Annotated in this window: 49 protein-coding genes, 3 pseudogenes and 1 riboswitch (2 of these 53 only partly in view); of the genes and pseudogenes, 28 read left to right on the top strand and 24 right to left on the bottom strand. The window is 72.1% G+C overall.

What is annotated here, in order from left to right; all coding sequences use genetic code 11:
- On the top strand, nt 1-305 hold the 3' portion of the coding sequence (locus tag ACFZBB_RS11175) for a DUF485 domain-containing protein (RefSeq protein ID WP_391120065.1). 193 nt of this gene lie to the left of the window's left edge; the window shows 305 of its 498 coding nt (coding positions 194-498); its start codon lies off the left edge, out of view; its stop codon occupies nt 303-305.
- Complete coding sequence (locus ACFZBB_RS11170) at nt 302-2,023, top strand: cation acetate symporter (RefSeq protein ID WP_391120063.1); 1,722 nt, start codon at nt 302-304, stop codon at nt 2,021-2,023. Before ACFZBB_RS11175 ends, ACFZBB_RS11170 begins: the two co-directional genes overlap by 4 nt.
- A gap of 7 nt (nt 2,024-2,030) precedes the next feature.
- On the opposite strand, the gene ACFZBB_RS11165 is transcribed toward ACFZBB_RS11170, so the two are convergent.
- Together ACFZBB_RS11165 and ACFZBB_RS11160 are read right to left on the bottom strand one after the other, a co-directional pair.
- Nucleotides 2,031-2,723, bottom strand: a complete 693-nt coding sequence (locus tag ACFZBB_RS11165) for a response regulator (RefSeq protein WP_355338364.1) — start codon at nt 2,721-2,723, stop codon at nt 2,031-2,033.
- Nucleotides 2,720-4,387 carry an ATP-binding protein gene (locus ACFZBB_RS11160; protein ID WP_391120061.1) on the bottom strand — a complete coding sequence of 556 codons (1,668 nt, stop codon included), beginning with the start codon at nt 4,385-4,387 and terminating at the stop codon, nt 2,720-2,722. The genes ACFZBB_RS11165 and ACFZBB_RS11160 overlap by 4 nt, the downstream gene beginning before the upstream one ends.
- A 252-nt stretch (nt 4,388-4,639) precedes the next feature.
- Here ACFZBB_RS11160 and ACFZBB_RS11155 point away from each other — a divergent pair, with 252 nt between their 5' ends.
- The 3 genes from ACFZBB_RS11155 to ACFZBB_RS11145 all read left to right on the top strand — a co-directional run bounded on the left by ACFZBB_RS11155 (nt 4,640) and on the right by ACFZBB_RS11145 (nt 7,504).
- Nucleotides 4,640-5,455 (top strand): ABC transporter ATP-binding protein, encoded by an 816-nt coding sequence (locus ACFZBB_RS11155; RefSeq protein ID WP_355338370.1) that lies wholly within the window; start codon nt 4,640-4,642, stop codon nt 5,453-5,455.
- Nucleotides 5,445-6,350, top strand: a complete 906-nt coding sequence (locus ACFZBB_RS11150; protein WP_391120059.1) for an ABC transporter permease subunit — start codon at nt 5,445-5,447, stop codon at nt 6,348-6,350. The genes ACFZBB_RS11155 and ACFZBB_RS11150 overlap by 11 nt, the downstream gene beginning before the upstream one ends.
- Before the next feature lie 71 nt (nt 6,351-6,421).
- Nucleotides 6,422-7,504, top strand: coding sequence for an ABC transporter substrate-binding protein (locus ACFZBB_RS11145; RefSeq protein ID WP_391120057.1), 1,083 nt, complete (start codon nt 6,422-6,424; stop codon nt 7,502-7,504).
- Nucleotides 7,505-7,523: 19 nt separating this feature from the next.
- Here ACFZBB_RS11145 and ACFZBB_RS11140 read toward each other — a convergent pair whose 3' ends face one another.
- Both ACFZBB_RS11140 and ACFZBB_RS11135 read right to left on the bottom strand, forming a co-directional pair.
- Nucleotides 7,524-8,462, bottom strand: coding sequence for a sucrase ferredoxin (locus ACFZBB_RS11140; protein WP_391120055.1), 939 nt, complete (start codon nt 8,460-8,462; stop codon nt 7,524-7,526).
- Between the two features lie 169 nt (nt 8,463-8,631).
- Entirely contained in the window at nt 8,632-11,076 is a 2,445-nt protein-coding gene (locus ACFZBB_RS11135) for a DNA topoisomerase (ATP-hydrolyzing) (protein WP_391120053.1), read from the bottom strand.
- A gap of 327 nt (nt 11,077-11,403) precedes the next feature.
- On the opposite strand from ACFZBB_RS11135, the gene ACFZBB_RS11130 reads away from it, so the two are divergent.
- From ACFZBB_RS11130 to ACFZBB_RS11115, 4 genes are all read left to right on the top strand, one after another.
- The gene (locus ACFZBB_RS11130) at nt 11,404-12,768 is read left to right on the top strand and encodes an insulinase family protein (RefSeq protein ID WP_391120051.1); all 1,365 of its coding nucleotides are present in this window, start codon (nt 11,404-11,406) and stop codon (nt 12,766-12,768) included.
- A complete protein-coding gene (locus ACFZBB_RS11125) occupies nt 12,765-14,150 on the top strand; it encodes an insulinase family protein (protein ID WP_391120049.1) in 1,386 nt (461 codons plus the stop codon). The genes ACFZBB_RS11130 and ACFZBB_RS11125 overlap by 4 nt, the downstream gene beginning before the upstream one ends.
- A gap of 280 nt (nt 14,151-14,430) precedes the next feature.
- A riboswitch (cyclic di-AMP (ydaO/yuaA leader) is annotated at nt 14,431-14,598 on the top strand.
- Nucleotides 14,599-14,613: 15 nt separating this feature from the next.
- Nucleotides 14,614-15,477, top strand: a complete 864-nt coding sequence (locus ACFZBB_RS11120; RefSeq protein ID WP_391120047.1) for a peptidoglycan DD-metalloendopeptidase family protein — start codon at nt 14,614-14,616, stop codon at nt 15,475-15,477.
- A 213-nt stretch (nt 15,478-15,690) separates the two neighbouring features.
- Nucleotides 15,691-16,392 carry an FCD domain-containing protein gene (locus ACFZBB_RS11115; RefSeq protein WP_391120045.1) on the top strand — a complete coding sequence of 234 codons (702 nt, stop codon included), beginning with the start codon at nt 15,691-15,693 and terminating at the stop codon, nt 16,390-16,392.
- 237 nt (nt 16,393-16,629) lie between these two features.
- Here the strand turns inward: ACFZBB_RS11115 and ACFZBB_RS11110 are convergent, their stop codons facing one another.
- On the bottom strand, nt 16,630-16,911 hold the full coding sequence (locus tag ACFZBB_RS11110; protein WP_391120042.1) for an HPr family phosphocarrier protein: 282 nt from the start codon (nt 16,909-16,911) through the stop codon (nt 16,630-16,632).
- 161 nt (nt 16,912-17,072) lie between these two features.
- On the opposite strand from ACFZBB_RS11110, the gene ACFZBB_RS11105 reads away from it, so the two are divergent.
- The 4 genes from ACFZBB_RS11105 (at nt 17,073) to ACFZBB_RS11090 (ending at nt 22,419) form a co-directional block, all read left to right on the top strand.
- Nucleotides 17,073-19,832, top strand: a complete 2,760-nt coding sequence (locus ACFZBB_RS11105; protein ID WP_391120040.1) for a GNAT family N-acetyltransferase — start codon at nt 17,073-17,075, stop codon at nt 19,830-19,832.
- A 76-nt stretch (nt 19,833-19,908) separates the two neighbouring features.
- On the top strand, nt 19,909-20,502 hold the full coding sequence (locus ACFZBB_RS11100) for a DUF5998 family protein (RefSeq protein ID WP_188286046.1): 594 nt from the start codon (nt 19,909-19,911) through the stop codon (nt 20,500-20,502).
- On the top strand, nt 20,502-21,695 hold the full coding sequence (locus tag ACFZBB_RS11095; protein WP_391048945.1) for an alkaline phosphatase family protein: 1,194 nt from the start codon (nt 20,502-20,504) through the stop codon (nt 21,693-21,695). The genes ACFZBB_RS11100 and ACFZBB_RS11095 overlap by 1 nt, the downstream gene beginning before the upstream one ends.
- Nucleotides 21,696-21,771: 76 nt before the next feature.
- Nucleotides 21,772-22,419 (top strand): thymidine kinase, encoded by a 648-nt coding sequence (locus ACFZBB_RS11090; RefSeq protein WP_355338403.1) that lies wholly within the window; start codon nt 21,772-21,774, stop codon nt 22,417-22,419.
- 9 nt (nt 22,420-22,428) lie between these two features.
- Here ACFZBB_RS11090 and ACFZBB_RS11085 read toward each other — a convergent pair whose 3' ends face one another.
- The 3 genes and pseudogenes from ACFZBB_RS11085 to ACFZBB_RS11075 form a co-directional block, all read right to left on the bottom strand.
- Nucleotides 22,429-23,145 (bottom strand): glycoside hydrolase family 38 C-terminal domain-containing protein, encoded by a 717-nt coding sequence (locus ACFZBB_RS11085; RefSeq protein WP_391120038.1) that lies wholly within the window; start codon nt 23,143-23,145, stop codon nt 22,429-22,431.
- 10 nt (nt 23,146-23,155) lie between these two features.
- Nucleotides 23,156-23,224 (bottom strand): annotated as a pseudogene (locus tag ACFZBB_RS11080) (hypothetical protein); the annotation flags it as partial.
- A gap of 123 nt (nt 23,225-23,347) precedes the next feature.
- The gene (locus tag ACFZBB_RS11075; RefSeq protein ID WP_391120036.1) at nt 23,348-24,292 is read right to left on the bottom strand and encodes an extracellular solute-binding protein; all 945 of its coding nucleotides are present in this window, start codon (nt 24,290-24,292) and stop codon (nt 23,348-23,350) included.
- Between the two features lie 150 nt (nt 24,293-24,442).
- Between ACFZBB_RS11075 and ACFZBB_RS11070 the strand changes: the two genes are divergently transcribed.
- The 4 genes from ACFZBB_RS11070 (at nt 24,443) to ACFZBB_RS11055 (ending at nt 28,580) form a co-directional block, all read left to right on the top strand.
- On the top strand, nt 24,443-25,234 hold the full coding sequence (locus ACFZBB_RS11070) for an IclR family transcriptional regulator C-terminal domain-containing protein (protein ID WP_391120034.1): 792 nt from the start codon (nt 24,443-24,445) through the stop codon (nt 25,232-25,234).
- 276 nt (nt 25,235-25,510) lie between these two features.
- Nucleotides 25,511-26,797, top strand: a complete 1,287-nt coding sequence (locus ACFZBB_RS11065; RefSeq protein ID WP_391120032.1) for an enolase C-terminal domain-like protein — start codon at nt 25,511-25,513, stop codon at nt 26,795-26,797.
- 56 nt (nt 26,798-26,853) lie between these two features.
- Complete coding sequence (locus tag ACFZBB_RS11060) at nt 26,854-27,513, top strand: ThuA domain-containing protein (protein WP_391120156.1); 660 nt, start codon at nt 26,854-26,856, stop codon at nt 27,511-27,513.
- The gene (locus ACFZBB_RS11055) at nt 27,498-28,580 is read left to right on the top strand and encodes a Gfo/Idh/MocA family oxidoreductase (protein ID WP_391120030.1); all 1,083 of its coding nucleotides are present in this window, start codon (nt 27,498-27,500) and stop codon (nt 28,578-28,580) included. Before ACFZBB_RS11060 ends, ACFZBB_RS11055 begins: the two co-directional genes overlap by 16 nt.
- A 383-nt stretch (nt 28,581-28,963) precedes the next feature.
- Here ACFZBB_RS11055 and ACFZBB_RS11050 read toward each other — a convergent pair whose 3' ends face one another.
- Complete coding sequence (locus ACFZBB_RS11050) at nt 28,964-29,122, bottom strand: hypothetical protein (RefSeq protein ID WP_391120161.1); 159 nt, start codon at nt 29,120-29,122, stop codon at nt 28,964-28,966.
- Between ACFZBB_RS11050 and ACFZBB_RS11045 the strand changes: the two are divergent.
- The 3 genes and pseudogenes from ACFZBB_RS11045 to ACFZBB_RS11035 all read left to right on the top strand — a co-directional run.
- Nucleotides 29,060-29,851: pseudogene (locus tag ACFZBB_RS11045) on the top strand (alpha-mannosidase); the annotation flags it as partial. The gene ACFZBB_RS11050 and the pseudogene ACFZBB_RS11045 sit on opposite strands and share 63 nt — an antisense overlap.
- A gap of 41 nt (nt 29,852-29,892) precedes the next feature.
- A pseudogene (locus tag ACFZBB_RS11040) lies at nt 29,893-30,835 on the top strand (ROK family protein); the annotation flags it as partial.
- Nucleotides 30,836-31,069: 234 nt separating this feature from the next.
- Nucleotides 31,070-34,723 (top strand): glycoside hydrolase family 3 C-terminal domain-containing protein, encoded by a 3,654-nt coding sequence (locus ACFZBB_RS11035; protein WP_391120028.1) that lies wholly within the window; start codon nt 31,070-31,072, stop codon nt 34,721-34,723.
- 124 nt (nt 34,724-34,847) lie between these two features.
- Here ACFZBB_RS11035 and ACFZBB_RS11030 read toward each other — a convergent pair whose 3' ends face one another.
- Nucleotides 34,848-35,855 (bottom strand): sugar phosphate isomerase/epimerase family protein, encoded by a 1,008-nt coding sequence (locus ACFZBB_RS11030; RefSeq protein ID WP_355338442.1) that lies wholly within the window; start codon nt 35,853-35,855, stop codon nt 34,848-34,850.
- A 20-nt stretch (nt 35,856-35,875) separates the two neighbouring features.
- Nucleotides 35,876-37,030, bottom strand: a complete 1,155-nt coding sequence (locus tag ACFZBB_RS11025) for a Gfo/Idh/MocA family oxidoreductase (RefSeq protein WP_391120154.1) — start codon at nt 37,028-37,030, stop codon at nt 35,876-35,878.
- 239 nt (nt 37,031-37,269) lie between these two features.
- On the opposite strand from ACFZBB_RS11025, the gene ACFZBB_RS11020 reads away from it, so the two are divergent.
- Nucleotides 37,270-38,451, top strand: a complete 1,182-nt coding sequence (locus ACFZBB_RS11020; RefSeq protein WP_355338445.1) for an ROK family protein — start codon at nt 37,270-37,272, stop codon at nt 38,449-38,451.
- Between the two features lie 77 nt (nt 38,452-38,528).
- Here ACFZBB_RS11020 and ACFZBB_RS11015 read toward each other — a convergent pair whose 3' ends face one another.
- From ACFZBB_RS11015 to ACFZBB_RS11000, 4 genes are all read right to left on the bottom strand, one after another.
- A complete protein-coding gene (locus ACFZBB_RS11015) occupies nt 38,529-39,266 on the bottom strand; it encodes an ATP-binding cassette domain-containing protein (protein ID WP_391120025.1) in 738 nt (245 codons plus the stop codon).
- 178 nt (nt 39,267-39,444) lie between these two features.
- On the bottom strand, nt 39,445-40,218 hold the full coding sequence (locus ACFZBB_RS11010; protein WP_391120023.1) for a DUF3710 domain-containing protein: 774 nt from the start codon (nt 40,216-40,218) through the stop codon (nt 39,445-39,447).
- A gap of 2 nt (nt 40,219-40,220) precedes the next feature.
- Complete coding sequence (gene dut / locus ACFZBB_RS11005) at nt 40,221-40,751, bottom strand: dUTP diphosphatase (RefSeq protein WP_188282019.1); 531 nt, start codon at nt 40,749-40,751, stop codon at nt 40,221-40,223.
- Nucleotides 40,752-40,788: 37 nt separating this feature from the next.
- Entirely contained in the window at nt 40,789-41,394 is a 606-nt protein-coding gene (locus tag ACFZBB_RS11000) for a hotdog domain-containing protein (protein WP_391120019.1), read from the bottom strand.
- A 155-nt stretch (nt 41,395-41,549) separates the two neighbouring features.
- Between ACFZBB_RS11000 and ACFZBB_RS10995 the strand changes: the two genes are divergently transcribed.
- Nucleotides 41,550-42,443, top strand: a complete 894-nt coding sequence (locus ACFZBB_RS10995) for an SDR family NAD(P)-dependent oxidoreductase (RefSeq protein WP_391120017.1) — start codon at nt 41,550-41,552, stop codon at nt 42,441-42,443.
- A gap of 27 nt (nt 42,444-42,470) precedes the next feature.
- A complete protein-coding gene (locus tag ACFZBB_RS10990; RefSeq protein WP_355338460.1) occupies nt 42,471-42,920 on the top strand; it encodes a DUF3093 domain-containing protein in 450 nt (149 codons plus the stop codon).
- Nucleotides 42,921-42,975: 55 nt separating this feature from the next.
- Here the strand turns inward: ACFZBB_RS10990 and ACFZBB_RS10985 are convergent, their stop codons facing one another.
- From ACFZBB_RS10985 to ACFZBB_RS10970, 4 genes are all read right to left on the bottom strand, one after another.
- Nucleotides 42,976-43,740, bottom strand: coding sequence for a hypothetical protein (locus ACFZBB_RS10985; RefSeq protein ID WP_391120015.1), 765 nt, complete (start codon nt 43,738-43,740; stop codon nt 42,976-42,978).
- A 117-nt stretch (nt 43,741-43,857) separates the two neighbouring features.
- A complete protein-coding gene (locus ACFZBB_RS10980) occupies nt 43,858-44,157 on the bottom strand; it encodes a DUF4193 domain-containing protein (RefSeq protein ID WP_103884889.1) in 300 nt (99 codons plus the stop codon).
- A 419-nt stretch (nt 44,158-44,576) separates the two neighbouring features.
- Nucleotides 44,577-45,845, bottom strand: coding sequence for an ATP-binding protein (locus ACFZBB_RS10975; protein WP_391120013.1), 1,269 nt, complete (start codon nt 45,843-45,845; stop codon nt 44,577-44,579).
- Between the two features lie 5 nt (nt 45,846-45,850).
- Nucleotides 45,851-46,504: a response regulator transcription factor gene (locus tag ACFZBB_RS10970; protein ID WP_188282025.1), complete on the bottom strand. Its 654-nt coding sequence runs from the start codon at nt 46,502-46,504 to the stop codon at nt 45,851-45,853.
- Between the two features lie 290 nt (nt 46,505-46,794).
- Here ACFZBB_RS10970 and ACFZBB_RS10965 point away from each other — a divergent pair, with 290 nt between their 5' ends.
- Nucleotides 46,795-46,968 (top strand): hypothetical protein, encoded by a 174-nt coding sequence (locus tag ACFZBB_RS10965; RefSeq protein WP_188282026.1) that lies wholly within the window; start codon nt 46,795-46,797, stop codon nt 46,966-46,968.
- 207 nt (nt 46,969-47,175) lie between these two features.
- Here the strand turns inward: ACFZBB_RS10965 and ACFZBB_RS10960 are convergent, their stop codons facing one another.
- Both ACFZBB_RS10960 and ACFZBB_RS10955 read right to left on the bottom strand, forming a co-directional pair.
- Nucleotides 47,176-47,994, bottom strand: a complete 819-nt coding sequence (locus tag ACFZBB_RS10960) for an inositol monophosphatase family protein (protein WP_391120010.1) — start codon at nt 47,992-47,994, stop codon at nt 47,176-47,178.
- Nucleotides 47,995-48,090: 96 nt separating this feature from the next.
- Nucleotides 48,091-49,224 carry a ferrochelatase gene (locus tag ACFZBB_RS10955; RefSeq protein ID WP_391120008.1) on the bottom strand — a complete coding sequence of 378 codons (1,134 nt, stop codon included), beginning with the start codon at nt 49,222-49,224 and terminating at the stop codon, nt 48,091-48,093.
- A gap of 207 nt (nt 49,225-49,431) precedes the next feature.
- Between ACFZBB_RS10955 and ACFZBB_RS10950 the strand changes: the two genes are divergently transcribed.
- The 3 genes from ACFZBB_RS10950 (at nt 49,432) to sepH (ending at nt 53,653) form a co-directional block, all read left to right on the top strand.
- On the top strand, nt 49,432-50,694 hold the full coding sequence (locus tag ACFZBB_RS10950) for an MFS transporter (RefSeq protein ID WP_391120006.1): 1,263 nt from the start codon (nt 49,432-49,434) through the stop codon (nt 50,692-50,694).
- Nucleotides 50,633-51,973, top strand: a complete 1,341-nt coding sequence (locus ACFZBB_RS10945; RefSeq protein ID WP_391120004.1) for a D-arabinono-1,4-lactone oxidase — start codon at nt 50,633-50,635, stop codon at nt 51,971-51,973. The genes ACFZBB_RS10950 and ACFZBB_RS10945 overlap by 62 nt, the downstream gene beginning before the upstream one ends.
- A gap of 564 nt (nt 51,974-52,537) precedes the next feature.
- A complete protein-coding gene (gene sepH, locus ACFZBB_RS10940) occupies nt 52,538-53,653 on the top strand; it encodes a septation protein SepH (protein ID WP_391120001.1) in 1,116 nt (371 codons plus the stop codon).
- Nucleotides 53,654-53,841: 188 nt separating this feature from the next.
- Here sepH and ACFZBB_RS10935 read toward each other — a convergent pair whose 3' ends face one another.
- Nucleotides 53,842-54,675, bottom strand: coding sequence for a rhodanese-like domain-containing protein (locus ACFZBB_RS10935; protein ID WP_391119999.1), 834 nt, complete (start codon nt 54,673-54,675; stop codon nt 53,842-53,844).
- A gap of 227 nt (nt 54,676-54,902) precedes the next feature.
- Here ACFZBB_RS10935 and ACFZBB_RS10930 point away from each other — a divergent pair, with 227 nt between their 5' ends.
- The gene (locus ACFZBB_RS10930) at nt 54,903-55,670 is read left to right on the top strand and encodes a VOC family protein (RefSeq protein WP_391119997.1); all 768 of its coding nucleotides are present in this window, start codon (nt 54,903-54,905) and stop codon (nt 55,668-55,670) included.
- A 29-nt stretch (nt 55,671-55,699) separates the two neighbouring features.
- Here ACFZBB_RS10930 and ACFZBB_RS10925 read toward each other — a convergent pair whose 3' ends face one another.
- Nucleotides 55,700-55,885 carry a hypothetical protein gene (locus ACFZBB_RS10925; protein ID WP_391119995.1) on the bottom strand — a complete coding sequence of 62 codons (186 nt, stop codon included), beginning with the start codon at nt 55,883-55,885 and terminating at the stop codon, nt 55,700-55,702.
- A 132-nt stretch (nt 55,886-56,017) separates the two neighbouring features.
- A protein-coding gene (locus ACFZBB_RS10920) for a tetratricopeptide repeat protein (protein ID WP_391119993.1) crosses the window boundary here: on the bottom strand, nt 56,018-56,726 show its end. It continues 2,525 nt past the right edge of the window; 709 of the gene's 3,234 nt are visible here — the last part of the coding sequence; its start codon lies off the right edge, out of view — the gene reads right to left on this strand; it ends in the stop codon at nt 56,018-56,020.

Below are 56,726 nucleotides of genomic sequence, written 5' to 3'. Positions count from 1 at the left end.
TGCAGGGCAGCGCGGCGTTCCAGGAGGTGCGCGACCGGTACCGGAGCTTTACCTTCCCGGTGGTGGCGGGCTTCCTGGCCTGGTACCTGCTGTACGTGGTGGCGGCCACCACGGCGCCGGGCCTGATGGGACACCAGGTCGCGGGTGACGTGAATGTGGCGATGGTCGCGGGGCTGGCGCAGTTCGCCACGACGTTCCTGCTGACGTGGGCCTACGCCCGGCACGCGCGGCTGCGCAGGGACCGGGCGGCGCTCGATCTGCGCTGGACGCTGGCGACCAGGACCGGGCAGGAGCGGGTGCGTTGAACAGCGGTCGGTTCAGTGGCGGGTATCTGGCGGATTCGGCCGGGGAGCATCAGGGCCTCGCGATCGTGCTGTTCACGATCTTCGTGTCGGTGACGCTGGCGATCACGGCGTGGGCGGGACGGCGGCGGAGCTCGTCGGTGGAGTTCTTCGCCGGGGGACGGCTGTTCACCCCGATGGAGAACGGCCTGGCCATCGCGGGCGACTACATGTCGGCGGCGTCCTTCCTCGGCATCTCCGGGCTCATCGCGCTTTTCGGGTACGACGGCCTGCTGTACTCGGTCGGGTTCTTCGTCGCGTGGCTCGTGGTCCTCATGCTGGTCGCCGAGTTGGTGCGCAACTGCGGGCGGTACACGCTCGCGGATGTGCTCTCCGCGCGGATGAGACAGCGGCCGGTGCGGATCGCGGCGGGCACGTCGTCCGTGGTGGTGTCGATCCTGTACCTGGTGGCGCAGATGGTCGGCGCCGGGAGCCTGGTCGGGCTGCTGCTCGGCGGGCACGGCGCGGCGCGCACCTGGACGGTGGTCGGGGTCGGCGCGCTGATGGTGTTCTACGTGTCCTTCGGCGGGATGCGGGCGACGACGTGGATCCAGATCGTCAAGACGGTGCTGCTGATCGGCGGCACGGTGACGCTCACCGTGATGGTCCTGGTCCGCTTCCACGGCAATCCGGGGAGTCTGCTGCACGCCGCCGCGGCGGGCAGCGGGCACGGCAACGCCTTCCTGGCTCCCGGGCTGAAGTACGGCGGGAGTTGGGCGTCGAAGCTGGACTTCATCAGCCTCGGCCTGGCGCTGGTGCTCGGGACGGCGGGCCTGCCGCACATCCTGTCCCGCTTCTACACGGTGCCCACGGCACGCTCCGCGCGGCGGTCGGTGGTCTGGGCGATCGGGCTGATCGGCGCCTTCTACCTGATGACGATCGTGCTCGGTTTCGGAGCGGCGGCGGTCGTCGGCACCGACACCGTCCGCTCGTCCAACGCCGCGGGCAACACCGCGGTGCCGCTGCTCGCCGAGATCCTGGGCGGCGGGGAGGGGACGACAGGGGGCACCGTGCTGTTCGCGGTGGTCGGCGCGGTGGCCTTCGCGACGATCCTGGCCGTGGTCGCGGGCATCACCCTGGCGTCGTCGGCCTCCGTGGCCCACGACCTCTACGCCACGCTGCGCCGCCGCCCCGTCGCGGAAACGCAGGCACGGCAGAACAGGCGCGCCAAGCGCGAGGCCGCGGCCCCCGGCACCGCGCGGGTTACCGCCGACGCGGTGGAGGAAGGGGCGATGGAGGAGGACGAGGTGCGGGTGGCCAGGTTCGCTGCCGTCGGGATCGGCGCGGTCGCGATCGGGCTCAGCCTCTTCGCGCAGGACCAGAACATCGCCTTCCTGGTCGGCCTCGCCTTCGCCGTCGCCGCGTCCGCCAATCTGCCCGCCCTGCTCTACTCCCTGTTCTGGCACCGGTTCACCACCCGCGGCGCGGTCTGGTCGATCTACGGCGGCCTCGTACCGGCCCTGCTCCTGGTGGTGTTCTCGCCCGTCATCTCCGGCAGGCCTGACGCGCTCTTCCCCGGCGTCGACTTCCATCTCTTCCCGCTGGAGAACCCGGGCCTGATCTCCATCCCGCTCGGCTTCCTCGCGGGCTGGCTCGGCACCCTGCTGTCGCCGGAGGAGGCGGACGCGGGCAAGTACGCGGAGACGGAGGTGCGTTCGCTCACCGGCGCCGGGGCCGCGTAACGGCGGTTCAGCCGGTGGCGGCCCAGGCGTAGCGGTGTTCGGGACGGCCCGTGTCGCCGTATTTGAGGGTGAGGCTCAACCGCCCCGCCTGCTCCAGGTACTTCAGGTAGCGCTGGGCGGTGGAGCGGCTGAGCCCGGCGCGTTCGGCGACCTCGTGGGCGGACAGCGGGCGGCCCGCCTCGTGCAGGACGCGGCGGATCAGGTCGGCGGTCGGCGCGGAGTGCCCCTTGGGCAGTTCGGCCGAGGACGCGCCCGCCGTACGCAGGGCGCCGAAGATCCGGTCGACCTGCTCCTGCCCGGCCTCGCCGCGCCCGCCCACCCCCTCCAGGGTGCGGCGCAGCGCCGCGTAACCGTCCAGCTTGGCCCGCAGACCCGCGAAGCTGAACGGCTTCACCAGGTACTGCAACGCGCCGAGCCGCATCGCCGCCTGCACGGTGGCGACATCACGCGCCGCCGTCACCATGATCACGTCCGCGTGGTGCCCGTGCTGCCGCATCCGGCGGACCAGCGTCAGACCCGTCTCGTCCGGCAGATAGTGGTCGAGCAGCACCAGGTCGATCCGGGTGCGCTCCAGCACCGACAGCGCGTGCGCCGCGGTGTGGGCCCGCCCGGCCACCCGGAAGCCCGGCACCTTGCCCACATAGGCCGAGTTGATCTCCGCCACCCGGAAGTCGTCGTCCACCACCAGTACGTCGATCATCGCGCCGCCTCCCCAGCCGCAGAAAGCACTCCTCCGGCCAGCACTCCTTCGGCCAGCGCCTCGGGCAGCACCACCGTGAACACCGCGCCACCGCCCGCCCGCGCCGTCACCCGCGCCAGACCCCCGTACCGCTCGGCGAGCCTGCGCACCAGCGCGAGGCCCAGGCCGCGCCCCCGGTGCGGCGGACGTTCCTTCGTCGACCAGCCCTCGGTGAAGATCAGTTCGCGCGCTTCCGGCGGCACTCCCGGCCCCGTGTCCGACACCCGCAGCAGCAGGGTCGTGTCGTCCTCGGCGCGCAACTCGACCTCCACGAAAGGCGCGGCGGACATCGCCGGGGACACGCGGTGCCCGGCGGCGGCGTCCAGCGCGTTGTCGATGAGATTGCCCAGCACCGTCACCAGATCGCGCGGGTCCACCACCCGGTCGGGCAGCAGCGTGCTCTGCGCGACCCGCAGCGACACCCCGCGCTCCGCCGCGATGGCGGCCTTGCCGACCAGCAGCGCGGACACCAGCGGATCGTGCACCCGGTCCGCGATCACCTCGGCCGACGCCCGATGGGTGTCGGCGACCTCCGCGACATAGCCCACCGCCTCCTCGTGCAGACCCAGTTCCAGGAGCCCCAGCACGGTGTGCAGCCGGTTGGCGTGCTCGTGGTCCTGTGCGCGCAGCGCGTCCAGCAGCCCGTGGGTGGAGTCCAGCTCGCGGCCGAGCAGCTCCAGTTCCGTACGGTCCCGCAGCGTCACCACGGCCCCGCCGTCACCGGTCGGCATCCGGTTGGCGACCAGTACCCGGCCGCCGCTGACCGTCAGCAGATCCGCGCCCTCGACCCGCCCCGCCAGCACGTCCGTCGTACGGCCAGGCGGCAGCAGCTCGTCCAGCAGCCGCCCGGTGGCCGCGCCGTCACCGGCGCCGTCGAGACCGAGCAGCCGCTGCGCCTCGTCGTTGACCAGCCGCACCCGCCCCTGCCGGTCCAGTGCGACGACGCCCTCTCGGACGCCGTGCAGCATCGCCTCCCGCTCGTCGAGCAGCGCCGATATGTCGGCGAAGGCCAGCCCGTGCGTCGCCCGCTGCAACCGCCGCGAACCCCACACCGCCGCCAGCACGCCCATGCCCAGCGCCGCGCCCGCGTACATCAGCAGACCCGGCACCAGGCCGATCGCCCGGTTGAGGATGCCGTCGTACCTGATGCCCACCGACACCGCGCCCACGATCCGGTGGGAGGAGTCGTACAGCGGCACCTTGCCGCGGGTGCTGCGCCCCAGCGTGCCGCGGTCGATCTGCATGATCTCGTCACCGGCCAGCGCCACGCTGGGATCGGTCGAGACGGGTTCGCCGATCCGCTCGGGGTCGGTGTGCGACCACCGGATGCCGTGAGTGTCCATCACCACGATGTAGAGGGCCTTCGTGGCGATCCTGACCCGTTCCGCCTCCGCCTGCACCGGGCCGTCCGGCGTCGGCCGGGACGAGACCACGGCCCGCGCGACCTCGGGATCGACGGCCACGGTCTCCGCGATGGCCAGCGCCCTGTGCATCGCCTCTTCGTCGAGCTGGTGGCTGAGCGGCGCCAGGAAGAGCCCGGTGGCGAGCGCCGTGACGCCCGCCGTGATCGCCAGTTGCACCAACAGGACCTGCGCCGAGACACGGCGCGGCCATCCGATCCGCATCGTGGGGCTCCTCCGCATTCCAACCGGTCCGCCGACAGTCGCGGCGGCCGACCCGCGTCCCCACCACACGCGTACGTCGACAGCCCTGTCGTCAACGCAAGGTAAACCCCGCAGAGCCGGATGGGCAGACTCCGTTTCGCTTTCGTTGTGCGCGGGCGAGCAAAACGAGCAGAAGACCGGCTTGCGCGCAGAAGGCTCCTTGCGCCCACAAGACTGCCGCCGCCGCGGTGGTCGCTCCTAGCCTCCACCGCCATGAGCAGCGAAACGAGCCCCGCCATCGAGCTGCGGGGGGCGAGCAAGGCGTTCAGGACCCCGTCCGGCGCCCTGCACACCGCCGTGAGAGACCTGGACCTGACCGTGGAACGCGGTGAGTTCGTCGCGGTCGTCGGACCGACCGGCTGCGGCAAATCGACGACGCTGACCCTGGTCAGCGGCCTGGAGGAGCCCACGGAAGGCGAGGTGCTGGTCTCGGGAGAGGCCGTGAACGGCATCAACCCCGGCGTCGGCTTCGTCTTCCAGCAGGACGCCGTCTTCCCCTGGCGGACCGTGCTGTCCAACGTCATGGCCGGGCCGCGCTTCCGCGGTGTCGGCAAGGCCGAGGCCAAGGAGCGGGCCCGCGACTGGCTGGCCCGCGTGGGCCTGACCGCCTTCGAGGACCGCTATCCGCACCAGCTCTCCGGCGGCCAGCGCAAGCGCGTCGCGCTCGCCGCGACCTTCGTCAACGACCCCGACATCCTGCTGATGGACGAGCCGTTCTCCGCGCTCGACGTGCAGACCAGGGCCCTGATGTCCGACGAACTCCTGGAGCTGTGGTCCGGTACGGGGTCCTCGGTGGTGTTCGTCACCCACGACCTGGAGGAGTCCATCGCACTGGCCGACAAGGTCGTCGTGATGACCGCGGGGCCCGCCACCGTCAAGGAGGTCTTCACGATCGACCTGCCGCGGCCCCGCAAGGTCGAGGAGGTCAGGCTCCAGCCGCGCTTCGTGGAGATCTACCGCGAGATCTGGTCGTCGCTGGGCGAAGAGGTCCGCATCACCCGCGAGAGGAGCGTCGGACATGCCGCCTGAGTCCGCAGCCCCGGCCACCCCCCGGACCGGGGCCACCCCCGAGGACGCCGTCCCGGCCGAGCCCGGCGTCGGCACCCAGCGCACCAAGGCCCGCGCCCGCGCCGTCCGCAACCGCACCCTCCTGGTGTACTCCAGCCGCCTCGCCGTCCTCGTCCTCGTGCTCGGCCTGTGGGAGTGGTCGGCCCGCACCGGGGTCATCGACCCGTTCAACTTCTCCATGCCGTCCAAGATCTGGGACCAGATCCGCCAGTGGACGATGCACGGCACACCGCAGGGCCCCCTGGGCGAGCAGATCTGGTACACGCTCTACGAGGCGCTGTACGGCTGGGTCATCGGCGTCGCCGGCGGTGTGGTGCTGGGCATCGCGCTCGGCCGGATCCCCTTCCTCTCGGACGTCTTCGGCCCGTACGTGAAGGTGCTCAACGCGATGCCGCGCATCGTGCTGGCGCCGATCTTCCTCATCTGGTTCGGCCTCGGCCCGGCCTCCAAGGTGGCCTCCGCCGTCGTCCTGGTCTTCTTCCCGGTGTTCTTCAACGCCTTCCAGGGCGCCCGCGAGGTCGACCGCAATCTGGTCGCCAACGCCCGCGTCCTCGGCGCGAGCAACCGCCGCGTCACCCTCCAGGTGGTGATCCCGGCCGCCACGTCGTGGATCTTCACCAGCCTCCACGTCAGCTTCGGCTTCGCGCTGATCGGCGCGATCGTCGGCGAGTACATCGGCGCGACCAAGGGCATCGGCCTGCTGGTCTCCGCCTCGCAGGGCACCTTCAACGCCGCCGGGGTCTACGCGGCCATGGTGATTCTCGCCGTCGTCGCCCTCATCGCCGAAGGCCTGCTGACCTACCTGGAGAAGCGGCTCTTCCGCTGGAAGCCCGCCCAGCCCGGCGCCGAACGCTGAGCCGCGGTCGCCCTCCCCGAAATCCCGCGCCCCCGCGCGCGCCCACCCTCCGCTCTCACAAGGACGTGACCATGCGCCAGTACGCCAAGCTCCCGGCATTCGCCCTCGCCGGAGCCCTCGCCCTCACCACACTCACCGCCTGTGCCAACGACGCCGCGTCCGGTTCCGGCTCCGGCTCGGATTCCACCGGGGACGCGGGCTCCACGGCCACGGCGGCCAAGAACGCCGAGAAGGTCAAGATCATGGTCGGCGGCCTGGACAAGGTCATCTACATGCCCGCCATGCTCACCCAGAGACTCGGCTTCTTCCAGGCCGAGGGCCTCGACGTGACGCTGCTGAGCGAACCGGCCGGTGTGCAGGCCACCACGGCGCTGGTCTCCGGCGACGTGCAGGGCGCCGTCGGCTTCTACGACCACACCCTCGACCTCCAGACCAAGAACAAGATGATCGAGTCGGTCGTGCAGTTCGCACAGGCGCCGGGCGAGGTCGAGGTGGTCTCCACCAAGGCCGCGGGCGACATCACCTCGGCCAAGGACTTCAAGGGCAAGAAGCTCGGCGTGACCGGCCTCGGCTCGTCCACCGACTTCCTCACCAAGTACCTCGCGGTGCACAACGGCCTCAAGGTCAGCGACTTCACGCCCGTCACCGTCGGCGCGGGCCAGACCTTCATCGCCGCCCTCCAACAGGGCTCCATCCAGGCCGGTATGACCACCGACCCGACGGTCGCGCAGATCCTCGACAAGGGCATCGGCAAGGTGCTGTACGACATGCGCACGCCCGAGGGCTCGCGGGAGGCGCTCGGCGGCCTCTACCCGTCCTCCAGCCTCTACATGAACACCGACTGGGTGAACGGCCACAAGGAGACCGTGCAGAAGCTGGCCAACGCCTTCGTGAAGACCCTCAAGTGGATGTCCACGCACACCCCCGAGGAGATCGCCGCGAAGATGCCCTCCGACTACGCGCAGGGCGGCGCCAAGCTGTACGCCGACTCCATCAAGGCCACGCTTCCGATGTTCACCACCGACGGCGTGATGCCCCCCGACGGCCCGGCCACCGTGGAGGCGGTCCTGAAGTCCTTCAACCCGAACCTCAAGGGCAAGAAGGTCGACCTGGAGAAGACCTACACCACGGAGTTCGTCAAGAACGTCAAGTAACGCCTGCTCACGCAGCGCCCTACAGCCCGCGGCCCCCGGCCACCCGCTCGATCCCCGTGACCTCCATCCGGGCGGGTGCGCCGAGGGCCGCGCCGCAGCTCTCCGGGCGCGGCGGCAGCGACGCGACCTGCGCCACCGTCACCTCCCAGACCCGCCCGTCGACGTGCGCCACCCGCACCGCCCAGGTGCCGTCGCCCGAAGGCGCCGGGTCCGTACGCTCCACGGCCTCCACGACCACGGCCGCCGTACGGTCCTCACCGGTCAGCTCCCGTACGGCCAGATCCGCCGCCTGTCCGGGACGGTCCCACGCCGACCGGCCCCGGCAGCCGTCCAGCACCATCCGCCCGGAGCGCGCCGCCTCCAGTACGTCCTTCGCGTGGTGCGCGTCCACCCGGCCGTACGTGTAGCCGTAGGGCAGGACGAGCATGGTCGGCGCGAAACGGTGTCCGCCGAGGTGGGTGACCTCCCAGACCTCGCTGCCGCCCGAGGCGGTCAGCTCCGCGGCGAGCGGCCGGCCGCGCACCGCGCAGCAGCGGTCCCGCTTGCCGTTGGTGCACACCAGGGCGAGGGGCGCGCCGTCGTACGCGTCGCCGAATCCGTTGTGCGCCCCCGCGCCCAGCGCGGTGAAGTCCAGCGCGGTCAGCTCCGCCGGGTCGGTGACCTCGGCGGTACGGACCCAGGAGGCGCCCGGCGCGGTGTGCGCGAGGTAGACCCGGTGCCGACGCGGAAGGTGCAGGTCGGCGTGTCTGCCGGGGCGGCGGATCAGGGCGACGCGGGTGCCCGCGCCGTCGGCGAGCCGCTCCAGTTCGCGGCCGGTCGCCGGGTCCAGCCGGCTCGCCCCCAGCGCCTTGGCCCCCCACGGGCCCGGCTGCTCGATCAGCAGCCACGTCCGTGCGGTGGCCGCGGTGGCGGCCACCGGTTCGGCGAGGGACGCCGAGGCGCTGGTGCAGGTGCTCACCCGGCTGAGCCTATTGCCTCCCGGCGGCCCCCGATTCCCGGGGCGCGGCGGCCCCCGATTCCCGCGCCCGTATCCAGCGACCTGTACGACGGCCTGTACGACCGGCCGCGCGACACCCTGTACGACAAGCCGCGCGCGCCCGTACGACCGGCCCGCGTACGGCTCGGCGCTACACCGGTCCCGCCACCACCGCGACCGGCTTGACCAGCGGCACACCCGAGCCGTCGCGGCGCGGGTCCTTCGGCGGCAGCTCGGCGGGCGTGCCGGTGGGCGTGGCGGCGCGGGCGGGCGCGGGACCCGCCCAGGCCAGCGCGAGACCGACCTCGCCGCGCAGGAACCGCTGGCAGCGCACACCGCCGGTGGCGCGCCCCTTGCGCGGATACTGCTCGAACGGTGTCAGCTTCGCGGTGCCCTCGGTCGTGTCGTCCAGCGTGCCCTCGGCGCGCGCGACGGTGAACACCACCGCGTCCACGGCGGGATCGACGGCGGTGAAGGAGATCACCTTGGCGCCGTCGGCGAGCTTGACGCCCGCCATGCCGCCCGCGGGCCGCCCCTGCGGGCGTACCTGCGCGGCCGGATACCGCAGCAGTTGCGCGTCGTCGGTGATGAAGACCAGGTCCTCCTCGCCGGTGCGCAGCTCCATCGCGCCGACCACCCGGTCACCGTCCTTGAGGCCGATGACCTCCAAGTCGTCCTTGTTCGACGGGTAGTCGGGAACGACGCGCTTGACGACGCCCTGTTCGGTGCCGAGCGCGAGGCCGGGCGAGGACTCGTCGAGCGTGGTCAGGCACAGCACCCGCTCGCCGTCCTCCAGGGTGAGGAACTCCGACAGCGCGGCGCCGCCCGCCAGCGACGGCGCGCCCGCCGTGTCCGGCAGCATCGGCAGGTCGATCACGGTCAGCCGCAGCAGCCGCCCGGTGGACGTCACCGCGCCGATGTCGGCGCGCGCCGTGGTCGGCACCGCCGAGACGATCACATCGTGCTTGGCGCGCTTGGCACCGCCGTCGCTGAAGTCCTCGCCGTTGGTCGTACGGGCCAGCAGCCCGGTCGAGGAGAGCAGCACACGGCACGGGTCGTCGGCCACTTCGAGCGGCACCGAGGACAGCGGCGCGCCCGCCGACTCCAGCAGGACCGTACGGCGCTCGGTGCCGTACTGCTTGGCGACCGCGGCCAGTTCGGCCGAGACCAGCTTGCGCAGCTCCGCGTCCGAGTCGAGGATCCGGGTCAGCTCCGCGATCTCCGCGTTCAGCCGGTCGCGCTCGGACTCCAGCTCGATCCGGTCGAAGCGGGTGAGGCGGCGCAGCGGGGTGTCCAGGATGTACTGCGTCTGGATCTCGGAGAGCCCGAAGCGCTCCATCAGGCTTTCCTTGGCCGCCGACGAGTTGTCGCTGGCCCGGATGATCGCGATGACCTCGTCGATGTCGATGAGGGCCACCAGCAGACCGTCCACCAGGTGCAGCCGGTCGCGGCGCTTGGTGCGGCGGAATTCGCTGCGGCGGCGGACGACCTCGAAGCGGTGGTCGACGTACACCTGGAGCAGTTCGCGCAGGCCCAGGGTGAGCGGCTGCCCGTCCACCAGGCACACGTTGTTGATGCCGAAGGAGTCCTCCATCGGCGTCAGCTTGTAGAGCTGCTCCAGGACGGCCTCGGGGTTGAAGCCGTTCTTGATCTCGATGACCAGCCGCAGGCCGTGCTCGCGGTCGGTGAGGTCCTTGACGTCCGCGATGCCCTGGAGCTTCTTCGCGTTGACCATGTCCTTGATCTTCGCGATCACCTTCTCCGGGCCGACCGTGAAGGGCAGTTCGGTGACGACCAGGCCCTTGCGGCGCGGCGTCACGTCGTCCACCGCGACCGTCGCGCGGATCTTGAAGGTGCCCCGGCCCGACTCGTACGCGTCCCGGATGCCGGTCAGTCCGATGATCCGGCCGCCGGTCGGCAGGTCGGGGCCCGGCACGAAGCGCATCAGTGTGTCGAGGTCGGCGTTCGGGTGCTTGATGAGGTGGCGCGCGGCGGCGATGACCTCGCCCAGATTGTGCGGCGGCATGTTGGTGGCCATGCCGACGGCGATCCCGGAGGCGCCGTTGACCAGCAGGTTGGGGTACGCGGACGGCAGGACCGCGGGCTCCTGCTCCTGGCCGTCGTAGTTGGGGGCGAAGTCGACGGTGTCCTCGTCGATCGACTCCACCATGAGCTGGGCCGGGCCGGACATCCGGGCCTCGGTGTAACGCATCGCCGCGGGCAGGTCGTCCAGCGAGCCGAAGTTGCCGTGTCCGTCGACCAGCGGGAGCCGCTGCGAGAACGGCTGGGCCATCCGCACCATGGCGTCGTAGATCGACGCGTCCCCGTGCGGGTGAAGCTTGCCCATCACCTCGCCGACCACGCGGGCACACTTGACGAAGCCGCGGTCGGGCCGCAGCCCCATCTCGTTCATCTGGTAGACGATGCGGCGGTGTACCGGCTTCATCCCGTCACGGGCGTCGGGAAGCGCCCGGGAGTAGATCACCGAGTAGGCGTACTCGAGGTAGGAGGCCTGCATCTCGTCCACGACGTCGATGTCGAGGATGCGCTCCTCGAAATCGTCGGGCGGCGGGGTCTTCGCGGTGCGGCGGGCCATCTCGGCGGCTGCTCCTTCATCTGGACGGGCGGACAGGCGATCGGTCGGGCGGTCGGGCGGTGGCCGGTCGGACGATCGGACGGGCGATCAGTCGAGCGGTCGGACGGGCACAAGGCTCGGGTGGGACGCCGACCATTGTGGACCGCACTACCGACATCGCGGACCACCACCCGGTACGAGCGTGCCGTGGACGGCACGTTCACCCACGACGCGGCGGGCAAGTTCACCCACGGCGTGACCGGGAACTTCGCGGACGGTCGGCTCCCTTGCCTAGAGTGGCAGCACTCTACGCAGTCACGCAGCAGCGACCGGAAGGACAGCTTGCCCATGGGTCACACGGCCACGCCGGAGGCACACTCCAGCGGCCTGACAGCCACCGAGCACCGCCTGGCGAACGGCCTGCGGGTGGTGCTCTCCGAGGACCACCTCACTCCGGTCGCGGCCGTCTGCCTCTGGTACGACGTCGGTTCCCGCCACGAGGTCAAGGGACGTACCGGCCTCGCCCACCTCTTCGAGCACCTGATGTTCCAGGGCTCCGCCAGCGTCAAGGGCAACGGGCACTTCGAACTGGTGCAGGGCGCGGGCGGCTCGCTGAACGGCACCACCAGCTTCGAGCGCACCAACTACTTCGAGACCATGCCCGCCCACCAGGTCGAACTGGCCCTGTGGCTGGAGGCCGACCGGATGGGCAGCCTGCTCACCGCGCTCGACCTGGAGAGCCTGGACAACCAGCGCGACGTGGTGAAGAACGAGCGCCGCCAGCGGTACGACAACGTCCCCTACGGCACGGCCTTCGAGCGGCTGACCGCGCTGGCCTACCCCGAGGGGCACCCGTACCACCACACGCCGATCGGCTCGATGGCCGACCTGGACGCGGCGTCGCTGGAGGACGCGCAGGCGTTCTTCCGTACGTACTACGCGCCCGGCAACGCGGTGCTGGCCGTGGTCGGCGACATCGACCCCGAGCAGACGCTGGCGTGGGTCGAGAAGTACTTCGGCAGTATCCCGGCCCACGACGGCAAGCCCGCACCGCGCGACGGCTCGCTGCCCGAGGTGATGGGCGGCCAGCTCCGCGAGGTGATCGAGGAGGACGTGCCCTCGCGCGCGCTGATGGCGGCCTACCGGCTGCCGGAGGACGGCACCACCGACGGCGACGCGGCCGACCTGGCGCTGACCATGCTCGGCGGCGGCGAGTCGTCCCGGCTGCACAACCGGCTGGTACGGCGCGACCGCAGCGCCGTCGCCGCGGGCTTCGGCCTGCTGCGCCTCGCGGGCGCGCCGTCGCTCGGCTGGCTGGACATCAAGGCGTCCAGCGGGGTCGAACTGAGCACCATCGAGGCCGCGGTGGACGAGGAACTGGCCCGCTTCGCCCAGGAGGGCCCCAGCCCCGAGGAGATGGAGCGCGCCCAGGCGCAGATCGAGCGCGAGTGGCTCGACCGGCTCGCCACCGTGGGCGGCCGGGCCGATGAACTGTGCCGTTACGCGGTGCTGTTCGGCGACCCGCAGCTCGCCCTCACCGCCGTCCAGCGGGTGCTGGCCGTCACCCCCGAGCAGGTGCGGGCCGTGGCCGCCGCGCGGCTGCGCCCCGACAACCGCGCGGTCCTCGTCTACGAGCCCACCGGCGGCGACGCGGCGGACGACGCCACCGACGAAGCGACCGACGAAGCCACCGAGCAGGAGGGCGAACTGTGAGCGAGACCGCGGCCGTCATGACGTTCCACCCGCAGCCGCAGGCCGGGGAGCCCCGGCCGTGGGCGTTCCCCGCCCCCGACCGCGGCACCCTGGGCAACGGTCTGACGGTGCTGACCAGCCACCGCCCGGGACAGCAGGTCGTCGCCGTCGAGGTGCTGCTCGACGCGCCGCTGGACGCCGAGCCCGAGGGCCTGGACGGCGTCGGCACCATCATGGCCAGGGCGCTGTCGGAGGGCACCGAGCAGCACACCGCCGAGGAGTTCGCGGCCGAACTGGAGCGCTGCGGCGCCACGCTGGACGCGCACGCCGACCACCCCGGTGTGCGGGTCTCCCTCGAAGTGCCCGCCTCCCGACTCGACAAGGCGCTCGCCCTGCTCGCGGAGGCGCTGCTGACCCCGGCCTTTCCCGAGGACGAGATCAAGCGGCTGGTCGCCAACCGGCTCGACGAGATCCCGCACGAGCTGGCCAATCCCGCCCGCAGGGCCGCGATGGCGCTGTCCAAGGAGCTGTTCGCACCGGAGCTGCGCTGCTCCCGGCCGCGCCAGGGCACCGAGGAGACCGTCCGCAGGATCGACGCGGCGGCCGTACGCGCCTTTTACCGGGCCCATGTCCGCCCGTCCACCGCGACCGCCGTGGTGGTCGGCGACCTCACCGGCATCGACCTGCCGCGGCTGCTCGACGACACCCTCGGCGGCTGGAGCGGCTCGGCCGCCAAGCCCCGCCCGCGCCCGGCGATCACCTCGGACGACACCGCGCGCGTGGTCATCGTGGACCGGCCGGGCGCGGTGCAGACCCAGCTCCTCATCGGCCGTACCGGCGCCGACCGGCACGACCCGGTGTGGGCGGCCCGTGTGATCGGCACCTACTGCCTGGGCGGCACCCTGACCTCCCGCCTGGACCGCGTGCTGCGCGAGGAGAAGGGCTACACCTACGGCGTACGCGCCTTCGGACAGGTGCTGCTCGGCTCCGCCGACGGCACGGGCGCCGCGCTGCTGGGCATCAGCGGCTCGGTGGCCACCGAGGTCACCGGGCCCGCGCTCGCCGACACCTGGCAGGTCATCAGGACGCTCGGCGAGGGCGGCCTGACCGACGAGGAGCGGGACGTCGCCGTACAGAATCTGGTCGGTGTGGCGCCGCTGCGCTACGAGACGTCGGCGGCCGTCGCGGCCACGCTGACCGACCAGGTCGAGCAGCAGCTCGCGGACGACTACCAGGCCAAGCTCTACGCGCGGCTGGCGGCCACGGGCACGGTGGAGGCGACCGCCGCGGTCGTCAACGCCTTCCCGCTCGACCGGCTCGTGGTCGTTCTGGTCGGGGACGCGTCCGTCATCGCCGGGCCGGTGGGCGAGTTGGGCATCGGACCGGTGAACATCATCACGTAGTACCGGACGGTCGTATCCGCGTCACGCGGGTCACGCACCACCCGGCGCGAGCGGTCGGCACCGCTCGCGCCACCCGTCCCCGGAACCCCGGCAGCCCCCTGCGGCGCCGGGGTTCCGGGCGTTTTGGAGCGCCGCGCGGGAGTTGGGGAGGGCTTGCGGGGGAGTGTCAGCGAAGTGTGGCGTACGCAACAAATCAGCTGATCTGTTTGGCGCATGGGCGAAACCGCGGTTAGCGTCTTCGCTCGTTGCCCGTCAGCAGCAGCCGCGTCCGGCGGCACGCGGGCACACATCGCCGAGTCCCCGTCAGGGGAGCCGGGGACCCAGCCCTCTCACGAGGGAGCAGTCCCTGGGGTGAATCGGGACCGACCGCCGAGCGGCGGGCGGACCCGTAGGAGACCTTCCTGCTCCGAACCCGTCAGCTAACCCGGTAGGCGAGAAGGAAGGAAAGGAGCGACGCCTCTTCATGGCGTTCACCGTTCTGCCCGCGCCCAGCGGGAAGCACCGCCGTCCCCGTCGCGGCGCCGCACGCACCGTCCGCGGTGGCGGCACGCTCGCCGGAGTCGCGGTGCTCACCGCGACCGGAGCGTTCGGCGCCACCTCGATGACTGCCACGGCCCACGCCGAGAGCGCGCACGACGCCGTCGCGAACACCGTCTTCGCCCGTACCGCCGATGTGACCGGCTCGCTCGCCGACTCCCTGGCCGCGCAGGCGGAGGCCCAGCACAAGGCCGCCGAGGCCGCGAAGGCCAAGGCGGAGGCCGACCGCGAGCAGGCGGAGGCCGCCGCCCGCGCCAAGGCGGCCAAGGCCAAGGCCGACGCGGCGGCCGCGAAGGCCAGGGCGGAGGCCGCGGCCGAGGTCCGGGCCGCCCGTGAGGCCAAGGCCCGCGCCGACCGCGCCGCCGCCGAGCGCAAGCGCCTGGGCTCCTTCGTCCTGCCGGTCGACAACTCCTACGTCTCCACCGCCTACCACTCCTCCAGCGGCCTGTGGTCCTCCGGCTACCACACCGGCATCGACTTCCACGCGGCCAGCGGCACCACCGTGCACGCGGTCGGCTCCGGCACCGTGGTCGAGGCCGGCTGGGGCGGCTCGTACGGCAACAACATCGTGATCCGGATGTCCGACGGGATGTACACCCAGTACGGCCACCTGTCCTCGATCCAGGTCTCGGTCGGCCAGAGCGTCACGCCCGGCCAGCAGATCGCCCTGTCCGGCGCGACCGGCAACGTCACCGGGCCGCACCTGCACTTCGAGGCCCGTACCGGACCCGACTACGGCTCCGACGTCGACCCCATCGCCTACCTGCGCAAGCACGGCGTCTCGGTCTGACCCCCGGACCCGGCGGGGGTCCCTCCACCACCCCCCTGGAACCACCGCACCACCCCCCTCAGCACGAAGGCCCCGGCTCCCCCCGCCGGGGCCTTCGTCCGTCCCGCGTCCGTCCCGTACCCGTCCCGCGCGCCAAAAGAAGTCCCATATTCGGGACTGTGATCGGAATCCCTGGTGTGCTGGAATAGGGTTACCGCAGAATGTGCGGAAAGAATGGGGTCCTGCGATGCGGAATCGGATGTGAACGGGACGGACGGCACGGGGCGGCGTATCTCCGCCCAGGTGGTGTGTACGGCCATCCGCGACGACATTGTCAGCGGTTTCTTCCCGCCGGGCGGCCGGCTGACGGAGGAACTGCTCGCGCAGCGGTACGGGGTGTCGCGCGTGCCGGTCCGCGAGGCGCTGCGCACCTTGGAGTCCGAGGGCTTCGTCCGCACCCGCAGGCACGCCGGCGCGTCGGTGGCCGAGCCCACCGAGCAGGAGGCGGCCGACCTTCTGGAACTGCGCGGCCTGTTGGAGCCGCTGGGCGCCGCGCGCGCCGCCCAGCGCCGTACCGACGCGCATCTGAAGGTGCTGCGCGGGCTCGTACGCCTAGGTCAGGAGCGCGCGGTCCAGGGCCAGTTGTCCGACCTGCCGTCGCTCGGCGGCTGGTTCCACGAGACGCTGGCGCAGGCGTCGGGCAGTCCCACGCTGGCCGCGCTGCTCACGCAACTGCGCCACAAGATCGCCTGGGTGTACGGCGACGACGTGCCCACCCGCGCGGTGGAGTCGTGGGAGGAGCACGCGGCGCTCGTGGACGCGGTGGCGCGCGGTGACGCCGAGCGGGCCCGCAGACTGGCCGCCGGGCACGTGGAGCGGAGCGCTGCGGTGAGGATCCTGAAACATCCCGTAAACGCGGTGCGCCGCCGCCATTAACAATCGCACCGTATACAAGTGCGTAGAATTGCGGCACCCGTAAATGCAATAAAGCGGGGCCGGTGCAATCCGGGTGGATTGTCCGGCCCCGCTGAATTCCGCTGTCCGGTGGCGGGATAAAGATCCCCGGACGTGTTCCGGCCACGCGAAGGGCGCATCGCGCGGCAGGGCGCACCGCCCGAAGGCCCGGTCGCGCGAAAGCGCGGCCGGGGAGGGCGGGGCGCGTCCCGCCGCGTCTCAGACGGTCTCGGGAAGCTCTTCCAGGCCCTCGGTGACGAGCTTCGCCAGCCGGTCGAGCGCGGCGTCGGCGCCGTCGGCCTCCGAGGCGAGCACGATCTCCTCGCCGCCCTGCGCGCCGAGGCTCAGCACCGCCAGCATGGACGCGGCGTTGACCGGGCTGCCGTCGGCCTTCGCGATCGTCACGGGGACGCCTGCGGCCATGGCCGCGCGGACGAAGATGGACGCGGGGCGGGCGTGCAGGCCCTCCGCCCAGCCGACGTTGACACGGCGCTCAACCATGGTGCTGCCCTCCGGGTCGTTCCAGTTGTCTAGACCAGTTTCGCACGGCCGGAGCGCTGCTCCGGCACGTCGGCACGATCGCGGCCCCCACCAGACTGCCCCCTGCGCGTCGGCTCCGCGAGTATGACGCGCCCGCCGGGCCACCCGCTTACGCTGGGGCCATGAGCGAGCAGACGGCGCATCCGTACCCCGTCCACTGGGAGGCGGACGTCGTACTGCGGGACGGCGGGATCGCCCACATCCGGCCGATCGGTCCCGACGACGCGGGACGGCTCGTCGACTTCTACGAGCAGGTCTCCGACGAGTCGAAGTACTACCGCTTCTTCGCGCCCTACCCCCGGCTGTCCGACCGGGACGTGCACCGCTTCACGCACCACGACTACGACGACCGCGTCGGCCTGGCCGCCACCGTCGGCGGCGACTTCATCGCCACCGTCCGCTACGACCGCACCGACGACGCGGGCCGGGCCGTCTCCGCCGACAAGGGCACCACCGGCACCCGCGCCGAGGTCGCCTTCCTCGTCCAGGACGCCCACCAGGGCCGCGGCGTCGCCTCCGCGCTGCTCGAACACATCGCCGCCGTCGCCCGCGAGCGCGGCATCCTGCACTTCACCGCCGAAGTCCTGCCCACCAACCGCAAGATGGTCAAGGTCTTCACCGACGCGGGCTTCACCCAGCAGCGCAGCTTCACCGACGGCGTCGTCCACCTCGAACTCGACCTGGAACCCACCGAGCAGTCCGTCCAGGTCATGCGGGCCCGCGAGCACCGCGCCGAGGCCCGCTCCGTCCAGCGGCTGCTGCGCCCCGGCTCGGTCGCCGTCGTCGGCACCGGCCGCAGGCCGGGCGGCGTCGGCCGTACGCTGCTGCGCAACATCGTCGCGGGCGGCTTCACCGGCCACGTCTACGCCGTCAACCGCTCCTTCCCCGACGGCGGAACCGACATCGACGGCGTGCCCGGCCACCGCTCCGTCCTCGGCATCGGCGCCCCCGTCGACCTCGCCGTGATCGCCGTGCCCGCCGACCGGGTCCCCGAGGCCGTCGCCGACTGCGGCGCCGCAGGCGTCCAGGGCCTGGTGGTGGTCGCCGCCGGATACTCCGAGACCGGCGAGGAGGGCAGGGCGCGCCAGCGCGAGCTGGTCCGGCAGGCCAGGAGCCACGGCATGCGGGTGATCGGCCCGAACGCCTTCGGCGTCCTCAACACCGCCGCCGGGGTCCGGCTCAACGCCTCCCTGTCGCCCGAGATGCCCCGCAGCGGACGCCTCGGCCTGTTCACCCAGTCCGGCTCGATCGGCATCGCCCTGCTCTCCGGACTGCACCGCCGCGGCGCGGGCCCCTCCTCCTTCGTCTCCGCGGGCAACCGCGCCGACGTCTCGGGCAACGACCTCCTCCAGTACTGGCAGGACGACCCCGACACCGACGCCGTCCTGATGTACCTCGAATCCTTCGGCAACCCGCGCAAATTCACCCGGCTCGCCCGCCGCACCGCCGCCGCCAAACCGGTGGTCGTCGTCAAGGGCGCCCTGCACTCCGGCTCCGTCCCGGCAGGACACGCCGTGCCCGCCACCCGCATCCCCGACTCCACCGTCTCCGCGCTCTTCCGGCAGGCCGGGGTGATCCGCGTGGACACCGTCACCGAACTGCTGGACGCCGGACTCTTCCTGGCCCTCCAGCCACTGCCCGCGGGCGACCGGATCGCCGTCCTCGGCAACTCCGAATCGCTCGGCCTGCTCACCTACGACGCCGCGCTCACCGCGGGACTGCGGCCCGCCGCGCCCCTCGACCTCACCACCGCGGCCACCCCCGACGACTTCGCCGCCGCCCTCGGCGCCGCGCTCGCCGACCCCGGCAGCGACGCCGTCGTCGTCACCGCGATCCCGCGCGTCGGCTCCGAGGACGCCCCCGACCCCGAGTCCGGCGACGACCCGGCGCTCGCCGAGGCGCTGCGCCGTACGACCGCCGCCGCGGGCGGCGGCAAGCCCGTGGTGGTCGCCCACCTCGCCCTGGAGACCCTGGCCGACCGGCTCGGCGCGCCCGGCGACGATGCCGCCTCCCGTATCCCCGCCTACTCCGCGCCCGACCGGGCCGTGCGCGCGCTCGCCGAGGCCGCCGCCTACGCGGCCTGGCGCGCCGGATCGGCGGACCCCGGCCGGATCCCGCAGTTCGACGACATCCAGGAGGCCGCGGCGGCCGACGACGTACGCCGCCTGCTGCCGGCCGGCGAGGCACCCGAGGGCGGGATCGCGCTCGGCGACGCGGACACCGCGACGCTGCTCGGCCGGTACGGCATCCAGGTGCGCGGCGCGCTGCCCGCCCCCGACGCCGACACCGCCGTGGCCGCCGCCGCCCGGCTCGGCTACCCGGTCGCCCTCAAGACCACCGCCCCCCACCTGCGGCACCGCGCCGACCTCGGCGGCGTACGCCTGGACCTGGCGGACGAGGGCGACCTGCGGCGCGCCTACGACGAGCTGACCGCGCGGCTGGGCACCCCGCGGGAGCTGCTGCCCGTCGTGCAGGCGATGGCGCCGCGCGGTGTGGACACGGTGGTACGGGCGGGCGTCGACCCCGCCGCGGGCGCCGTGCTGTCCTTCGGCCTGGCGGGCGCGCCCTCGGAACTGCTCGGCGACACCGCGCACCGGCTCGTCCCCGCCACCGACCGGGACGCGGCCGAACTGGTCCGCTCCATCAAGGCCGCGCCGCTGCTGTTCGGCTGGCGCGGCGCCGAGCCGGTCGACACCGACGCGCTGGAGGAGCTGCTGCTGCGCGTGTCGCTGCTGACCGCCGACCTCCCGGAGGTGGTCGCGCTCGACCTGGAACCGGTGGTGGTCTCCTCGCGCGGCCTGACCGTCCTCGGCGCGTCCGTCCGCCTGGCCAGGCCGCCCGCCCGCACCGATCTCGGGCCGCGGGCGCTGTCCTCGTTCTGACCCGGCGCCCGCTCCCGCGCCCGCCCGCACGCCGGGTCGTGCTCCGAGCACGTCGCGGTCGTACCTGGCCCTTAGGATGGTCGGCATGGCGAAGACCGGTACTACGACTCAGGGCCTGCGCACGGCCATCGAGCGCAGCGGCTACTACCCCACCCTCGTGGCGGAGGCCGTCGAGGCGGCGGTCGGACGCGAGCCGGTCTCCTCCTACCTGGTCCACCAGGAGACCAGCTTCGACGCCAACGAGGTCCGTCGTCATGTGACCGTGCTGGTGCTCACCGACAGCCGCTTCATCGTCAGCCACACCGACGAGCAGGCCGCCGACGACACCTCGCCGACGCCGTACGCCACCACGTCCACCGAATCGGTGAAGATCGGCCGGATCTCCTCGGTCGTGGTCAGCCGGGTGGTCGCGAACCCGGAGTCGTACACGCCCGGCACGCTGCCCCGCGAAGTGGTGCTCACCATCGGCTGGGGCGCGGTCTCGCGGCTCGACCTGGAGCCCGCCGCCTGCGGCGACCCCAACTGCGAGGCCGACCACGGCTACACCGGCTCCTCGACCGCCGACGACCTGTCGCTGCGGGTCAGCGAGGCGGGCGACGGCCCGGACACCGTCCGCCAGACCCTGGCCTTCGCGCAGGCGCTCTCCGAGGCGACAGCGGCCACTGACTGATGGTCCAGCCGCTGCACGGCGGGTACGGTTCCGCGCCGCTCGATCCGCGTACCGCTCCCGTACCCGACTACGGCACCGGCGCGCTCTGTGACGTCATCCCGGCCGCCGTCGCCGGATTCGCCGTCCCCGGCATGCCGGCCACCGGCCTGGAACTGGCGCCCGCCGACCGGGTCTGCGTCTTCCTCGTGGACGGCCTCGGCTGGGAGCTGATCCTGGCCCACCCCGACGAGGCGCCGTACCTCACCTCGCTGCTGCCGACCTCGCGCGGCGGCACCGGCCGCCCGCTGACCGCCGGATTCCCGGCGACGACCGCGACCTCGCTCGGCTCGGTCGGCACCGGGCTGCCGCCGTCCGCGCACGGCCTGGCGGGCTACACCACGCTCAATCCGGCCACCGGCGAGCTGATGAACCAGCTGCGCTGGCAGCCCTGGACCGCGCCGCACGTCTGGCAGCCGCACCCCACCGTCTTCCAGCTCGCCGACGCCGCCGGGATCGCCACCTGCCAGGTCTCCTCGCCGACCTTCGTCAACACCCCGCTGACCAAGGTCGCGCTGTCCGGCGGCACCTTCCACGGGCGCCTCACCGGCGAGGAGCGGATGGACCTGGCCGCCGACCGGCTCGGCGCCGCCGACCGCACGCTGGTCTACACGTACTACAGCGAGCTGGACGGCATGGGGCACCGGCACGGCGTCGACTCCGACGCCTGGCGCGGCCAGCTCATGATGGTCGACCGGCTGGCGCAGCGGCTCGCCGAGCAACTGCCGCCGCGCAGCGCCCTGTACGTCACCGCCGACCACGGCATGATCGACATCCCCTTCGACGAGCGGTCCCGGATCGACTTCGACGAGGACTGGGAACTGCGCGCCGGGGTCGCGGTGCTCGGCGGCGAGGCCCGCGCCCGGCACGTCTACGCGGTGCCCGGCGCCGCCGCCGACGTGCACGCGGTGTGGAGCGAGGTCCTCGGGGAGCAGATGTGGGTGGCGACCAGGGCCGAGGCGATCGAGGCGGGCTGGTTCGGACCGCCGCCGGACGAGCGGGTGTTCGGCCGGATCGGCGACGTCGTGGCCGTCGCCCGCGACGACATCGCGGTCGTCGCCCACCGCACCGAATCGGGGGAGTCGAAGATGGTCGGCCTGCACGGCTCGATGGCCGCCGCCGAGCAGCTCGTACCGCTGCTCGAAGTACGCTCCTGAGGCCCCTCCCGAGGTCCGTGAGGCCCGCCCGCCCCCGCGCTTTCCCGCCCCCCATCGAAAGGCCGTCGTCCTTCCCATGCCCGAGCTGGTCTTCTTCTCCGGAACGATGGACTGCGGCAAAAGCACCCTCGCCCTCCAGATCGTCCACAATCGCACCGCTCGCGGCCTCCAGTCGGTGATCTTCACCAGGGACGACCGCGCGGGCGAGGGCAAGCTCTCCTCGCGGCTCGGCCTGGTCACCGACGCCGTCGAGGTCGCGGACGGCATGGACCTGTACGGCCACGTGGTCGGCGTGCTCAGCCGCGGCGGCCGGGTGGACTACGTGATCGTGGACGAGGCGCAGTTCCTCGCGCCCGAGCAGATCGATCAGTTGGCGCGGGTGGTCGACGAACTCGACCTGGACGTCCACGCGTTCGGCATCACCACCGACTTCCGCACCCGGCTCTTCCCCGGCTCGCAGCGGCTGATCGAACTCGCCGACCGCGTCGAGGCCCTTCAGGTCGAGGCGCTGTGCTGGTGCGGCGAGCGCGCCACCCACAACGCCCGTACGGTCGACGGCGTGATGGTCGTCGAGGGCGCGCAGGTGGTGATCGGCGACGTCGACCGGTCCGGCGAGGTCGGCTACGAGGTGCTGTGCCGCCGTCACCACCGCCGCCGGATGACCAGCGCGACCGCGGGCGCGGGCACGCTCTCGCCCGACGTGCTGCCGGTCACCCACTCCTGACTTCGGCGGTCAGCCGCTCATGACGACGGGCCCGGCCGGCCGCACGACGGCGGTCGACCGGGCCCGCCCGCCGGTCAGTTGACGCCGACCGGACCGAAACGCGCCACGACCGTACGGTGGGCCGCCGAAGGAGCGCGTGACGCGCGCCGACGCGAGCAGCGGCCCGGCCTCGGTGACCTCGACGGTGTCGGCGGCGGTGAGGTCGCGGACGGTGCCCCGGTAGTGGCCGTCGATGTTCCAGGCGCTCCACCGGTGGGGGTCGTCCGACTGGAGTTGCGGCAGATTGCCCGCCGCGCCGGGGGCGATCGCCTCGCGTCCGGCGCGCAGGTCGTACGCGGACCGCACGAGACCGTCGGCGTCGATCCGTATCCGCAGCACCCCGTTGTCGAGGGTGATTCCGGTGGCGTCCTCGGTGACCGAGACCGGGGGCAGCGCGGAGCGCACGGCCTGGCCGGTGCCGAAGGCGGGGGCCTCGACGAGGACGGCGGTACGTCCGTCGGACAGCGGCTGGCCGTCGGCGGCGGGGGTGCCCGCGGGCAGGACGGTCACCTCGCGGCGCGCGTAGGGCCCGGCGTTGTAGAAGCCGGTTCCCGAGTCGGCGGGTCCTGAGTCGGCGGGCCCCGAACCGGCGAAGGAGTCGGGCAGCCACACGCCTTCCTGCGGGATGCCGAACTCCTCGGCGAAGAACCGCCGCCCCGTAGACGAGTTGGCGGGCCAGCGCCTCACCGCCGGGCAGATTGCCGTCCGCCTCGACCCACATGCCGCCGACCGGCGCCCAACTGCCGTCGGATACCGCCTTCTTGATCCGCTCGAAGATCTCGGGGCGGCGCTCCCGTCAGACCGGTGAGCGCCAGCGGGCCGAGCGCCCGGTTGGGCACCGCGCCGTCGCTCGGCGAGGGCAGGCCGAAGGCCATCACGTCGTCGGGGTTCATGCCGTTCTGCTGGAGGAAGGCCAGCGTGAAGGTGCCGCCGATGTCGAAGGCCGCCTTGCCCTGGGCGAACGCCTGGTCGGCCGCGTCGATGTCGAGGGTCTGGGTGCCCGGCATCCAGTACGGCTGGAGCTGCGCGTACTGCGTGAGGACCTTGGTGCCGTCGGCGGAGGAGAAGTCCGCGTCGGCTCCTTGCCGAACAGCGCCTGGTACTTCTCCTTGCCCAACTGGGCGAAGGCCAGCGCCTGGAGGACCCAGGTCGGACCGGTGGCCTTGACCTTCAGACCGAGGCTGACCCCGCCGTTCTTCGGGTCCTTCGTGGTGGTGGCCTTCAGGTCGGCCAGGAACTCGTCCCAGTTCGCGGGGGCCTTGGTGATCCCGGTGGCGGCCAGCATCTTCTTGTTGGCCATGACGATGCCGAAGGTCCCGGAGGTGAAAGGCACGCTGAAGCGCTGGCCCTTGCTCACCCCGTGCGTCTTGGAGTCGGCGGGCTTGGACTCGGTGTACTTCGCGTCCGTGACGGTGCCCGAGACCTGGACGCCCTTCTGGTACAGGCCGCTCCGGGCGGCGTCGACGTCGCCCGCGATGTCCTTGGCCATGCCGGTGGCGCCGAGCACCAGGTCCTCGCCGTCGGAGTGCGTCTCCAGCACATCGGGCAGGTCGTGGGTCTTGGCGGCGGCCTGCACCTTGGTGGTGTACGCGTCGTCCGGTCCGTACGCCTCGATCTTGACGGTGATGCCGGTCTGCTTCTTGAACTCGGCCGCCGCGTTGCGCAGTCCGGCGACGTGCGACTGCTTGAAGGTCCACATCTCCAGCGACTTGCTGTCCCCCGATCCGGAGGAGCCGCCGCCGCAGGCGGCCAGCGGGCTCAGCGAGAGGACGGTGGCCACAGCGGCTGCGGCGAGTCTCGCCTTCGGGGTAAAACGTGCGAATGGTGTGTTCATGGGCCCCTACCTAGGATTCGACCGTTCAGAAGACCGAATAACGTTGGAGTGACTGAATATAGGGTCGTGTTTGATATAGCGTCAGGTCGGACCGCGATGGGAGTGGGCACTCTTATGCGTCGTGCATCGGCGGCGGGGAGCGGAGGATCGGTGGAATCGGTGGCAGAAGCGGCGCGCGGGCGGAAGCCCGAAGAGGTGAAGTCCGCAGCTCGGGTGCTGGAAGTGCTCGAACTGCTCGGCGCGGACGGCGCCCGGCTCTCGCTGGCGGAGATGGCGACGGCGATGGCGGTGCCGAAGAGCAGCCTGCACGCCATCCTGCGCACGATGCAGGCGCGTCGGTGGGTGGATCTCGACCCGTCCGGGACGCGCTACAGCCTCGGTCTCAAGGCGCTGTTGACGGGCACCGCCTACCTGGAGGGCGACGACGTCACCAGCCTGGCGGGGCCGGTGCTCGACGCGCTGGCCGAGGAGACAGGAGAGGCCGTGCACCTGGGCAGGCTCGACGGCACGCACGTCGTCTACCTGGCCAAACGCGAGTCGCGGCACGCGCTGCGGATGTACTCCGCGGTCGGCCGCAGGCTCCCCGCGCACGCCACGGCGCTCGGCAAGGCGGTGCTCTCGCAGTACGACCACGCCGAGGTGCAGCGGCGGCTGGACTGGCCGCTGGAGCGGATGACCCCGACCACGGTGGTCGACTCCGACGCGTTCCTGGCCCAGTTGGCCGAGGCGCGACTGCGCGGCTGGGCGGCGGACGACGGCGAGAATTCCGTCGACATCCGCTGCGTCGCGGTCGCGCTCGGCGGCGGCCAGGGCGAGGACGCGATCAGTTGCTCGGCGCCCAAGAGCCGGATGGACGACGCTCGGGTCGAGGAGGTCGCGCAGGCGGTCACCGAGGCCGCGCAGTCGCTGAGCACCCTGCTCAAACGGCTGGGTCAGCACTGAGCGGCCGCCGCCATCGCGCCGGCCGGCCGCGGGCCGGCCGCTGAACCGGCACCGTCCGGTCGCCGGCCCGCCGCCCGCCTGCGACCGGGCCTGACGCGCTGACGGGCCCGGCCTGACGGGCCGTCCGGTCGGCCGGGGCGTGCCGACCCCTTGTGTGTCCCGCGTGGCGGGGGTTACGGTCGTTGCGAGTTTGTCAAAGTGATTGACAAACTCGGAATGCCCTCTCTACGTTCGGATACCGGTACGTCATTCCGTTACCTGTACGTGGGAGTTCGTATGGCATTGCCTGATGCCGGCCCCGCACCGCTCGCCCCGGCCCCCTGGGTCGACGAGCGCGGCGCCAAGATCCGCATCACGGCCGTTCGCACCTTTCTGACCGCCCCCCACGGCTGCCCCCATCTCGTCGTCCGCGTCGAGACCGGCGAACCGGGGCTCTACGGCCTCGGCTGCGCCAGCGATCCCCAGCGCACGCTGGCCGTCCGCTCGGTGCTCGACGACTACCTCGCCCCGCTGCTCACCGGGCGGGACCCCGACGACATCGAGGACATCCACCGGCTGATCCTCAACAGCGCCTACTGGCGCGGAGGTTCGGTCACCGGCAACGCGCTCGGCGGCATCGACGTCGCCTTGTGGGACCTCAAGGCCAAGCGCCTCGGCGCGCCCCTGCACTCGCTGTTCGGCGGCAAGGTCCGCGCCTTCGCCGAGGCCTACACGCACGTCGACGGCCGCGACGCCGCCGAGATCGCCGACAAGGTCCAGGCCGCGAGAGAACACGGCTACCGGCACGTCCGGATCCAGGCCGCCGTGCCGGGCGCCGACACCTACGGCGCCTCCGGCGGCGGCACCGCGGACGCCGACGCGGTACGCGAGCGGCGCGCGCCCTGGGACAGCACGGGCTATCTGCGGCACGTGCCGGGCGTTCTCACCCGCGTGCGCGAACTCGTCCGCGACGACGTCGAGTTGCTGCACGATGTGCACGAACGGCTCGACCCCCGGCAGGCCAGGGACTTCCTGCGCAGGGTCGAGGACGCCGGACTGTACTTCGTGGAGGACCTGCTCGCGCCCGAGGACACCCGGCACTTCAAGCGGCTGCACGACGCCTCGCCCGTACCGCTCGCGGTCGGCGAACTCTTCCACGACACCGCCCAGTTCACCGCCCTGCTGGACGGCCCCGACATCGACTTCGCGCGGATCCGTGTCCCCACCCTCGGCGGCCTCACCCCCGCCCGCAAGATCGCGGCCTTCTGCGAACTGCGCGGTGTCCGGCTCGCGCCGCACGGCCCCGCCGACGTCAGCCCGGTCGCCCAGGCCGCCACCTTGGCCATGGACATCTCCAGCCACGCCTTCGGCGTCCAGGAGGCCGCGGTCTTCAGGCCGCCCGTCCACGAGGTGTTCCCCGGCACGGTCACCGCGACCGCGGGCGGCCTCGTACCCCATGACACCCCGGGCCACGGAGTGGACTTCGACGAGGCCGCCGCCCGCCGTCACCCCGTGCCCGAACCCCTGGCCCACGACCGCTGGGCCCTGCTGCGCAACACCGATGGGAGCGTGCAACGCCCGTGACGAATCCGATCAGAGCCGGTGAACCCGGAGCCGGAGCCGACCAGGACGAGGCCGCCCTGGAGCGGTCCGCACGAAGGGCGTTGGTGGTACGCGGCGGTTGGGAGGGCCACGCGCCGATCGCGATCACCGACCTCTTCCTGCCCTTCCTCAAGGACGAGGGCTTCACCGTCGAGACCGCGCAGTCGCTCGACGTCTACGCCGACCGGGAGCTGATGGCCGCCACCGACCTCGTCGTCCAGTGCTGGACGATGGGCGAGATCAGCGGCGAGCAGACCAGGGGCCTGGTCGAGGCGGTCAGGGCGGGCACCGGCTTCGCGGGCTGGCACGGCGGGATCGTCGACTCCTTCCGCGGCGACGTCGACTACCAGTTTCTGACTGGCGGTCAGTTCCTCATGCACCCGGCGGGTTTCCTCGACTACCGGGTCCATGTGCGCCCCGAGCGCGCCGAGCACCCGGTGATCGCCGGGATCGGCGACTTCGACGTGCACACCGAGCAGTACTGGCTGGCCACCGACCCCGACATCGACGTGCTCGCCACCACGACCTTCCCGCCGGACGGGGAGCGCGCGCACCCGGTCGTGATGCCCGCGGTGTGGACCAGGAGGCAGGGCGCGGGACGGGTGTTCGTGTCCGCCATCGGGCACAAGGCCGACGACTTCGACGTGCCCGAGGTGCGGGCGCTGACCGAGAGGGGACTGCTGTGGGCGAGCCGTTGAGGATCGGCATGGTCGGCGCGGGCAAGATCAGCGGCCAGTACCTGGACACCATCGCCGGGCTCGAAGGGCTGCGGCTGACCGCCGTCACCGACCTCGACCCCGACCGGGCCAAGGAGGCCGCCGAGCGCGCGGGCGCCGAAGTGGCTTCGAGCGTCGCGGAGTTGGTGGCGCGCGCCGACGTGGACGCCGTCCTGAACCTCACCGTCCCCGCCGTGCACGCCGAAGTGGCGCTGGCAGCGGTCGCCGCGGGCAAGCACGTCTACGGCGAGAAGCCGCTCGCCGCCACCCGCGAGGAGGCCGCCGCCGTGCTCGCCGCCGCGCGCGCCGCGGGCGTCCGGGTCGGCAGCGCGCCCGACACCGTACTCGGCACCGGCACCCAGACCGCCCGCAAGGCCGTGGACGACGGACTGATCGGCACGCCCGTCGCCGCGACCGCCTTCATGACCACCGCGGGACACGAAGCCTGGCACCCGGACCCGGAGTTCTACTACCGGGCCGGCGGCGGCCCGCTGCTCGACATGGGCCCGTACTACCTGTCCGCGCTGGTCCACCTGCTGGGCCCGGTCGTCAAGGTCACCGGGGCCGTCGCCACCCCGCGCGCCGAACGCGCCATCGGCAGCGGCCCGCGCGCCGGAGCGCGCTTCCCCGTCGAGGTCGACACCCACGTCACCGGCGTCCTCCAGCACGAAGGCGGCGCCCTCACCACGCTGATCATGAGCTTCGACATCCACGCCGCCCGGCTGCCGCGGATCGAGGTGTACGGCACCGAGGGCTCGCTGTCCGTCCCCGACCCCAACGGCTTCGACGGCCAGGTCGAGTTGTTCACCGACGGTACGTGGCAGCCGCTGCCGGTCTCGGCCGGATACCGCGGCGCGGGGCGCGGCACCGGCCTCGCGGACCTCGCCGCCGCCGTCGCCGCCGGACGACCGCACCTGGCGTCGGCCGAACTCGCCCAGCACGTACTGGACGTGATGCTGACACTGCTGGACGCCGCGCACGACGGGACGGCGCTGCCGGTCACCAGCGGCTGCGAGCGGCCGACGCGGGTGAATTCCGTGACACCGTAATTCCACCGAGGGCGGCAGGAAGAGCCACGGCTCTTCCTGCCGCCTTTTGCCGTTCCTGATGTCAGGCGAATTAACTGACGGCGGGCGCCCTTTTCGGTTCCAAATTAGCCTGACAATTTGATAGTTGCAGGTCACGACCTGCGAGAAGAAGGAATTCGCGCGAGGCGTTGACTTGATAACACACATGGTTTTACATGGCGGTCACTGGCTGGACAAGAAGGGCTGCCGATGCATGACCGGATGAAGTCCGGCGAAGAGCGCATAGCCGCATTCCTCGCCGAACGGCTGCGCCCCGCGCTCTACCCGCAGAAGCTGCCCATGGACATCGGCGCCTGGCACATCGCGGGCGAGCCCGTCCCCGCCGAGGTCGCGCTGCGCGCCGACTACGCGTCGTTCGCCGTCGGCGAGGCGTGGGGGCGCCCCTGGGCGACCACCTGGTTCAGCGTCCACGCCACCGTGCCGGAGCGCCGGTCGGCGGCATGTGGGTGGAGGCCGACACCGAACTGCCCGGCGGCGAGGCGCTGGTGCGCCAACTCGTGCACGGACGGCGGTTCTTCCGCGACGAGTTGGGCACCGAGACCGACGGCGTGTGGCTGCCCGGCGCCTCCGGCGCGTCCGCGGCCTTCCCGCAGCTCGCCGCGCTCGCGGGCGCCCGCTGGTTCCTCGGCCGCCGCCCGGAGCCCGGCCGTGGCTCCGCCCTGCCGCACCACACCTTCCGCCGGGAGGGCCTGGACGGCACGAGGCTCTTCGCGCACCTGGCTCCGGTCGGGACCGACGGCGAACGCGGAACCGAGGACCAGGCGCTGACCGGCGGCGACCTCGTACGGTCCGTGGACGACTTCGCCGACAAGGGCCACGCGACCCGCTCCCTGCTGCCCTTCGGACGCGACGACGGCGGCCCCGACTGGTCGATGCTGGAGCGCGCCCGGCGCCTGGCCGACCTCGACGGCGCGCCGCGCGTCACCCTCGGTGCCCCGGCCCGCTTCTTCCGCGACGCCCGGGCCGAGCATCCGGCCGCCCCCGTCTGGCGCGGCGAACTCGACCTCGCGCTGCACCTGGGCACGTACACCAGCCAGGCCCGGACCAAGCGCGGCAACCGGCGCAGCGAGGCGCTGCTGCACGAGGCCGAGCTGTGGTCGGCGACCGCCGCCGTACGGCACGGAATCCCGTACCCCTACGACGAGTTGGAGCGGCTGTGGAAGAAGGTGCTGCTCCAGCAGTGCCACGACATCCTGCCCGGCACGTCGATCGCCTGGGTGCACGAGGAGGCCGAGCAGACCCACCGGGACGTACGGCGCAGGCTGGAACGGTTGATCCGGCGGGCGGCGCGGTCCGCGAGGACGGCTTCCTCGGCATCGGCGTCGCGGTGCCGGGCCCGGTCGACATCGCCTCCGGTACGGTGCTCGGCCCGCCGCTGCTGTCGGCCTGGAACGACCTGCCGCTGCTCTACCTGCTCAAGGACCACTTCCCGTGCCCGGTGATCATCGAGAAGGACTCGCTGGCCGCGGCGGCGGGGGAGCGGTGGATCGGCCGCGACCGCAGGGCCCGCGACGGCGATGTCCCTCCACCACCACCCGCACCTTCGAGCGGCGCGCCACCACCACCGCCGGCCGCAACCACCGACCACGGAGCCGCGCGAGGCCGCCCGAGCGCGGGACGTGGCCCCCGCGACTTCGCGTACCTCTACCTCGGTACGGGCGTCGGCTCCGGGCTCTACCTCAACGGCGACCTCTACCGGGGCGTCAGCGCCAACGCCGGTGAATTCGGCCAGCTCTGCGCCATCGCGCTGGGCCGGGTGGACGCCGACGGGCGGCCCGAACTGCTGCCCGAGTGCAATCCGCCGGTCTCCGTGACCGACTTCGCGGTCCGCCGCGGCCTGCCCGCCGCCGACGCCGCCCGCGCCGGCACCGCCCCCTACCGGGAGGTCGGCCGGGCCGCGGCGGCCGGTGACCCGGCCGCGACGGCCGCGCTGCGCGAGGTGGCGGGCGCCGTCGGACGCGGCGCGCTCGGCCTGGTCGACCTGCTGGACATCGACCTCATCGTGCTCGGCGGCCCGTTCTTCACCGACGACGTCGCCGACTTCTACCTGGACGAGATCGGCCGCGCCGTCAACGAATTCCCCACCGCCCGCAGGCTGCGCCGGGTCGAGGTGGAGCGCTCGGTGCTGAGCGCCGAGGCCGCCGCCGTCGCGCGCCGCGTCGACCATCTTCCACGCCACGTTCACCCCGCGGCTGCGCGGGCGCGAACGGCCCTGACCGCGACCCGAGTCCGGACCGGCTCCGGGGTAAAAGCCGGCGAGCAGCCCGCTTCCAGCTTTTTGCAGTGAGAAGTCAAAAAATGCCGGTCCGATCGCGTTCTTTGTCTTGACGGTGCGTCAAAGATGGCAACACACTGCCCAACTGATGACGCGAGACCCGGACTTCCTTCGGACTTGCACCGAAGTCGGTACCGGCATCTGCTCGATGCTGCTCGATGACGACGGAGGCAGGATGGACGAGCGAAAGCGCCGACGCGCGGGACTGGCCGCGGTCTGCGCCATGGCGTGTGCGATCGGTTTGACGGCGGGCTTCGGCCCGAGCGCGGCCGCGAACACCCCACACGAGGCGGTCGCCGCCACCCCGGTCTACCTCGACACCCACTACTCCTTCCAGGAGCGGGCCGCCGACCTGGTGTCGAGGATGACCTTGCAGGAGAAGGTCCAGCAGCTCAGCACCAACAGCGGCGCCGCCATCCCCCGGCTGGGCGTCCAGCAGTACACGTACTGGAGCGAGGGCCAGCACGGCGTCAACACCCTCGGGGCCAATCAGAACAACGGCGGGGCGCAGGGCGGCGTCCACGCCACCAGCTTCCCGACCAACTTCGCCTCGTCCATGTCCTGGGACCCCGCGCTGCTCTACCAGGAGAGCACCGCGATCTCCGACGAGGTGCGCGGCTTCGTCGACAAGTCGCTCTTCGGCACCGGCCAGAACAACCTCGGCCCGTCCGCCGACGACTACGGCTCGCTGACCTTCTGGGCGCCGACGGTCAACCTCGACCGCGACCCGCGCTGGGGCAGGACCGACGAGGCGTTCGGCGAGGACCCGTACTTCGTCGGGCAGATGGCCGGCCAGTTCGTCGACGGCTACCAGGGCAACAACCCCGACGGCACCTCGAAGACCGGCTATCTGAAGGTCGCCTCCACCGCCAAGCACTACGCGCTCAACAACGTCGAGGACAACCGCACCGGCATCAGCTCCGACGTCAACGACACCGACCTGCGCGACTACTACACCGCGCAGTTCCGCTCGCTGATCGAGGACGCGCACGTGTCCGGGCTCATGACGTCGTACAACGCGATCAACGGCACCCCGTCGGTCTCCGACACCTACACCACCAGCCAACTCGCCCAGCGCACCTACGGGTTCAACGGCTACATCACCTCCGACTGCGGCGCGGTCAGCACCAACTGGCGGCAGTTCCCCGGCGGTCACGACTGGGCGCCGCCCGGCTGGACCACGGACCACAAGGACAACCCGACGTGGACCGAGACCGCCACCGGCACGACGATGTCCGGGCAGGCCGGCGGCCAGGCGTACGCGCTGCGGGCCGGTACCGACCTCAACTGCACGGGTGACGAGGCGACCACCGCCAACATCCAGGAGGCCATCGAGGCGGGCGCGCTCAGCGAGGGCGTGGTCGACACCGCCCTGGTGAAGGTCTTCACCATCCGCATGGAGACCGGCGAGTTCGACCCGGCGAGCGCGGTGTCGTACACGAACATCACCAAGGACCAGATCGAGAGCCCGGCCCACCAGGCGCTCGCCACCACGGTCGCCGACAACTCCCTGGTGCTGCTGAAGAACGACAAGCGGGCCTCGGGCGGCGGCAAACTGCTGCCCGTCGACCCCGCCACCACCAAGAAGGTCGTCGTCCTCGGCGATCTGGCCGACACCGCGACGCTCGGCCTGTACTCGGGCGACCCGACCTACCGGACCAGCCCGCTGCGCGGCATCCAGAACGAGATCCACGCGATCGACCCCACGGCGTCCGTGGTCTACGACGCGGCGGGCACCTCGTCCACCGGCACCGGCGCCGCGGTGCTCTCCGACAAGACCAAGGCCGACATCAAGGCCGCCGACCTCGTGGTGCTGTTCGTCGGCACCACCCAGGCCAACGGCGACGAGGGCAACGACCGCGACAACCTGAACATGCCCGGCAACTACCAGTCGCTGATCGACCAGACGTCGGCGCTCGGCACCGACAAGCTCGCCCTGGTCATCCAGTCCGACGGCCCGGTCGACATCCAGAAGGAGACCGCCGCCGGCTCACCGGTCTCCTCGATCGTCTTCAGCGGCTACAACGGCCAGTCGCAGGGCACCGCGCTCGCCCATGTGCTCTTCGGCGACGTCAACCCGTCAGGGCACCTCAACTTCACCTGGTACAAGGACGATTCACAGCTCCCCGACAAGCAGAACTACGGGCTGACCCCGAGCGCCACCGGCGGCCTCGGCCGTACGTACCAGTACTTCACCGGTGCCCCCACGTACCCCTTCGGCTACGGACTCAGTTACAGCTCCTTCTCCTTCACCTCGGTCAGCGCCAACAAGACGCAGATCACGCCGGACGGCACCGTGAAGATCGGCGTGGACGTCACCAACACCGGCAAGACGGCGGGCGCCACGGTCGCGCAACTCTATGCGGCGACCCCCTTCACCGTCCCCGGCGTGGAACTGCCCGCCAAGCGGCTGGCGGGCTTCGCCAAGACCAAGGTGCTGGGGCCCGGCAAGAGCCAGCACCTGACCATCACCGTCAAGGCCGCCGACCTGTCCTTCTGGGACGCCAAGAGCTCCCGGCAGACCGTCTACAACGGCACCTACGCGTTCCGGCTGGGCCCGGACTCCGCGCACCCGGCGGCCACCGCGAACGTGAGGATCAGCGGCACTTTGACCCCCAAGGTGCGCTACGTCACCGTGCAGCCCGAGAGCGTCGTCCACGACGCGGGCCAGACCTTCTCGCTCACCGGCAGGAACAAGTGGATCAAGGACGACACCAACCCGGCGAAGGAACAGCGCGACCTGTCCGTCACCGCGGACAACGTCGTGGAGGCCGTCAACAACGACCAGTCCTTCGTCGACCTGTCCACCGCCAAGGTCACGTACCGCAGCAGTGACCCGGCGGTCGCCACCGTCGACAAGAACGGCCTGGTGCACGCGGTGGCCGACGGCGTCGCCACCGTCTCGGCGACCGTGGGCGGCGTCACCGGCTCCACCCCGGTCGTGGTCCGCGGCACCCTCACGCTCAACGCGCTGCCGATCGCCAAGGCGGGCAGCACCCTGACCGCGACCACCACGTACACCAACGGCGCCGCGTCCGCGGTGCGGAACGTGTCGGTCACGCTCGCCACCCCGGCGGGCTGGACGGCCACGCCCACCAGCCCGGCGACCTTCGACACCGTCGGCGCGGGCCAGAAGGCCACCACCACCTGGCAGGTGACCGTCCCGGCCGGTGCGGACCCGGACAGCTTCACCCTGGACGCCACCGTCATCACCCCCTCCGGGGAGGAGAGCGCCCAGGCCCCGGTCACCGTGCCGTACGCGTCACTGACCGCCGCCTACAACAACTCCGGCATCAGCGAGGACGCCCACACCACGACCGGCAGCCTGGACGGCGAGGGCGCCAGCTTCTCGCTCCAGGCGCTGGCCGCCCTGGGCTGGCACGCGGGCCAGAACACCGACCACGACGGGGTGTCCTTCCCCTGGCCCGCCACCGCGGGCACCGGGGACCCCGACAACGCCGTGGCGGGCGGCCAGGCCGTCGAGATCACCGGCACCGGAACCAAGCTGGGCTTTGTCGGCACCAGCGCCTTCGGCGCCACTTCCGGCACCGGCACCATCGTCTACACCGACGGGACCACGCAGACCTACGCGCTGGCCCTGTCCGACTGGTGGGCCGGATCACCGTCGCAGGGCAGCGACTTCGCCGCCAGCACGCCCTATCTCAACAACGGCGGCGGACAGCAGCAGCAGACCGTGCACATCTCCGCGGCCACCGTGGACCTGCTGCCCGGCAAGACCGTCCAGGCGATCACCCTCCCGAACGTGAGCAAGACGCAGGTCGACCACCAGGTCGCCATGCACCTGTTCTCGATCGCGATCGGCGGCTGACACGCAGCGGCGCGCCGTCCCCCCGCTGCGGGGGACGGCGCGCCGAGCGCCGCCCGGCCGGCCAGCCTGTCAGGACCGGGCCCGCCGGGAGGGGCCGCAGGACGTCAGCGACGATCCCACACGTTCATGAGGATGAGCTGAACGCCGAGTCGAAGGAGGCCGCGGGCGGCTCGATCGCGGCCAGCGCCCGTACGTGCGCGAGCGCGGCGGGCGCGCCCGTCATCCGGTCCATCCCCGCGTCCTCCCACTCCACCGAGATCGGCCCCTCATAGCCGATGCTGTTGAGCATCCGGAAGACCGGCTCCCACGGCACGTCGCCGTGCCCGGTCGACACGAAGTCCCAGCCGCGCCGCGGGTCGCCCCACGGCAGATGCGAACCGAGCCGCCCGTTGCGGCCGTTGAACTGCTTGACCGACTCCTTGCAGTCCACGTGGTAGATACGGTCGCGGAAGTCGTACAGGAAGCCGACCGGGTCCAAGTCCTGCCACACGAAGTGGCTGGGGTCGAAGTTGAGCCCGAAGGCCGGGCGGTGGCCGATCGCCTCCAGGGTCCTCACGGTCGTCCAGTAGTCGTACGCGATCTCGCCCGGGTGCACCTCGTGCGCGTACCGGACCCCGACCTCGTCGAAGACGTCCAGGATCGGATTCCAGCGGTCGGCGAAGTCCGCGAATCCACGGTCGACCATCTCCTCCGGCACCGGCGGGAACATCGCCACCGTGTGCCAGATCGACGAACCGGTGAAGCCGACCACGGTGTCCACGCCGAAGGCCGCGGCGGCCCGCGCGGTGTTCTTGATCTCCTCCGCCGCCCGCTCCCGCACCCCCTCGGGCGAGCCGTCGCCCCAGATACGGGCGGGCAGGATGCCCCGGTGCCGCTCGTCGATCGGATGGTCGCAGACCGCCTGGCTGGTCAGATGGCAGGAGATGGTCCAGCTCTTGAGCCCGTGCTTGTCCAGGGTGTCGCGCAGCCGCGGCAGATACGCGTCGTCGCTGAGCGCCGCCTCCACGTCGAAGTGGTCACCCCAGCAGGCGATCTCCAGGCCGTCGTACCCCCACCGCGAGGCGAGCGCGCACACCTCGGTGAAGGGCAGGTCGGCGAACTGGCCGGTGAAGAGCGTGACGGGTCGGGCCATGTGCGTCCTCCAGCAGGGGTTCAGGAATGGGCGGCGGGCACCGGGATGTGCACGCCGAGGGCCGCGGCACTGGTCTCCACGGCCGCCAGCACCCGCTGCACCTGGAGCCCGTCGGCGAACGACGGCCGCGGATCCGTACCGCCCGCCACCGCCTCGGCGAAATCGCGCACCTGGTGCGTGAAGGAGTGCTCGTAGCCGATCAGATGGCCCGGCGGCCACCACGCGTCAAGGTAGGGGTGGGTGGGCTCGGTGACCAGGACGCGGCGGAAACCGGCGGTGTCCGGGTCCTCGGAACGGTCGTGGAAGGCCAGCTCGTTCATCGACTCGGCGTCGAAGGCGAGCGCGCCGCGCGAGCCGCTGACCTCGATCCGCATGGCGTTCTTGTGCCCGGTGGCGAAACGGGTCGCCTCGAACACGCCGATCGCGCCGCCGTCGAACCGCGCGGTGAACAGCGCCGCGTCGTCCACCGTGACCCGGCCGCGCTCGGAACCGCCTTTGCCCGACAGGCCGCTCGCCGACTCCGGCAGCGGCCGCTCGGTCACGAAGGTCTCCAGCAGCGCGCCGACCGAGCTGATCCGCTGACCCGTCAGATACTGCGCCGCGTCGATGCTGTGCGCGCCGAGATCGCCCAACGCCCCGGACCCGGCACGGTCCTTGCGCAGCCGCCAGGCCAGCGGGAACTCCGGGTCGACCAGCCAGTCCTGGAGGTACTGCGCCCGCACCTGGTGGATCGTGCCCAGCCTGCCCTCCTCGATCAGCCGCCGCGCCAGCACCAGCGCGGGCACCCGGCGGTAGTTGAAGGCCACCATCGAACGCACCCCGGCCTGCCGGGCCTTGTGCGCCGCGTCGACCATCGCCTCGGCCTCCCCCACCGAATTGGCCAGCGGCTTCTCGCACATCACGTGCTTGCCCGCCGCGAGCGCCGCCTCCGCTATCCGCGCGTGGCTGTCGCCCGGCGTGCAGATGTCCACCACGTCGATGTCCGGCCGCGCCACCAGCGCCCGCCAGTCCGTCTCGTACGACCCCCAGCCGTACCGCTCGGCGGCCGCCGCCGCCCGCTGGCTCGACCGGCCGCAGACGGCGGTGAGTTCGAGCCGCACCGGCAGGTCGAAGAAGCGGCCCGCGGTGCGCCAGGCGTGGGAGTGCGCCGCGCCCATGAAGGCATGGCCGACCATGCCGATCCGCAGCGCGGGGACCGGGGGTGGTGTCGTCGTCACGTACGTCCTCCTGGCGGAATGCCGCTCCTGGTACGGGCCGTGAATCGTTATTCATCCGGCATCGACTGAAACTCGCGGCGCCGGATAGAACAGTTCGCGAGTTTCTGCCTGAACTTCGGCATAAGTCAAGGCTCTTGACGTCGGTGACGGCAACAGGGCACCGTGCGGTTGCCGAGACGTCACACATCCGGGGGGCAGTGATCGACACTCCAGTCAATCTCCGCGAGGTCGGCAGGCTCCGGGTCCTTGAGGCCCTGCACACCACCGCACGCAGCAGCAGGCCCGAACTCGTCCGCGTCACCGGCCTGTCCAGGGCCACCGTCTCCTCGCTGATCGCCGACCTCATCACCGTCGGCCTGGTCACCGAGGACGAGGGCCCCGAGGAACCCGAGCCCCGCCGGACCGGACGGCCCGCCCAGTCCCTCTCGCTGGTCCCCAGCTCCGGCTACGCCATCGGCGCGGACATCGGTCACCAGCACGTACGCGTCATCCTCTGCGACCTGTTCGGCGCCGTCCTGTGGGAGCACTGGGTCGCCAAGGACGTGGACCGCGCCCCGCAGGAGACCCTCGACCTGGTCGCCGTCCTCGTCGGCCGGGCCCTCCAGGAGACCGGCGTCGCCCGCGAACGCGTCCTCGGCATCGGCGCCGGAATCGCCTCCCCGGTCGAGAAGGGCAGCGGCGCCCTCGGCGCCGAGGGCATCATGCCCGGCTGGGTCGGGCTGCGCCTCACCGACGAACTGCGCCACCGCACCTCGCTGCCGGTCCGCGTCACCAACGACGCCAACGCCGGCGCCCTCGCCGAGCGCATGTACGGCGCCGGACGGCAGGCGGGCGACATGGTCTACGTCCGGCTCTCCGCCGGTATCGGCGCGGGCATCGTCAGCGACGGCCGCCTCCTGCTCGGCTCACGGGGCCTCGCCGGGGAGATCGGCCATCTCCCGCTCATCACCGACGGCCTCATCTGCCGCTGCGGCAACCGCGGTTGCCTGGAGACCGTCGCCAGCCCCGTCGCCATCGCCCGCCTGCTGTCCGACAGTTGGGGCGAGACCGTCGCCCCCCGCGACCTCCCCGCCCTCATCCGCGACCGCAACACCGGCGCCCTGCGCGCCGTCCGCGACGCGGGAGACGCCGTCGGCCGCGCGCTCGCCACGCTCGTCACCCTCCTCAACCCGCGCCTGATCGTGGTCGGCGGCGACCTCGCCGCCGCGGGCGCCGACATCCTCGAACCCATGCGGGCCGGTGTCCGCCGCCACACCCTTCCCTCCGCCGCGGAGGGCCTGGAGATCGTCACCGGCGGCCTCGGGGACGGCGCCGAGGTCCGCGGGGCCGCCGGTCTCGTCCTCGCCGACGCCGCCTCACTGCTCGCCGGAGCGGCCTGACCGGAAAGCGGCCTGACCGGAATGCTGCCTGACCCGGAGCGGCCTGATCCGTACCGGCCGGATCCGCGTCGGGCCGCTCAGTCCGTGGTCTGCACGATCTGCCCGTCGCGCAGTTCCAGGACGCGGTCGGCCAGGGCGAGGAGCTGCGTGTCGTGGGTGGCGACGAGGGCGGTGACGGACTCGCTGCGGACGACCGCGCGCAGCAACTCCATGACGGCCAGGCCCGTGTCGGCGTCGAGCTGCCCGGTGGGCTCGTCGGCGATGAGCAGGACGGGGCGGTTGGCGAGGGCGCGGGCGATGGCCACGCGTTGCTGCTGGCCGCCGGAGAGTTCGCCGGGGCGCTGGGCGGCGTGGTCGGCGAGGCCGACGAGGGCCAGGAGGAGTTCGACGCGCTCCTCGCGCTCACGCGGCGGGGTCTTGCGCAGCCGCATGGGGACCCCCACGTTCTCGGCGGCGCTGAGGATGGGGAGCAGCCCGAAGGACTGGAAGACGAAGCCGATACGGTCCCGGCGCAGGGCGAGCAGTTCGTCGTCGCCGAGCGAGGCCAGATCGGTGCCGTCGAGCATGATCCGGCCGCCGTCGGGGCTGTCGAGACCGCCCACGAGGTTGAGGATGGTGGTCTTGCCCGAGCCCGAACGGCCCTTGAGCGCGACGAGTTCGCCGCGCGGGACGGAGAACGAGACACCGCGCAGGGCGTGCACGGCGGTGTCACCGCTGCCGTAGGTGCGGCGCAGATCCTCGACGACGACCATGTCCCCGGACGGCGGACCGTCCGCGACCGCCGTCCCCGCACGTCCCGTGGACCCCTCGCTCATGCGTCCTCCCCGTCCTGGCCGCATCCCCTGCCGGCCCCCGCCCGCGGCGCGCCGGCCACCGTACGGCCGTCGCGTATCCGTACGGTACGCGCAAACGCCGTGGCCCGGATCCGTGGGAACGGATCCGGGCCACGAGGGGCCACGAAGGCCGCGAACGGCGCGTACGCGGAGCGACGCCTCAGTGCAGCTCGGTGATCTCCGGGCCGCGGCGCAGCGGGTCGATGCCGTCGCCGAACTTCGACGGCTCGCCCTGCTCGGTCGGCGCGGCGCCGTCCGGCACCATCTGCGCGTCGTTCGGCAGCTTCAGCACGATCGGGTCGCGCGGCGCCATCGGGGTGTCGCCGCGCAGCACCACGGTGTCGCGGAAGACGGACTCCAGCACACCGGCGGCGGCGGGCTGCACCGCGCCCTGGCCGGAGATCACCCCGCGCAGGAACCAGCGCGGGCCGTCGCAGCCGATGAACCGCACGAGCTGCACGCCATTGGTGCCGTCGGGGAGCTGGACGGGCACCTGGGCCCGCAGCTCCCAGCCGAGGGGGCCCTCCAGCTCGTCGACGATGCCGCCCTGCTGGGTGATACCGGAGGCGATCTCCTCGCGGACCTCACCCCAGATGCCCTCGGACTTGGGGGCGGCGAACGCCTGGAGCTGCACGGCGCTGTCCCGCAGCACCACGGTCGCGGCGACGATGGACTCGCCCGCGACCTCGACCCGCAGCTCCATGCCCTCGACTCCGGGCACGAACAGTCCGCCGAGGTCGACGCGGCCCTCGCCGGGCTCACTGACCTCGCTCAGGTCCCACGGGCCGTCGGGCCTCGGGGCGGGCGGAAGGTTGTACCGGAGGGACTCACCGGAGTCGTCCGACTCCTCGGCGTCCTCGACCTGCTCGTCAGGGCCTGCGGCCTCGTCGAGCTCGCCGAGGTCGTCTTCGCGCTCCTTGCGACGACGGAACACGGTCACTGTCCTTCCCGGTCTGCAACGACCGATGCGAATCCGACTCTGGACGTGTCGGCCGACGGCGTCTCCACCGCGGCATGACCCCCCGTGGAGCCGAAGCCCCCCGCGGCCCTGGCAGAGCCGGGCAGCTCCGCCACCTCATGGAAACGGACCCGCTCGACCTGCTGGACGACCAGTTGGGCGATCCGGTCACCCTTTTCGAACCGCACGGTCTCGCGCGGATCGAGGTTGACGACGATCACCTTGATCTCTCCACGGTACCCGGCATCCACCGTTCCCGGGGCATTCACCAGGGCCACACCGCAGCGCGCTGCCAGCCCCGAGCGGGGATGCACGAAGGCCGCGTACCCGTCGGGCAGGGCGATCGACACCCCGGTGGGCAGGACCGCGCGCTCACCGGGCGCGAGGTCCGCCGCCAGCGTGGTGGTCAGGTCCGCGCCCGCGTCACCGGGATGCCCGTAGGACGGTACGGGCACGGACTCGTCGAGCCGGTGCAGCAGTACGTCCACCGGCTGTCGCTCTGTGCTCACGGGTTCACCTCGCTGACGAGGCGCAGCGGCTCACGGCTCACGGGTTCACCTCGAAGGCGCGGGCGACCTTCACCTGGTCGGGGTCCGACATCGCCGCGCGGATCTCCTCCGCGCGGCCGTTCTGCGTGAAGTGGTCGAGCTTGACCTCGACGAACAGCGCCTCCGCGCGGACCGCGACCGGCCCGTCGTGGCCGCCGATCCGGCCCTCGGCCGAGCTGTAGATCTTGCGTCCGGCGACCGCGGTGCAGCGCGCCGACAGATACAGCGTGGCGCCGACCGGGACCGGGAGCAGGAAGTCCGACTCCAGCCGTCCGGTGACGGCGATGGCGCGCAGCATCCAGTTGACCGAGCCCAGCGTCTCGTCCAGCGCGGTGACCAGGACCCCGCCGTGGGCGAGGCCCGGCGCGCCCTGGTGGGCGGGCTTGACGGTGAACTCGGCGGTGACGCTGACGCCCTCGCCCGCCCTCGCCGCCAGGTGCAGCCCGTGCGGCAGACCCTCACCGCAGCCGAAGCACTGGTCGTAGTGCGCCCCGAGCAGCTCGCCCGGCGCCGGGGCGTCCGGGTGCCGCGTGGGCGCGGTGGCGTCGGGCGGCGGCGTCAACGACGACCGTCCGTCGCTTCTGGGTGTGTTCGCTCCACTCACGCCCGAGACCCTACCCTTCCGCGGGATCCTTTCCCTGCCGGTGTCCGTTGGTCCCGGGGGAGCCGCCCGGCGGCCGGCGGAAACCGCCCCCTGTACCACCCTCGTACCGCCCCCGCAGTCCCCCCGTTGTCATCTGGTAGCACCGGAGCGCGCGCATGTCCCCAGGAGTAGGCCAGTCCGTCGTCGTCACCGGAGCCGGACGCGGCATCGGCCGTGCCATCACGCTGGAGCTGGCGCACTGCGGCTTCGACGTGATCGGCACGGTCCGCAACGACCGGGACGCGCGGGCCCTGCGCGCGGCGGTCGACCGTACGGGCGCGGCGGTGCGCACCGCGGTGCTCGACGTGGCCGACGCGACGTCCTGCGTCCGGGCGTTCACCGAGATCGCCACGATGACCGACGGCGGCCCGTGGGCGGTGGTCAACAACGCGGGGTTCGCGCAGCCGGGCGCAGTGGAGGACGTGGACGACGAGCAGGTACGGCGCCAGCTGGAGACCAATCTGGTGGCGCCCGCGCGGATCGCCCGCCTGGTGCTGCCCGCGATGCGGGACCGGCGGGCGGGCCGGATCGTCAACGTGTCGTCGATCGCCGGGCGGGTGTCGCTGCCGATGCTCGGCTGGTACTGCGCGAGCAAGCGCGGCCTGGAGTCGGTGACGGACGCGCTGCGGATGGAGACCGCGCCGTTCGGCGTGCAGGTCTCGCTGATCGAGCCGGGCTCCTACGGCACCGGCATCTGGGAGACCGGCGCCGGGCTGCTGCCCGACGAGCGGGCGTCGGCGTACCAGGAGCAGTACGCGGCGGCCGGGGAGGTGCTGCGCGGCAGCCGCGACCTGCCGGGGCCGCGCCCGGTGGCGCTCGCGGTGCGCAAGGCGCTGACCGCCCGGCACCCGCTGCCGCGCTATCTGGTGGGCGGCGGCGCCCGCTCGACCGCGGTGCTGGACGCGGTGGCGCCGACGGCGGCCTCCGACTGGGCGAAGCAGCTCGCCACCGGGCTGCGGCAGGCACCGCCGAGGGTCACCCGTGCGCTGGCGCGCCTCCGCGGCAGATAGCACAGGACCGCATGGCAGTCTGGTGCCATGCAGCCTTACGACGAACGTCTCACCGTGCCGCGCTCCTGGTGGTTCCTGGCCGCCGGGGTCGGTGTGGCGATGGCGCTGATCCTCTTCCCGTTCGGCCCGCTGCCGATGCTGGCCGGGCTCGCGGCCGGCGCGGCCGTCGCCATGATGGCGGTCAGCTCGTACGGGTCCGCGCGGATCCGCGTGGTGGCGGGCTCGCTGGTGGCGGGCAAGGCCAGGATCCCGCTGGCGGCACTGGGCGAGGCGACCGTCCTCGACGCGGCGGAGACGGTGGCCTGGCGCTCCCACAAGGCCGACCCGCGGGCGTACATGCTGCTGCGCTCGTACGTGCCGACGGCGCTGAAGGTCGACGTGACCGATCCGGACGACCCGACGCCGTACGTCTATCTGTCGACGCGTTCGCCGAAGCGGCTCGCGGAGGCGCTCAAAGCCGTGAAGGCGCCCCAGTAGGACCGGTCGGGCCGGACGGGTGCCGGGCTGCCCCCGCGGGGGCGCCCGCGGCCGGTCAGGGCTCGATGGCGGGCGGCTGCCACAGCGTGCCGGTCAGGGCCGCGTCGGCCGGTGCGCCGACGGCGGGCAGCTCGGGCCACGGGAGCTGCGCGGCGCGCAGGTCGTGGCGGATCCGCTGGGCGAGCTTGCGGGTGTCGCGGCGGTTCATCACCGCGCCGACGGCCGCGCCGATCATGAACGGCGTCAGCGTCGGCATATTGCGCAGAGTGCGGCGCAGCAGCCGCTGGCGCATCTCCCTCTTCATGCTGCTGCCCAGGGCCACGTTGACCGTGGAAAGTTTCAGCACATCGATACCGCGCTGTTCGGTCCAGGACCACAGATACGCGGTCGCGCGCTCCCGGGAGTTGCCCGGGACACGCAGTCCGTAGACCTCGTGCAGTTCCGCGATCAGTTTGAACTCGACCGCGGCGACGCCGAGCGTCTCGGCGGTCAGTTCGGCCGGCATCGCCGGCGGGGTGGGCAGCATCGCGGCGGCGCCCACACCGGCGCCGACGGTCATGGTGCCCTTCACCGCGGTGGCGATCAGCCGGTCCGCGATGTCCTCGGGGCCGAGACCGGGAAACTGCCCCCGCAGCGTCGCCAGGTCACGCACCGGGATGCGCGGGGCGACCTCGATCAGCCGCTCGGCGACCGAGCCCATGCCCGCCATCGCCTTCCTGCCGCCGTAGCGCGCCCCGCTGCGTATTCCGCGCGCCCCGCGCGCGGTCGTGGCCGCGAGCGAGGCCCTGCGGCCCCGCTCGTCGCCCTCTCGGCCTTCCACCCGGCCTACCGTCGGACCCTCCACCGGGCCTTGTGCCCGGTCCTGGTCCTGGTCCTGCGCCCGGCCGTCGTCGTCCGCCCGGCCGTCCCGCCGTGAGCCCGTCACCGCGCCCGCGGATCAGGCCGCGCAGTCGCGGCAGATCGGGTTGCCGTTCTTCTCCGCCGCGAGCTGGCTCCTGTGGTGGACCAGGAAGCAGCTCATGCAGGTGAACTCGTCGGCCTGCCTGGGCAGTACGCGAACCGACAGTTCCTCATTGGAGAGGTCGGCGCCCGGCAGCTCCAGGGACTCCGCCTGGTCGAACTCGTCGACGTCCACCGCGGAGGTGGACTTCTCGTTCCGCCGGGCCTTCAGTTCCTCGATGCTGTCCTCGTTGACGTCATCGTCGGTCTTGCGTGGGGTGTCGTAATCCGTAGCCATTTTTCGCTCTCCCCCTGTGGGTGTCTGCGGTGTCTCCAGCGCACGTAACGCGCGGGAGGCCGGACTTGTGCCCGACCCGAGGCGGAGATTTTGCCTCACATCAAGGCCTGTTACTCAATCGACACCCAAGGTCGCCCCCGAAGGGGTGATCGCACGGGTGGCCGATCGTCACTCGCGACAGTCTGAAAGTCGTACGTCGCGGGCGCCATCACGTGTACTTCCCGTGATCATGACCTGGGGAAACATGGATTTTCCGGTCTTTTTCCCCAATGCCTTGATCACTGTGTGTAGGTGTCCCTCCAATAGCATGTGCTGTCGATCACAACGGTTCCCGGCGGGGAACAGACCGCGAAATTTCTCGCATAGCGAACACTCGTCGGTGCTGTCGTCGCCGGTGGCCGTCCTGGGCGTGACGCGGTTCACAACGGGATCGCGACCCGCATAACCAGGCCGCCTCCCTCACGCGGCTCGGCCACGATGACGCCTCCGTGCGCCCGTGCCACCGAACGCGCGATGGACAGTCCCAGTCCCACCCCCTTGTCACTTCCCGTCCGCTCGGTACGCAGACGCCGGAACGGCTCGAAAAGGTTGTCGATCTCGTACGCCGGAACGACCGGTCCGGTGTTCGCGACCACGAGCAGCCCCTGGCCGCCCTCCACGGCCGTGGAGACGTCGACCCAGCCGTTCTCCGCCACGTTGTACCGCACCGCGTTCTGTACCAGGTTCAGGGCGATCCTTTCCAGCAGCACGCCGTTTCCCTGGACGACCGCGCCGTCGAGCCGGGAGCGCAGCTCCACGCCCTTGCCCTGCGCCTCGGCGCGAGTCTGGTCGAGCGCCCGGGAGGCGGCCTCCGCCAGGTCCACCGGCTTGCGGTCCACGATCTCGTTGTCACTGCGGGCGAGCAGCAGCAGGCCCTCGACCAGTTGCTCACTGCGCTCGTTGGTGGACAGCAGCGTCTTGCCGAGCTGCAACAGGTCGGCCGAGGCGTCCGGATCGGAGAGCTGGACCTCCAGCAGCGTCCGGTTGATCGCCAGCGGTGTGCGCAGCTCGTGCGAGGCGTTGGCCACGAAGCGGCGCTGGGCGTCGAAGGATCTCTCCAGCCGGTCGAGCATCTCGTCGAAGGTGTCGGCCAGCTCCTTCAACTCGTCGTCCGGGCCGTCCAGCTCGATCCGGCGCTTGAGGTCGGAGCCGACCACGACCCGCGCGGTCCTGGTGATCCGCCCGAGCGGCGCGAGCACCCGCCCGGCCATCACGTAGCCGAAGACCAGCGCGACCACGGCCAGGCCGATCAGCGCCAGCAGCGAGCGCTTGAGCAGCACATTGAGCGCCGCCTCGCGCTGGACGGCCATGCACTGCGCCAGGGCGGAGTTGAAGCGCCCCGAATCCGTCTCGTTGATCAGGCTCGGGCAGGTGTTGCTGACGATGTTGACCCGGCCGCTGTTGACGGTGAACAGCGGCTCGCTGCCCTGGTGCAGGGCCTGGGCCGCCAGCAGATAGATGATCCACAGCAGCAGCACACCGGCGATCAGGAACATGCCGCCGTACAGGACGGTCAGCCGTATCCGGATGGTCGGGCGCAGCCAGGGCAGGGGGCTCTCGCCCGGCAGCGGGTCCCAGGGGGGCCTGGGCGGGGTCGGCGGGGCCGAGGGCGGTGCGGGCACGGGGGAGCCGGCGGAGGGATACGCCACGCGGATCAGATCCGGTAACCGGAACCGGGGACCGTCACGATCACCGGAGGCTCACCGAGCTTGCGGCGCAGTGTCATGACGGTCACCCGCACCACATTGGTGAACGGGTCGGTGTTCTCGTCCCACGCCTTCTCCAGCAACTGCTCGGCGGAGACCACCGAGCCCTCGCTGCGCATCAGCACTTCGAGGACCGCGAACTCCTTGGGCGCCAGATGCACCTCCGCGCCGTCCCTGAAGACCTCGCGGCGGTTGGGGTCGAGCTTGATGCCGGAGCGCTCCAGGACCGGCGGCAGGGCCGCGGTCGTACGGCGGCCCAGCGCGCGGACCCGCGCGGTCAGCTCGGTGAAGGCGAAGGGCTTGGGCAGATAGTCGTCCGCGCCCAGTTCAAGACCCTCCACCCGGTCGCTGACGTCACCGGCGGCGGTGAGCATCAGCACCCGGGTGGGCAGGCCGAGATCGACGATCTCGCGGCACACCTGGTCGCCGTGGACGACCGGGAGGTCGCGGTCGAGGACGACGACGTCGTAGTCGTTGACCCCGATCCGCTCCAGGGCGGCGCCGCCGTCGTAGACCACATCGACGGCCATCGCCTCGCGGCGCAGCCCGGTGGCAACCGCATCGGCGAGCAGTTGCTCGTCCTCGACGACCAGTACGCGCAAGGCGCTGTTCCTTCCAGAGCGGGGGGACATGAGCGGTCCTGCGGCGGCGCGGAGCCGCGGCCGGAACGGCATGAGCTGTGCGAATGCTCCACCATCCTGCACCGGAGGACCGTAAATCGGCGGTAAGGGAGCCGAGAGCGGAATATTCCTCCGGCCGACGGAGGTTTCCGCTCCGAAGCGGGTGGGCAAGACGACTGCACACCCACCCACCACGCCTCGCCACGCGTTTCCCTCGCGTGGTACCTGGCTTGACACACCCCGTGTCAACGACGACGACGAGGGGGCGCCTAATGGACGCGTTCACCACCGGAATCCTCCAGCGCATACACAGCACGGAGACCGATTTGCGCCGGGCCCGGGAGACAGGCGACGACTTCCTCGCCGACGTCGAGCAGGCGGAACTGGAAGACCTCCGCCGACTCGCGTCGGAGAACGGCGTGGACGTACGGCCGAAGGTCGCCTGATCCGCACCGGCTGACCCCGAGCCGCACGCCCCGGACACCTCACAGGTGCCGGGGCGTTCGCATGTCTACGCGCGGATATCAACCGCTCATCGGATGGTCGGCGTGACACGCGCTTGGAGCGCTGCGAGCCCTGCGGGGTCCTACGAACGCGGCGAGCGCCACGGTTCGGCCCGCCGGCCCGCCGGCCCCGCCGCCGTGTCGACGGCTCTAGTCGTGCCAGGCGCCCAAGCCGTCCAGCAGCTCCTGGAGCGGTTCGAAGAGGCCGCCGGGGGCCGCGACCGTCAGCTCACCCGAGGCGGGCTCTCCCGGCCGTCCACCGGTCAGCGCGCCCGCCTCGCGGGCGAAGAGCGCCCCGGCCGCGAAGTCCCAGGGGTTCAGGCCGCGCTCGAAGTACGCGTCCAGCCGCCCGCAGCCCACGTCCGCGAGGTCGATGGCGGCCGAGCCGCCGCGCCGGATGTCCCGGACCCGCGGCAGCAGGGCGCTCACCACCGTCGCCTGCGCCGCCCTGCGCTCGGACAGGTAGCCGAAGCCGGTGCCGACCAGCGCGTGCGAGAAGGCCGGGGCCGGACGGCAGCGGGCCCGCTCGCCGTTGACGAACGCGCCGCCGCCGCGTACCGCCTGGTACGTCTCGCCGCGCATCGGGGCGGCCACCACACCGGCGACCGCCTCGCCGTCCACCTCCGCGGCGATGCTCACCGCCCAGGACGGCAGGCCGTAGAGGTAGTTCACCGTGCCGTCGAGCGGGTCGATCACCCAGCGCACCCCGCTGGTGCCCTCGCTGCTCGCGCCCTCCTCGCCGAGGACGCCGTCGTCGGGGCGCAGACCGCTGATGTAGGACGTGATCAGCTTCTCGGCCGCGATGTCCATCTCGGTGACGACGTCGATCGGGCTGGACTTGGTGGCGGCCACGCCCAGGTCGGCGGGGCGGCCGTCGCGCAGCAGCTCACCGGCCCTGCGCGCGGCTTCCAGGGCGATCTCCAGCAGCGCGGCGGGCTCGGTCGACGACGCGTCGGGGGTGGGGCTCAACGGGGGGCTCCTTAGTCGGTTCCGGTCACAGCCGGTTTCCGGGCGGGGTCGGTACCTGTCGGTCGTGTCCCGCCGCCCGGCTCCGGTCGGTACCGGTCAGTCGGTTCCGGCGGCGGCGGGCAGCGGGGTCCTGGCCGGGCAGCAGCCCGCGGGACAGATGTCGGGGCTGGGGCCGAGCGCGCCCAGCGCGCAACGAGCCGGGGCCGCTCCCCGCTCGGTCGCGGCCCGCTCCAGCACCAGGTCGCGCACCGCGGCGGCGAAGCGCGGGTCGGCGCCGACGGTCGTGGCGCGGCTGACCGGCAGCCCCAGCTCCGCGGCCTTCGCGACGGCCTCGGTGTCCAGGTCGTACTTCACCTCCATGTGGTCGGAGACGAAGCCGATCGGCACCATGACGACCGCGGGCGCGCCCTGCGCGTGCGCCTGCTCGAGGTGGTCGCAGATGTCCGGCTCCAGCCACGGGATGTGCGGGGAGCCGCTGCGCGACTGGTAGACGAGCTGCCACGGCCGGTCGACGCCGGTCGCGGTGCGTACCGCGTCGGCGATCACCCGGGCGGTGTCCAGGTGCTGCGCGACGTACGCGCCGCCGTTGCCGTGGCCCTCGACCGGTCCCGAGGTGTCGGCGGCCGAGGTGGGGATCGAGTGCGTGGTGAAGGCGAGCCGGGCGCCGTCGCGTACGTCCGCGGGCAGCGCGTCCAGGGCGGCCAGCGTCGCCTCGGTCATCGGCTCGACGAAGCCGGGGTGGTTGAAGTAGTGCCGCAGCTTGTCCACCCGCGGCACCGGGTGGCCCTCCTGGGCCAGTACGGCCAGCGAGGCGGCCAGATTCTCGCGGTACTGCCGACAGCCGGAGTACGAGGCGTAGGCGCTGGTGGCCAGCACCAGGACCCGGCGGTGGCCCGCCCGCGCGATCTCCCGCAGGGCGTCGGTCAGATACGGCGCCCAGTTGCGGTTGCCCCAGTAGACCGGCAGGTCGAGGCCGTGCTCGGCGAAGTCCTTGCGGAGCGCGTCGAGCAGTTCGCGGTTCTGCGCGTTGATCGGGCTGACGCCGTCGAAGAGGAAGTAGTGCCGCCCGACCTCCTTCAGCCGCTCTTTGGGGATGCCCCGGCCGTGGGTGACGTTCTCCAGGAAGGGCACGACGTCGTCGGGTCCCTCGGGGCCGCCGAAGGAGAGCAGCAGCAGGGCGTCGTACGGGCCGGCGTCGTGGGGGTCGCGCTGAGGTGGCTGATCGGACATGTCATCGATCCTGCCACCCCGCGATGATCTCGCCGCGCTCCGCCTCCCCTGACGGGTGCGCGCGGTCACGCGGTGGCGGCCGCGCGCGCCTCCCGCGCGGTGGAATCCGGGGGCGCCGCGCGGCAAAATTCGGTTGCGCCGACTCGTAAGCTGTACGCGCCAGCTACGTTCCTTACCGAGAATTCGGCGACGCCGCCGGGAGCGCCCTTGTCCAGCCCCTATCGCGCGATCTTCACCGCTCCCGGCACCAAGGCGTTCTCCGCCGCCGGGCTGATCGGGCGGATGCCACTGTCCATGCTGGGCATCGGCATCGTGACGATGATCTCCCAGGTCACCGGGAGGTACGGGCTAGCGGGCGCGCTCGCCGCCGCGCTGGCCCTGTCGGGGGCGGCCATCGGGCCGCAGATCTCCCGGCTGGTCGACCGGTACGGACAGCGGCGGGTGCTGCGTCCCGCGAGCGCCGTGACGGTGCTGTCGGTGGCGGCCCTGCTGATCGCGGTGCGGGCCGGTTCGCCGGACTGGGTGTACTTCGTGTGCGCGGTCGGCGCGGGCTGCACGCCGAGCATGGGCGCCATGGTGCGCGCCCGCTGGTCGCGGATCCACCGCGGCTCTCCCGAACTCCTGCACACCGCCTACTCCTTCGAGTCGGTGGTGGACGAGATCGTCTTCATCCTCGGGCCGATCCTGTCGATCGGGCTGTGCACGGCCTGGTTCGCGGAGGCGGGCCCGCTGCTGGCCGCGGTCTTCCTGGGCACCGGCGTGCTGCTGCTGACCGCGCAGCACGCCACCGAGCCGCCGCCGCATCCGCGCGACCGCCTCTCGGACCGGTCGGTGCTGCGCGAGCCGGGGCTGCTGGTGGTCACCGGCGTCTTCGTCGGCACCGGGGCGCTGTTCGGCGCGGTCGACGTGGCCACCGTGGCCTTCGCTGACGAGCGCGGGCACAAGGCGCTGGCCAGTCTGGTGCTGGCGACGTACGCCCTGGGATCGTGTCTGGCCGGGCTGGTCTTCGGGCTGATGACCCCGCGCGGGACGCCCACCGGGAGGTTCCTGCTGGGCATCGCGTTGATGACAGTGAGTATGATCCCGCCACTACTGGTCGGAAACTTGCCGTTTCTGGCCGTGGCGCTGTTCTTCTCGGGCCTGACCATCGCTCCGACGATGGTGACCGCGATGGGCCTGATCGAAGGGTTGGTACCGCGGACGAAACTGACCGAGGGCATCACGTGGACCTCCACGGGGATGGCGGTCGGAGTCGCCGCAGGGGCCTCGGTGGCGGGTCGGGTGATCGACTCGCGCGGGGCGTCGGCGGCTTTCGCGGTGCCCGCCGCCTCGGCGGTCCTCGCCGTGGCGGTGGCGTTTCTCGGGTACCGCCGGCTCAAGCCGGCGCCGGAGCGGGAGGGGCCGCGCGATGAGCACGACGGGCAGTACGGCACGCACGACAAGCAGGGCCGAACAGAAGGCGTGGCGTAACTGGGCGGGGAACGTCTCCGCCCGGCCGGCGCGGGCCGTGGCGCCCGCCTCCGTGGGCGAACTGGCAGCCGTGCTGCGGCGGGCCGCCGAGGACGGCCTGCCGGTGAAGGCGGTCGGCTCCGGGCACTCCTTCACCGCCGCGGCGGCCACCGACGGGGTGCTGATCCGCCCCGAGGGGCTGACCGCGATCCGCGCCATCGACCGCGCGGCGGGCACCGTCACCGTCGAGTCGGGCGTCCAGCTCAAGCAGTTGAACGCGGCGCTGGCCGCCGAGGGCCTGTCGCTCACGAACATGGGCGACATCATGGAGCAGACGGTGGCGGGCGCCACCAGCACCGGCACGCACGGCACCGGCCGTGACTCCGGTTCGATCGCCGCCCAGATCACCGCGCTCGAACTGGTCACCGCCGACGGCTCGATGCTGACCTGCTCGGCCGAGGAGAACCCCGACGTCTTCGCCGCCGCCCGGATCGGGCTCGGCGCGCTCGGCGTGGTCAGCGCCGTCACCTTCGCCGTCGAGCCGGTCTTCCTGCTGACCGCGCGCGAGGAGCCGATGGCGTTCGACCGGGTGATGGCGGAGTTCGAGCAGCACGCCACGGAGAACGAGCACTTCGAGTTCTACTGGTTCCCGCACACCGACAGTTGCAACACCAAGCGGAACAACCGCAGCCAGGGCCCCGCCGCGCCCGTCCCCGCCGTACGCGGCTGGATCGACGACGAGCTGCTGTCCAACGGCGTCTTCCAGGCCGCCTGCGTCATCGGCAGGGCCGCGCCCGCCGTGATCCCCGGCATCGCCAAGCTCTCCAGCCGCGCCCTGTCAGCCCGTTCGTACACCGACATCCCGTACAAGGTCTTCACCAGCCCGCGCCGCGTGCGCTTCGTGGAGATGGAGTACGCGGTGCCGCGCGAGGCGGCGGTCGACGCGATCCGCGAGCTGAAGGCGATGGTCGAGCGGTCCGACCTGCGGATCAGTTTCCCGGTGGAGGTACGGGTCGCGCCCGCGGACGACATCGCGCTGTCGACGGCGTCCGGCCGGGACAGCGCGTACATCGCGGTGCACATGTACCGGGGCAGCCGCTACCAGGAGTACTTCACCGCGGTCGAGAAGATCATGACCGCGCGCGGCGGGCGTCCGCACTGGGGCAAGATGCACTCCCGCGACGCGGAATACCTCGCCTCGGCCTATCCGCGCTTCGGCGAATTCACGGCGCTGCGGGACCGGTTGGACCCGGACCGGCGGTTTGCGAACGACTACCTCCGGCGGGTGCTGGGCTCGTAGGGCCTGTCGGGGGGATCACGAACGGTCCCTTCGGTGCCTGGCACGCACGCCCGCCGCGTTGCCGGAGTACCCGAATAGTTCCGCTGTGCGGGCATCCCGGCGCCTTGCGCTCAGGGGGTCCCCCGGGACGGAGTCCGGGGGAGCACCAGGCACCGCCTGGACCGCCCATGATCCGCCGGACAGGCCCTAGTCGCTTCATGCGAGAAAGTCCGCATTTGCGCCCGGCGCGTAACCCTTTCGTGTGAGCCGTGCCACTCAACTGCCGCGCTCTTGGCCCAGATTCGACGGCGCGGCAGCGCACCCCGCTGGCCCAAATGGAGTACCGTGGCGAATCCTGGCTCCCGGTTGCCCGTCCGGGTGGTCGGTAGCTGGTCCGGAACGGCGGGAGGGGAGCCCGACGGCACTCGTCCCGGGGTGCCGCGATCGGTCACGCTGAGTGGCCAATCGACCACCGTCCCATAACGGCGTGTCACCGTGTCACCCCGACACGCCGGGTAACTCTGCAAGGTTGTGGCACGCTGCACCCGGGCAGGCCACACTCGTCCAACGGGAGCAGCGACGCACGTGACGTCGGCAGGCACCACCCGGGAGGTAACCGTGCCCGAACTGCGGGTTGTGGCCGTCAGCAATGACGGCACACGACTGGTGCTCAAGGCTGCCGACAGCACGGAATACACACTCCCCATCGACGAACGGCTGCGCGCCGCCGTCCGCAACGACCGGGCCCGTCTCGGACAGATCGAGATCGAGGTCGAGAGCCATCTGCGGCCCCGCGACATCCAGGCACGTATACGTGCGGGTGCGTCGGCGGAAGAGGTCGCGTCGATGGCCGGCATCCCGGTCGAGCGCGTACGGCGCTTCGAGGGCCCCGTCCTGGCCGAGCGCGCCTTCATGGCCGAGCGGGCCAGGAAGACGCCCGTACGCCGCCAGGGCGAGAGCACCGGCCCCCAGCTCGGCGAGGCCGTCGCCGAGCGGCTGTTGCTGCGCGGCGCCGAGAAGGACACCGTCCTGTGGGACTCCTGGCGCCGCGACGACGGCACGTGGGAAGTCCTCCTGGTCTACCGGGTGGCCGGTGAACCGCACTCCGCGAGCTGGACCTACGACCCGCCGCGCCGCCTGGTCGCGGCCGTCGACGACGAGGCCAGGGCGCTGATCGGTGAGAACGCCGCGCAGCAGGAGAGCACGAAGGAACCGAGCTTCCCCTTCGTGCCCAGGATCGCCCGCCTGCCGCGCGACCGGCCTCTCGACCGCGCCCTCGACCGGCAGTTGGAACGGCCCGACCGGCCGGACCGCGCCGACCGCGAGGCCCGTGAGGCCCGCGCCGAGGACCGGCCGGAGCCGGAGGAGCGCGACTCGCTGACCAGCCTGCTCGAAGCGGTGCCCAACTTCCGCGGCGACATGGTCGTGCCCGCGCCTCCGCCGGGCCCGCCGGGTCCTCCGGACGTCGTGCCCGCCGTGGAGCCGGAGGAGGAGACCGAGGAAGAGGCGGCTCCGGCCGCCAGCGCCGGGTCCGCCTACGCCGATGTCCTGATGCCGCGCGCCGTCGCCGGTCACCGCGACCGTCTGGTCGGCACCACCGACCGCCAGGCCGAGGCCGACGGGGTCCGCCCCGGACGCCGGGCCACGGTGCCGAGTTGGGACGAGATCGTGTTCGGGAGCAGGCGCAAGAAGCAGGAGTAGCGCGTGTGGCGCGCGGCTTCGACAGACCGGGAGCCGACGGCCGTAAGGGGCAGCCACCTTGGTGGCTGCCCCTTACGCGTTGTGCGGCGGCTCGCGCGTTACGGGGTCCCGTGCGGCCTGTACGGGGCCCCGTCGGGTCCGTACGGGATCTCGTCGGGCCGGTACGGGGTCCCGTCGGACCGCTGGGGTCAGCCCGGCTGGGGGCCGGTGGCGACCGGGTTGGCCGGGTCGGCGGACCATTCGCTCCAGGAGCCGACGTAGAGCGCGGCCGGGATCCCGGCCGCGGCGAGGGCGAGGACTTCGTGGGCGCCGGAGACCCCCGAGCCGCAGTAGACGCCCACTTCGGCGTCCGGCCCGGCGCCCAACCCGGTGAAGCGGTCGGTGAGTTCGGCGGCGGGCAGGAACCGCCCGTCGGCGCCGGTGTTCTGCGTGGTGGGTGCGTTGACGGCGCCGGGGATGTGCCCACCGACGCGGTCGATCGGCTCGGAGTCGCCGCGGTAGCGCTCGGGCGCGCGGGCGTCGAGGAGCACCCCGCGGCGGGCGAGGTCGGCCGCCCCGGCCGCGTCGAGCAACGGCAGGGCGCCGGTCGCGGGCGCGAAGTCCCCCGCGCCCTGCGCGGGTTCGTCCCGGCTCAGCGGGTGTCCGGCCGCGGTCCAGGCCGCGAGACCGCCGTCGAGGACGCGTACGCGGGTGTGCCCGGCCCAGCGCAGCAGCCACCACGCGCGGGCCGCGCCCCAGCCCTGCCAGTTGTCGTACACGACGACGTCCCGGTCGCCGCTCACCCCGGCCCGGCGCATGGCGGCGCCGAACTCCTCGGGGTCGGGCAGCGGGTGCCGTCCGCGGGCCCCTGCGGGCCCGGCCAGTTCGGCGTCCAGGTCGACGTACCGCGCGCCGGGTACGTGGCCTTCGAGGTAGGCGGGATGGCCGGGAGGGCCGCCGAGCTGCCAGCGCACATCGAGCACGGTGACGCCGTCCCGCTCGGCGGCGGACGCGAGTTCGGTCACGGAGATGAGGGGTTCCATACGCACATTGTGGTCGACCGGTCGTAGCCGCCGTACGGCGGGACACCGTACGGCAACAGCCGCGAAACGGAAGCGACATGACATTTCGGTTGCCGCGCGGCACCAGGGTGATGAATGCGGCGCGGTCACGGCACGCGCCGCTCCGGGTGGTGCGACGATCGGCTGTGCCACACCATTCCCGACCGGCGGGGCACGCCGTGCGGGCTGCCCGCCAGGAGACCGTAGCCATGACCGAGGTACCGAACCGTCGCCCACCTGGCACCCCTTGCTGGGTCAGCCTCATGGCGCACCGGGCCGACCTTGCGCAGAGTTTCTACGGCGCGCTGTTCGGCTGGGAGTTCGTACCGGGACCGCCGCAACTGGGCACGTACGCCCTCGCCGAGCTGGACGGCCGCCGCATCGCGGGCATCGGCGAGGGGGCGCCCGAGCCGCACCGGCCGGTCGCCTGGACCACGATGCTCGCTTCCGACGACGTCGACGAGACCGCGGAACTCGTCCGCGAATGCGGGGGCACCGTCGGCATCGGCCCCCTCCAGGTCAACGACGAAGGACGGCTCGCCCTCGCCGTCGACCCCTCGGGTGCCGTCTTCGGCGTCTGGCAGGGCGGACTCCTCGGCGGCGCCGAGGCCACCGGCGAGCCCGGCACCCTCGCCTGGAGCGAGTTGGTGACGCGGGACGCGTCGCTCGTCGGCAAGTTCTACGAGGCCGTCTTCGGCCTCGAGGCAGAAGACGCCGCTTCCGACTCCGACGACGTCCTGCTCCGGGTCGGCGGCCACCCCGTCGCCACGATCCACGGCGTCGGCTCCCGCGTCCCGCGCGACCGCGGCGCCCACTGGACGACCCACTTCTCCGTGGCGGACGTCGACGCCGCCGCCGCCCGCGTCACGGCTCTCGGCGGCCACGTCATCCACCCCGCCCACCCGTCCCCCCACGGCCGCACCGCCACCCTCACCGACCCCGAAGGCGCCCCCTTCACCCTCCAGAGCCCGCCGTGAGCCGTTCTCAGGGGCCGGAGGGAAGCCGGTCACATGGGCATGCAGACGTCCTCGTGGAACCGGCCCGCCGCTGATCCGGCGGAGGGCGTCTGCCCGGCGAAGGCGTGGGCGCTGACGGTGTGGCCGCCGCGCGGAGCTGAATTCGCTTCCGCGGTCTGTCCCGACAAGGTGAATATGACCAAGCCGACGACAATGGCGGCAAGCTTGACCCGCATGTGTGATTACCCTCTGATCGATTTGACTGTCAGAGGGCAGAGCTTGCTGTCTCCGCCGCCACGTTCACAAGAGATCCTTAAGGGATGGCATATGCCAATCTGGGATGCCGGAAGAAGGCGCGCGGTGCGCTATCATGCTTCTCTCTGCCAGTGATTTGACCGAGGTCGGTCAATCCTGATCAGGGTTTCGCGAATTCGCTCTGCCGCCATGTCGTTGAATGGCTCGAACAGCGCGAGTGCGCGCCGCCACAGGCCCTGTGCCTCCTCCGGACGCCCGTCGTCGAGGAGCAGGCCGGCGAGCGCGTCGCAGGCGAGCGCTTCTTCGTCCGGTACACGGATGCGGAGGGCCACTGTGGCCGCCGCCTCCAAGTACTCCCGCGCTTTTCCGAGTTGGCGGGCCGCGCCCGCGGCGATACCGAGCCCGCGGAGCGCGGCGGCCTCGTCGTCGCCGACGCCCAGTTCACGAGCCAGGCGGAGTGCGGCGTCGTGATGGATGGCGGCCTCCGCGTGGCGGCCCGCTTCCCGGTACGCGGTCCCCAGTCCGTTGAGCGCGCTCGCCTCGTTCTTGCGGTCCCCGAGACGGCGGAAGGCGACCAGGGAGGAGGTGTGCATGTCGACGGCGGCGTCGAATTCCTCGGGAATTCTCATGGTGGTCGCGATATTCATGCGGATGGTCGCCCGGTCGGCCTCGCTCCCGGAATCGATGTTCAAGGCGAGCGCTTCCTGGAAGGCGATTCTCGCGGATTCGATGTCACCTGCCCGGCGCCGAAGGTCTCCGATATTACTCAGTAATCTGGATTCCAGACGCAAGTCGCCCAATTGGCGCATGTCCTGAAGCGAG

The organism is Streptomyces sp. NPDC008139 (assembly GCF_042957025.1).
Classification (GTDB): domain Bacteria; phylum Actinomycetota; class Actinomycetes; order Streptomycetales; family Streptomycetaceae; genus Actinacidiphila.
This window is presented reverse-complemented; position numbering and strand designations above follow the sequence as displayed.

Bases quoted from the DNA above. Each gene is read 5' to 3' on its own strand.
- ACFZBB_RS11165 (WP_355338364.1), bottom strand. From the start codon at position 2,723: ATGATCGACGTACTGGTGGTGGACGACGACTTCCGGGTGGCGGAGATC.
- ACFZBB_RS11160 (WP_391120061.1), bottom strand. From the start codon at position 4,387: ATGCGGATCGGATGGCCGCGCCGTGTCTCGGCGCAGGTCCTGTTGGTG.
- ACFZBB_RS11155 (WP_355338370.1), top strand. From the start codon at position 4,640: ATGAGCAGCGAAACGAGCCCCGCCATCGAGCTGCGGGGGGCGAGCAAG.
- ACFZBB_RS11150 (WP_391120059.1), top strand. From the start codon at position 5,445: ATGCCGCCTGAGTCCGCAGCCCCGGCCACCCCCCGGACCGGGGCCACC.
- ACFZBB_RS11145 (WP_391120057.1), top strand. From the start codon at position 6,422: ATGCGCCAGTACGCCAAGCTCCCGGCATTCGCCCTCGCCGGAGCCCTC.
- ACFZBB_RS11135 (WP_391120053.1), bottom strand. From the start codon at position 11,076: ATGGCCCGCCGCACCGCGAAGACCCCGCCGCCCGACGATTTCGAGGAG.
- ACFZBB_RS11130 (WP_391120051.1), top strand. From the start codon at position 11,404: ATGGGTCACACGGCCACGCCGGAGGCACACTCCAGCGGCCTGACAGCC.
- ACFZBB_RS11120 (WP_391120047.1), top strand. From the start codon at position 14,614: ATGGCGTTCACCGTTCTGCCCGCGCCCAGCGGGAAGCACCGCCGTCCC.
- ACFZBB_RS11115 (WP_391120045.1), top strand. From the start codon at position 15,691: ATGGGGTCCTGCGATGCGGAATCGGATGTGAACGGGACGGACGGCACG.
- ACFZBB_RS11110 (WP_391120042.1), bottom strand. From the start codon at position 16,911: ATGGTTGAGCGCCGTGTCAACGTCGGCTGGGCGGAGGGCCTGCACGCC.
- ACFZBB_RS11105 (WP_391120040.1), top strand. From the start codon at position 17,073: ATGAGCGAGCAGACGGCGCATCCGTACCCCGTCCACTGGGAGGCGGAC.
- ACFZBB_RS11100 (WP_188286046.1), top strand. From the start codon at position 19,909: ATGGTCGGCATGGCGAAGACCGGTACTACGACTCAGGGCCTGCGCACG.
- ACFZBB_RS11095 (WP_391048945.1), top strand. From the start codon at position 20,502: ATGGTCCAGCCGCTGCACGGCGGGTACGGTTCCGCGCCGCTCGATCCG.
- ACFZBB_RS11090 (WP_355338403.1), top strand. From the start codon at position 21,772: ATGCCCGAGCTGGTCTTCTTCTCCGGAACGATGGACTGCGGCAAAAGC.
- ACFZBB_RS11075 (WP_391120036.1), bottom strand. From the start codon at position 24,292: ATGAACACACCATTCGCACGTTTTACCCCGAAGGCGAGACTCGCCGCA.
- ACFZBB_RS11065 (WP_391120032.1), top strand. From the start codon at position 25,511: ATGGCATTGCCTGATGCCGGCCCCGCACCGCTCGCCCCGGCCCCCTGG.
- ACFZBB_RS11035 (WP_391120028.1), top strand. From the start codon at position 31,070: ATGGACGAGCGAAAGCGCCGACGCGCGGGACTGGCCGCGGTCTGCGCC.
- ACFZBB_RS11030 (WP_355338442.1), bottom strand. From the start codon at position 35,855: ATGGCCCGACCCGTCACGCTCTTCACCGGCCAGTTCGCCGACCTGCCC.
- ACFZBB_RS11025 (WP_391120154.1), bottom strand. From the start codon at position 37,030: ATGGTCGGCCATGCCTTCATGGGCGCGGCGCACTCCCACGCCTGGCGC.
- ACFZBB_RS11015 (WP_391120025.1), bottom strand. From the start codon at position 39,266: ATGAGCGAGGGGTCCACGGGACGTGCGGGGACGGCGGTCGCGGACGGT.
- ACFZBB_RS10995 (WP_391120017.1), top strand. From the start codon at position 41,550: ATGTCCCCAGGAGTAGGCCAGTCCGTCGTCGTCACCGGAGCCGGACGC.
- ACFZBB_RS10990 (WP_355338460.1), top strand. From the start codon at position 42,471: ATGCAGCCTTACGACGAACGTCTCACCGTGCCGCGCTCCTGGTGGTTC.
- ACFZBB_RS10980 (WP_103884889.1), bottom strand. From the start codon at position 44,157: ATGGCTACGGATTACGACACCCCACGCAAGACCGACGATGACGTCAAC.
- ACFZBB_RS10965 (WP_188282026.1), top strand. From the start codon at position 46,795: ATGGACGCGTTCACCACCGGAATCCTCCAGCGCATACACAGCACGGAG.
- ACFZBB_RS10955 (WP_391120008.1), bottom strand. From the start codon at position 49,224: ATGTCCGATCAGCCACCTCAGCGCGACCCCCACGACGCCGGCCCGTAC.
- ACFZBB_RS10945 (WP_391120004.1), top strand. From the start codon at position 50,633: ATGAGCACGACGGGCAGTACGGCACGCACGACAAGCAGGGCCGAACAG.
- ACFZBB_RS10935 (WP_391119999.1), bottom strand. From the start codon at position 54,675: ATGGAACCCCTCATCTCCGTGACCGAACTCGCGTCCGCCGCCGAGCGG.
- ACFZBB_RS10930 (WP_391119997.1), top strand. From the start codon at position 54,903: ATGACCGAGGTACCGAACCGTCGCCCACCTGGCACCCCTTGCTGGGTC.
- ACFZBB_RS10925 (WP_391119995.1), bottom strand. From the start codon at position 55,885: ATGCGGGTCAAGCTTGCCGCCATTGTCGTCGGCTTGGTCATATTCACC.